This window comes from Bacteroides sp. HF-162 (genome assembly GCF_015679285.1).
GTDB lineage: Bacteria > Bacteroidota > Bacteroidia > Bacteroidales > Bacteroidaceae > Bacteroides > Bacteroides uniformis.
On record NZ_CP064937.1, the window covers coordinates 3,977,599 to 4,035,269 of the forward strand.

The 57,671-nt window shown below is 43.8% G+C and carries 51 protein-coding genes (2 of these 51 only partly in view); 20 read left to right on the forward strand and 31 right to left on the reverse strand.

The window, feature by feature from the left end:
- A protein-coding gene (locus ITJ87_RS16930; RefSeq protein ID WP_117967053.1) for a DEAD/DEAH box helicase family protein crosses the window boundary here: on the forward strand, positions 1–3,381 show its 3' portion. Its footprint begins 108 nt before the window's first position; the window shows 3,381 of its 3,489 coding nt (coding positions 109–3,489); the start codon falls outside the window, past its left edge; the stop codon is at positions 3,379–3,381.
- Positions 3,382–3,388: 7 nt separating this feature from the next.
- Positions 3,389–5,551: a hypothetical protein gene (locus tag ITJ87_RS16935; RefSeq protein ID WP_230391782.1), complete on the forward strand. Its 2,163-nt coding sequence runs from the start codon at positions 3,389–3,391 to the stop codon at positions 5,549–5,551.
- Positions 5,552–6,181: 630 nt separating this feature from the next.
- Here ITJ87_RS16935 and ITJ87_RS16940 read toward each other — a convergent pair.
- The 3 genes from ITJ87_RS16940 to ITJ87_RS16950 all read right to left on the reverse strand — a co-directional run bounded on the left by ITJ87_RS16940 (position 6,182) and on the right by ITJ87_RS16950 (position 10,888).
- Complete coding sequence (locus tag ITJ87_RS16940) at positions 6,182–7,093, reverse strand: 3'-5' exonuclease (protein ID WP_147341699.1); 912 nt, start codon at positions 7,091–7,093, stop codon at positions 6,182–6,184.
- Between the two features lie 242 nt (positions 7,094–7,335).
- On the reverse strand, positions 7,336–10,104 hold the full coding sequence (locus ITJ87_RS16945; protein WP_117967059.1) for a TrlF family AAA-like ATPase: 2,769 nt from the start codon (positions 10,102–10,104) through the stop codon (positions 7,336–7,338).
- 205 nt (positions 10,105–10,309) lie between these two features.
- Positions 10,310–10,888: a hypothetical protein gene (locus tag ITJ87_RS16950; RefSeq protein WP_117967061.1), complete on the reverse strand. Its 579-nt coding sequence runs from the start codon at positions 10,886–10,888 to the stop codon at positions 10,310–10,312.
- A gap of 766 nt (positions 10,889–11,654) precedes the next feature.
- Between ITJ87_RS16950 and ITJ87_RS16955 the strand changes: the two genes are divergently transcribed.
- Together ITJ87_RS16955 and ITJ87_RS16960 are read left to right on the forward strand one after the other, a co-directional pair.
- A complete protein-coding gene (locus ITJ87_RS16955) occupies positions 11,655–12,890 on the forward strand; it encodes an AAA family ATPase (protein ID WP_117967064.1) in 1,236 nt (411 codons plus the stop codon).
- Positions 12,887–13,387 carry a hypothetical protein gene (locus tag ITJ87_RS16960; protein ID WP_117967067.1) on the forward strand — a complete coding sequence of 167 codons (501 nt, stop codon included), beginning with the start codon at positions 12,887–12,889 and terminating at the stop codon, positions 13,385–13,387. The genes ITJ87_RS16955 and ITJ87_RS16960 overlap by 4 nt, the downstream gene beginning before the upstream one ends.
- Before the next feature lie 150 nt (positions 13,388–13,537).
- Here ITJ87_RS16960 and ITJ87_RS16965 read toward each other — a convergent pair whose 3' ends face one another.
- Positions 13,538–14,101: an AlpA family transcriptional regulator gene (locus ITJ87_RS16965; protein WP_117967070.1), complete on the reverse strand. Its 564-nt coding sequence runs from the start codon at positions 14,099–14,101 to the stop codon at positions 13,538–13,540.
- Positions 14,102–14,334: 233 nt separating this feature from the next.
- Complete coding sequence (dnaK, locus tag ITJ87_RS16970) at positions 14,335–16,254, reverse strand: molecular chaperone DnaK (protein WP_117974346.1); 1,920 nt, start codon at positions 16,252–16,254, stop codon at positions 14,335–14,337.
- Between the two features lie 446 nt (positions 16,255–16,700).
- Here dnaK and ITJ87_RS16975 point away from each other — a divergent pair, with 446 nt between their 5' ends.
- The gene (locus ITJ87_RS16975) at positions 16,701–18,101 is read left to right on the forward strand and encodes an MATE family efflux transporter (protein ID WP_034526101.1); all 1,401 of its coding nucleotides are present in this window, start codon (positions 16,701–16,703) and stop codon (positions 18,099–18,101) included.
- Positions 18,102–18,154: 53 nt separating this feature from the next.
- A complete protein-coding gene (locus ITJ87_RS16980; RefSeq protein WP_117601654.1) occupies positions 18,155–18,730 on the forward strand; it encodes a Crp/Fnr family transcriptional regulator in 576 nt (191 codons plus the stop codon).
- Positions 18,731–18,811: 81 nt separating this feature from the next.
- Here ITJ87_RS16980 and ITJ87_RS16985 read toward each other — a convergent pair whose 3' ends face one another.
- The gene (locus tag ITJ87_RS16985) at positions 18,812–19,603 is read right to left on the reverse strand and encodes an META domain-containing protein (RefSeq protein WP_117601635.1); all 792 of its coding nucleotides are present in this window, start codon (positions 19,601–19,603) and stop codon (positions 18,812–18,814) included.
- Between the two features lie 191 nt (positions 19,604–19,794).
- On the opposite strand from ITJ87_RS16985, the gene ITJ87_RS16990 reads away from it, so the two are divergent.
- The 3 genes from ITJ87_RS16990 to recA all read left to right on the forward strand — a co-directional run bounded on the left by ITJ87_RS16990 (position 19,795) and on the right by recA (position 22,626).
- Entirely contained in the window at positions 19,795–20,988 is a 1,194-nt protein-coding gene (locus ITJ87_RS16990) for a saccharopine dehydrogenase family protein (protein WP_016272822.1), read from the forward strand.
- A 135-nt stretch (positions 20,989–21,123) separates the two neighbouring features.
- Positions 21,124–21,570, forward strand: coding sequence for a thioredoxin-dependent thiol peroxidase (gene bcp, locus ITJ87_RS16995; RefSeq protein ID WP_057258658.1), 447 nt, complete (start codon positions 21,124–21,126; stop codon positions 21,568–21,570).
- A gap of 18 nt (positions 21,571–21,588) precedes the next feature.
- Positions 21,589–22,626 (forward strand): recombinase RecA, encoded by a 1,038-nt coding sequence (gene recA, locus ITJ87_RS17000; protein WP_117601636.1) that lies wholly within the window; start codon positions 21,589–21,591, stop codon positions 22,624–22,626.
- A gap of 67 nt (positions 22,627–22,693) precedes the next feature.
- On the opposite strand, the gene ITJ87_RS17005 is transcribed toward recA, so the two are convergent.
- The 4 genes from ITJ87_RS17005 to ITJ87_RS17020 form a co-directional block, all read right to left on the reverse strand.
- A complete protein-coding gene (locus ITJ87_RS17005; protein WP_117964231.1) occupies positions 22,694–23,404 on the reverse strand; it encodes a DUF4252 domain-containing protein in 711 nt (236 codons plus the stop codon).
- Positions 23,405–23,410: 6 nt separating this feature from the next.
- Positions 23,411–23,935, reverse strand: a complete 525-nt coding sequence (locus ITJ87_RS17010; protein WP_005832693.1) for a hypothetical protein — start codon at positions 23,933–23,935, stop codon at positions 23,411–23,413.
- Complete coding sequence (locus ITJ87_RS17015; RefSeq protein ID WP_117964229.1) at positions 23,916–24,431, reverse strand: RNA polymerase sigma factor; 516 nt, start codon at positions 24,429–24,431, stop codon at positions 23,916–23,918. The genes ITJ87_RS17010 and ITJ87_RS17015 overlap by 20 nt, the downstream gene beginning before the upstream one ends.
- Positions 24,432–24,559: 128 nt before the next feature.
- The gene (locus tag ITJ87_RS17020; RefSeq protein WP_005831772.1) at positions 24,560–24,904 is read right to left on the reverse strand and encodes a helix-turn-helix domain-containing protein; all 345 of its coding nucleotides are present in this window, start codon (positions 24,902–24,904) and stop codon (positions 24,560–24,562) included.
- A gap of 160 nt (positions 24,905–25,064) precedes the next feature.
- Between ITJ87_RS17020 and ITJ87_RS17025 the strand changes: the two genes are divergently transcribed.
- Together ITJ87_RS17025 and ITJ87_RS17030 are read left to right on the forward strand one after the other, a co-directional pair.
- The gene (locus tag ITJ87_RS17025; protein ID WP_117964228.1) at positions 25,065–25,652 is read left to right on the forward strand and encodes a hypothetical protein; all 588 of its coding nucleotides are present in this window, start codon (positions 25,065–25,067) and stop codon (positions 25,650–25,652) included.
- Positions 25,653–25,654: 2 nt separating this feature from the next.
- Positions 25,655–25,966, forward strand: coding sequence for a transcription termination/antitermination NusG family protein (locus ITJ87_RS17030; protein ID WP_117601637.1), 312 nt, complete (start codon positions 25,655–25,657; stop codon positions 25,964–25,966).
- Here the strand turns inward: ITJ87_RS17030 and ITJ87_RS17035 are convergent.
- The 3 genes from ITJ87_RS17035 to ITJ87_RS17045 all read right to left on the reverse strand — a co-directional run bounded on the left by ITJ87_RS17035 (position 25,954) and on the right by ITJ87_RS17045 (position 28,588).
- The gene (locus ITJ87_RS17035) at positions 25,954–26,976 is read right to left on the reverse strand and encodes a YeiH family protein (protein ID WP_117964227.1); all 1,023 of its coding nucleotides are present in this window, start codon (positions 26,974–26,976) and stop codon (positions 25,954–25,956) included. The genes ITJ87_RS17030 and ITJ87_RS17035 overlap by 13 nt on opposite strands.
- A gap of 113 nt (positions 26,977–27,089) precedes the next feature.
- The gene (locus ITJ87_RS17040) at positions 27,090–27,977 is read right to left on the reverse strand and encodes a LysR family transcriptional regulator (protein WP_009038125.1); all 888 of its coding nucleotides are present in this window, start codon (positions 27,975–27,977) and stop codon (positions 27,090–27,092) included.
- Between the two features lie 14 nt (positions 27,978–27,991).
- Positions 27,992–28,588: a DUF6621 family protein gene (locus ITJ87_RS17045; RefSeq protein WP_005831783.1), complete on the reverse strand. Its 597-nt coding sequence runs from the start codon at positions 28,586–28,588 to the stop codon at positions 27,992–27,994.
- Between the two features lie 543 nt (positions 28,589–29,131).
- On the opposite strand from ITJ87_RS17045, the gene clpB reads away from it, so the two are divergent.
- On the forward strand, positions 29,132–31,726 hold the full coding sequence (gene clpB, locus ITJ87_RS17050) for an ATP-dependent chaperone ClpB (RefSeq protein WP_117964226.1): 2,595 nt from the start codon (positions 29,132–29,134) through the stop codon (positions 31,724–31,726).
- Positions 31,727–31,812: 86 nt separating this feature from the next.
- On the opposite strand, the gene ITJ87_RS17055 is transcribed toward clpB, so the two are convergent.
- From ITJ87_RS17055 to nusB, 5 genes are all read right to left on the reverse strand, one after another.
- Positions 31,813–32,244 carry a DUF5606 domain-containing protein gene (locus ITJ87_RS17055; protein ID WP_005831788.1) on the reverse strand — a complete coding sequence of 144 codons (432 nt, stop codon included), beginning with the start codon at positions 32,242–32,244 and terminating at the stop codon, positions 31,813–31,815.
- Positions 32,245–32,359: 115 nt separating this feature from the next.
- Entirely contained in the window at positions 32,360–32,959 is a 600-nt protein-coding gene (gene coaE, locus ITJ87_RS17060; protein ID WP_117964225.1) for a dephospho-CoA kinase, read from the reverse strand.
- The gene (locus ITJ87_RS17065) at positions 32,949–33,965 is read right to left on the reverse strand and encodes a YbbR-like domain-containing protein (RefSeq protein WP_117601641.1); all 1,017 of its coding nucleotides are present in this window, start codon (positions 33,963–33,965) and stop codon (positions 32,949–32,951) included. Before ITJ87_RS17065 ends, coaE begins: the two co-directional genes overlap by 11 nt.
- 15 nt (positions 33,966–33,980) lie before the next feature.
- Entirely contained in the window at positions 33,981–34,316 is a 336-nt protein-coding gene (gene yajC / locus ITJ87_RS17070) for a preprotein translocase subunit YajC (protein WP_009038121.1), read from the reverse strand.
- 38 nt (positions 34,317–34,354) lie between these two features.
- Positions 34,355–35,281 (reverse strand): transcription antitermination factor NusB, encoded by a 927-nt coding sequence (nusB, locus tag ITJ87_RS17075; protein ID WP_117601642.1) that lies wholly within the window; start codon positions 35,279–35,281, stop codon positions 34,355–34,357.
- A gap of 219 nt (positions 35,282–35,500) precedes the next feature.
- Here nusB and ITJ87_RS17080 point away from each other — a divergent pair, with 219 nt between their 5' ends.
- From ITJ87_RS17080 to ITJ87_RS17100, 5 genes are all read left to right on the forward strand, one after another.
- Positions 35,501–35,908, forward strand: a complete 408-nt coding sequence (locus ITJ87_RS17080) for a PUR family DNA/RNA-binding protein (RefSeq protein WP_117601643.1) — start codon at positions 35,501–35,503, stop codon at positions 35,906–35,908.
- A gap of 138 nt (positions 35,909–36,046) precedes the next feature.
- Positions 36,047–36,637 (forward strand): 50S ribosomal protein L25/general stress protein Ctc, encoded by a 591-nt coding sequence (locus ITJ87_RS17085; protein WP_117601644.1) that lies wholly within the window; start codon positions 36,047–36,049, stop codon positions 36,635–36,637.
- Between the two features lie 162 nt (positions 36,638–36,799).
- Positions 36,800–37,363, forward strand: a complete 564-nt coding sequence (pth, locus tag ITJ87_RS17090) for an aminoacyl-tRNA hydrolase (protein ID WP_117964224.1) — start codon at positions 36,800–36,802, stop codon at positions 37,361–37,363.
- Complete coding sequence (locus ITJ87_RS17095; RefSeq protein ID WP_117601646.1) at positions 37,360–37,779, forward strand: RNA-binding S4 domain-containing protein; 420 nt, start codon at positions 37,360–37,362, stop codon at positions 37,777–37,779. Before pth ends, ITJ87_RS17095 begins: the two co-directional genes overlap by 4 nt.
- A gap of 15 nt (positions 37,780–37,794) precedes the next feature.
- Positions 37,795–38,781 carry a Gfo/Idh/MocA family protein gene (locus tag ITJ87_RS17100; RefSeq protein ID WP_117964223.1) on the forward strand — a complete coding sequence of 329 codons (987 nt, stop codon included), beginning with the start codon at positions 37,795–37,797 and terminating at the stop codon, positions 38,779–38,781.
- A 21-nt stretch (positions 38,782–38,802) separates the two neighbouring features.
- On the opposite strand, the gene ITJ87_RS17105 is transcribed toward ITJ87_RS17100, so the two are convergent.
- The 6 genes from ITJ87_RS17105 to ITJ87_RS17130 form a co-directional block, all read right to left on the reverse strand.
- The gene (locus ITJ87_RS17105; protein WP_117964222.1) at positions 38,803–41,073 is read right to left on the reverse strand and encodes a cation:proton antiporter; all 2,271 of its coding nucleotides are present in this window, start codon (positions 41,071–41,073) and stop codon (positions 38,803–38,805) included.
- Between the two features lie 85 nt (positions 41,074–41,158).
- The gene (gene hisB, locus ITJ87_RS17110; RefSeq protein WP_117601649.1) at positions 41,159–42,310 is read right to left on the reverse strand and encodes a bifunctional histidinol-phosphatase/imidazoleglycerol-phosphate dehydratase HisB; all 1,152 of its coding nucleotides are present in this window, start codon (positions 42,308–42,310) and stop codon (positions 41,159–41,161) included.
- 13 nt (positions 42,311–42,323) lie between these two features.
- On the reverse strand, positions 42,324–43,367 hold the full coding sequence (gene hisC, locus ITJ87_RS17115) for a histidinol-phosphate transaminase (RefSeq protein WP_117601650.1): 1,044 nt from the start codon (positions 43,365–43,367) through the stop codon (positions 42,324–42,326).
- 66 nt (positions 43,368–43,433) lie between these two features.
- The gene (gene hisD, locus ITJ87_RS17120; RefSeq protein ID WP_117964221.1) at positions 43,434–44,732 is read right to left on the reverse strand and encodes a histidinol dehydrogenase; all 1,299 of its coding nucleotides are present in this window, start codon (positions 44,730–44,732) and stop codon (positions 43,434–43,436) included.
- A 61-nt stretch (positions 44,733–44,793) separates the two neighbouring features.
- A complete protein-coding gene (hisG, locus tag ITJ87_RS17125; RefSeq protein ID WP_044467625.1) occupies positions 44,794–45,645 on the reverse strand; it encodes an ATP phosphoribosyltransferase in 852 nt (283 codons plus the stop codon).
- A 355-nt stretch (positions 45,646–46,000) separates the two neighbouring features.
- Positions 46,001–46,492 carry a PaaI family thioesterase gene (locus ITJ87_RS17130; RefSeq protein ID WP_016272848.1) on the reverse strand — a complete coding sequence of 164 codons (492 nt, stop codon included), beginning with the start codon at positions 46,490–46,492 and terminating at the stop codon, positions 46,001–46,003.
- A gap of 162 nt (positions 46,493–46,654) precedes the next feature.
- On the opposite strand from ITJ87_RS17130, the gene ITJ87_RS17135 reads away from it, so the two are divergent.
- Positions 46,655–47,758 carry a DUF4421 domain-containing protein gene (locus tag ITJ87_RS17135; RefSeq protein ID WP_370540407.1) on the forward strand — a complete coding sequence of 368 codons (1,104 nt, stop codon included), beginning with the start codon at positions 46,655–46,657 and terminating at the stop codon, positions 47,756–47,758.
- A 27-nt stretch (positions 47,759–47,785) separates the two neighbouring features.
- On the opposite strand, the gene ITJ87_RS17140 is transcribed toward ITJ87_RS17135, so the two are convergent.
- From ITJ87_RS17140 to ITJ87_RS17155, 4 genes are all read right to left on the reverse strand, one after another.
- On the reverse strand, positions 47,786–48,448 hold the full coding sequence (locus ITJ87_RS17140) for a DUF2490 domain-containing protein (protein WP_117964220.1): 663 nt from the start codon (positions 48,446–48,448) through the stop codon (positions 47,786–47,788).
- 226 nt (positions 48,449–48,674) lie between these two features.
- Positions 48,675–49,334, reverse strand: a complete 660-nt coding sequence (locus ITJ87_RS17145; RefSeq protein ID WP_117601618.1) for a CatA-like O-acetyltransferase — start codon at positions 49,332–49,334, stop codon at positions 48,675–48,677.
- Between the two features lie 62 nt (positions 49,335–49,396).
- A complete protein-coding gene (locus tag ITJ87_RS17150; protein ID WP_117964219.1) occupies positions 49,397–51,430 on the reverse strand; it encodes a cytochrome c biogenesis protein CcdA in 2,034 nt (677 codons plus the stop codon).
- Positions 51,431–51,454: 24 nt separating this feature from the next.
- Positions 51,455–51,763 (reverse strand): Dabb family protein, encoded by a 309-nt coding sequence (locus ITJ87_RS17155; protein ID WP_117964218.1) that lies wholly within the window; start codon positions 51,761–51,763, stop codon positions 51,455–51,457.
- A gap of 102 nt (positions 51,764–51,865) precedes the next feature.
- On the opposite strand from ITJ87_RS17155, the gene udk reads away from it, so the two are divergent.
- Together udk and ITJ87_RS17165 are read left to right on the forward strand one after the other, a co-directional pair.
- Complete coding sequence (udk, locus tag ITJ87_RS17160; protein WP_022401974.1) at positions 51,866–52,477, forward strand: uridine kinase; 612 nt, start codon at positions 51,866–51,868, stop codon at positions 52,475–52,477.
- 54 nt (positions 52,478–52,531) lie between these two features.
- Positions 52,532–53,956, forward strand: coding sequence for a transglycosylase SLT domain-containing protein (locus tag ITJ87_RS17165; RefSeq protein ID WP_181980923.1), 1,425 nt, complete (start codon positions 52,532–52,534; stop codon positions 53,954–53,956).
- A gap of 98 nt (positions 53,957–54,054) precedes the next feature.
- Here the strand turns inward: ITJ87_RS17165 and metH are convergent, their stop codons facing one another.
- The 3 genes from metH to ITJ87_RS17180 form a co-directional block, all read right to left on the reverse strand.
- The gene (gene metH, locus ITJ87_RS17170) at positions 54,055–56,820 is read right to left on the reverse strand and encodes a methionine synthase (RefSeq protein ID WP_117964217.1); all 2,766 of its coding nucleotides are present in this window, start codon (positions 56,818–56,820) and stop codon (positions 54,055–54,057) included.
- 123 nt (positions 56,821–56,943) lie between these two features.
- Positions 56,944–57,396 (reverse strand): SsrA-binding protein, encoded by a 453-nt coding sequence (smpB, locus tag ITJ87_RS17175; RefSeq protein WP_005831836.1) that lies wholly within the window; start codon positions 57,394–57,396, stop codon positions 56,944–56,946.
- 8 nt (positions 57,397–57,404) lie between these two features.
- On the reverse strand, positions 57,405–57,671 hold the final stretch of the coding sequence (locus ITJ87_RS17180; RefSeq protein WP_117601624.1) for a Yip1 family protein. The gene runs 306 nt beyond the window's last position; the window shows 267 of its 573 coding nt (coding positions 307–573); its start codon lies beyond the right edge, outside the window; its stop codon occupies positions 57,405–57,407.

A 57,671-nucleotide genomic window follows, 5' to 3' on the forward strand; every position in this document is an offset into this window, starting at 1 on the left:
TCCTGCCAGATGATGGCTGAGGAGTTGAAGAAGGAAGATGCCAGACGTATCATCTATGTGACTGATGCCAAGAAACAGTTGGATGCTACCATCGAGGATATTGAAAAGAACCTAAAGAAGAATGGTCTCAAACTAAAGGAGCATGACATCTTACGTGTGTACTCACAAGAGGAACAGTGGGAACGTGCCTTCACCGACCCTGATATCCGTATGAAGATGGAGGGGAGCAAACTGTTTCAAGGTGAAAGGACATTTGCAAACCTGAAACGTTTATACTCGTACACCGATGTTACGGACGAGATGGTTGAGGAGATTGGCAAGAACCGCCTGCATCTGATGGAGAAAGTACGCAGAAAGGTGTTTACTCCTATCCGACAGAAATACAAGAAGGAGACTGATGAGGTGATAGCCTCTCATATACTCACAGAATGTCCGATTCTGGAGGAACTATATCCAGAACTATTATTCTACAAGAGCAAGATTATCGTGTTGACTGCCTCAAAGCTGCATACCACGGCATCGCCAAAGTTGGTACGTAAAGGTACACAGCCTTACTGGAAGCATATAAAGAACTCATTGGTAATTATTGATGAGTCTGATCGTGTGAAAGAGGCTGCAATGAAGCGTCTGTTTGATTGTGAGTGTGGTCGCAGAAGACGTTTTAACTTCTGGGGATTGTGCTACTTTATCTGTCAGCACTACCAAGAAGTGATGGATATGCAGAAAATGCCTGAATGGGCAGACCACAAGATGAACATTCAGGACATGTTGGAGGCAATAAGGACGAAAAAGAAAGAGTTGATTGATGACATTAATCCTCAGAAAATATTGAGCGGGCTTGAGTTGGAGGAAAATGTAAATCATGGCAACTTTATCTTTTACGACGAAGACCAGACTTTCTCTGCTGAGAATGTTGTTCTCTCTGTTCACAATAATAAGGAGGAATACACATCCTACTTACTCACGAAGAAGAAAACTAAAGACCAAAATGACAAAACTTTATCATTCGTGGCAAACCGCATAATGCTCTTCTTGAAGGACTTTGTACAAATTGTGGATAAGCATGCAGAAGTGTATGCTTCAATAGAAAACGAGTTGCGTAAGAAAAAAGGCACAAATACAGCTGTTGATTTGGAGGGTGATTTGGCATTTTACCACATTATTAAATATATGGGCATAAACGAAGGTAATACGGAGTATCGCTCTGCACTGCAAGAATTACGCAACGGAACCACTTTCCAGACTCCACGTTCTAATAACAGTAAAGAAACCGATGGCAAGTCTATCTATGATAAGGGTATCAGCTTCATCGAGATATATTCTCATGACAATGACCGCTATTCGTGCTGCTTCGACTATCACGAAATGAGGTGCATGCCTGAAAATGTGCTGTTGGAGATGGTTAATCACAACCGGGTGATAATGTGTAGCGCTACCGCTGACTGTCAGACACCTATCCACAACTATGATTTCAATTATATAGCAAAGCAAGGCGTGAAAGTGGAGAAAATGGGCAATGAGACTTTGCATAAGATCGAAGAATATATTGCTCTCAACTATGCAAACCCTAAGGTGGAGTTCTCTCTCTACAATGAAGAAGAGACTCAACCACAAGAAATATTGGAAGATTACCTCGGTAAGTGCAGTTCAGCACTGAAGGATTGTTTAGACTTCGTAATGGATGGTAAAAACAAGTTTGACAAGAACAACTCTGCTCGAATAGTAAATATGTTGAATCATTACATGAAGTTTATGAAGAAGCCTGAAGCCAGAGCATGGCTGTACTTCCAGCCATTCTCATATACAGGTAAGAGTAGTATAGGAATAAAGAAAGTGTTGAATATACTACAGCAGGCAAGAGTGACAAAGCGTGGCGAAACATTTGGGGTCAACGTCATGGAGCAGCATGTTATTAACGATGAAATAACAAGAAGGCGCGCGGACATCTATCCTGAATTGAATGTCTGTTTCTTGAGTGGTGAGTATTTCAAGGATGACTTGGAGGCTGTAGAGAAACTGTTGGCAGAACAGCCAGGACTAAAGATGTTCTGCTTTGTATGCTACCAGTCTGGCGCTGTAGGCGTGAATTATCTGTTTGATACCGATGCCAAATACCGAAAGAAACACTGTTTGGAAGCTCCAAATACAAAAGACCGCAAAGACACTCGCTGCAACTTTGATGGTATCATTATGGATAAGCCTACGAACTTTATCCCTCTGTTGGATGTGGATGATTACCTCAAAGCTTGCATCTCATTAAGTATTCTGGGAACTGACAACCAGTTGGTATTGAAAGAAAAATCTGACTTCCAGCGTGACTTACTCCGCAGAAGGCATCATCGTATACTTGATGACCTAGCCGAAGTGTTAAAACGTAGAGAGATACAGATAAAAGCAGCATTGAAAAGCACACCTGCCTATGATGCCTTCTGCTTAAAATGGGCAGTACAGGCACTAGGACGTATCACTCGATCAACGGTGTTTAACAAGACCATCCATGTGGCTATAGGTAAGGATATGGCATACTCTATGATTATCGCCAGAAAACCAGAAGTTCAGACAGAACTGCTGAAACATGTGCTCAAGTCGATAGATGAAGATCCATGTATACTTGACCGAATTAATGGTAAAGAGTCAGAAGTTGACATTGCATTCAAAAATGGAGAACACCGTAGAGAACGACATATTAGTGAATTGGTAGGTATTAGTTTCAAGGGTACTGACGAATATGCCCGTCAAGCTCGTAATAGGGTGCATAAGATTCGTGAGTATGTGATGAAGCATCCAGAATTTGATAACAGGGAGGATATTGAGACTTCTATGCGCATGTATTATATGCAAACAGAGGAGGCAAAGAAGATGAACCTGAACTATACAGACTCGTGCGTTCACATGGATGCTATCATGAGGCAGCAATTCATACGAGACTACTTTGAGAAGAACAACTATTGCACTGCATGGAAAGGCAAGGCATGGGTCATCTCACCACAGATTATTCAACAGGTTTACACTGGCTATTTCGGTGAGCAAGTGTTCAAGGTTATATTGGAGAACGCAGGTTGTACCATAAGCTCACCAAGAGAAGAGATTTGGGAGAGGGCCGACTGGGTAGTGAACGACCGACTGTATGTAGATGTAAAATACATGGTGGATGGTGACTTCAACAGGCATGTGAAAGCACAGGCTTGGGAAGGCAAGATAAAGGATTGTGGTGGCAAGTATGCCATAGTCAATGTACCTCGATATGCTGGTAACTACTCACATTCACTTACCCTTGGAAGTGATCCCCAGTTACCAGTTATAAATGGTCTGATAGATGTTGAAACAGGGTCCGTCATCGACAAGAACGTGCAGAATATTCTTGATAGATTAACAACTTAAAATAACTATGGAAAAGATAAGAACCAATCACATGATAGTGGAATTTCTCTGGAAAGAATTTCTGGAGGATTACGATTTCTTCAAGATAGAATATGATAATGTTGACTTCGACAACATTACAAGTATTTATTGCAAACTGGAAGGCTTGTACCCGAACAGTGCTATCTGTGCTTTCAACAAAATGGCTAAGAATACACAATCTGGCGAATCATCCAAGCACCGCATATTCCTATTTGCTTCATCCAAGAAGGAGAAACTCACAATGGCACTGCTGCAGGAATGTCTGAAGAAAGTTAATGTCAAAATTAAACAGATTACCTATCGTCCTGCTTACGATGAAGGTATCCATACTAACAATATACTAAACCTATTGTTGTCAATGATTCCAAATCGTAATAAAACCTTGAGCTATGCCCATGGTAAACTAATTTGTGGCACTTGCAGTAGCATATATAATAAAGGGAGAAGTGCAGGTGAGGAGTTGGGCCTGCATATTAGTTTCGATTACGATAATCTCTTGACTGCGCGCACATTGACTTTTGCCGAGGAAGACAAGGTAAAAAAGAATAACAAGAAAGATTCTCCGGTATATCATTTGGAGTTTGATGAAAAACGAATCTATTTTTCTTCCAAGAAAAAGAAGGGAACGAAGGAATACTATAACCATCCGTCTGTTTTTAGAAAAGACAACAAGAATCACATACCTTTCCTAGGATTCAGTGATATAGAACACTTTGAGGAATCGCAGGCTTATCTTATTCGAAGTGTGCTGCAAGACTTTCTTACAACCTATTCGAAGTACGTGTTTGTTAATCCAATAGAGTACAAAAGGCCTACATTATTGAAAGCACAGGATGCAGAGTTCAAGAAAGAAGATGAACTGTTGCGTGATATGCTCTCTACCTCATGGATTGAGATAGCCTGTCATACCACCGAAACAGGTGTGGAAAAGTTACGAAGTTTGATAGAGCAGAAATCAAGGGAGTATATCAAAAAGCTGTTCGGCAATAGCTTTGAAGGTTGCCATGAGAAGGACAAGAGTAGGAAACAAATCTGCATTCGTATCGTTGGTGACAAAGACCAAGAGGAAAAACTTTCTGATAGCGAACACCAAACCTTAGATTATAGACGTTTGAAAGAGAAAATGGAACTGATAGAAAAGAAAATTCCTACCCAAGATGTGATGATTAAATCAGAGATTGAGGCGGCCACTATCAAGAATATCTTCCGCCAAATACTGATTAAGGACTATTGTATAAAGGAGGCACTGCCTCAGTATATGATAGACCGTTTCAAAGGATGCGTCATCACGTATGCAGAGAAAAAGAAAAAGAATCTGTATTACTTTGTACAACTTACCATTGGCAAAGACGGATCGATAGCTTACAAGGTTGGAGAACCGCGATTGACTCACGATGGCATGATTACAATTTTGGGAGAGAATTTTGAATCGCACGAATATCATATTCCTGCATTTAAGAAGGGATATAACGAAAACTTTATCTATTGCATTGAGAAGGATGGTATCACATACAACATTTATGACACTTGTGAGTTTGTCTTCCCTGAAATGGAGGAAATACACCGGGCACTCGTGGGATTAAAGAATATACAAGTACCAGTTGAGGTATACCATGACCTCATGGATATGGTGCAAAGCAATGAGTCGAAGGTACTATGCAAGCAGCGTATCCGTGAATATGCAGATAATGTGTCTCATGACTTGTTCTATTCAGACATTAAGAAACTGGGCAAGGAAGCTCCACCGGAAGAGAAACTTACCCGGAAACTAATGCGATTTGTAACTAGTAAGTATAATATCAAGAAAGGGCAAGACTTCAGAACTGCAGGTCGCAGCGAGGAAACATTGGCTGCATGCGTTAATGTACATTACTGGAAACAGGATGCGAAGTTGTGGAAGTATTGCGCTGGCCCAAATACAAAGGGGAATTTTCATTCTATTAACCACAAAGTGTATGTGCGAGAAATACTCAGCGACATAACCCCTGACGAGGCCTTTGTCAACGAACTGATATACTCGTTGGGGGACGGTTGGAATAAGATAAACGAATTTTCCGTTCACCCTTCAATTTTTAAATTTCTCAAGGAACGTTTGGAAATATATAAAGCTCAAGAGCAATTAAATGAATTAACAAAAAAGGTAAAGTAGAAATACTTTTGGGGAAGATAATGACGACAAAAAGTTCACCATACAGTTTTATTTAATAGGAAGTGCTCAAAATATTATATAAATAAGAAACAGGATTCAGCTATAATCATCTTAAGGGGCGGAACCACCCGTCCCTTGGCGCTGGCCGCTCTCCGACCGATGAGCTTGAGAGAGAACACGCATGACACAGTTTTATTTACGCCCTCTTCGATATATGGCAATTTTAAGAAGATTAGCTGTTTACAATACCCATCATATCTCTGCCCGGAATTTAAAATTTTGATAAAAAAGAACTAAACACAGAGTTATATAAGTGCAACAGCTATCCTCTTTTGACAATGGGATTATTCCAGATGACACAAAACATTAAAAGCTATTTTTGCACATCATCCGCAAAAAACAGCTTTTACAATAGAAGCAATAATGATGGTTCATTTAAACACCCATGTTGCTGCATCTATATTTTATAGGGTCAAGAATATTAAGAAACGGGCGAACTATATTCAAACAATATTGCATGATGTATGATCCTAACTGAAATGCATATTTTTCCAATTTATTTTAGCCACAATATTTGCTTTTTAGTATTTAATTAGTCTCTATTCTATATGTTTATGATACCAAATTTTATTAATATTCATCATCAAAAAAATGGATATTCTGAGTCTCAAACCATTTCTTTAAAGTTTTGATTCCCAATGATGATAACTGCTGAGTAAAAAGAATAGCTAATCGTTTCTTAGGTCTTGAACATGCAACATAAAACAAATTTCTATTTCTTTCAAAAGTATCAATCTTTTCATCAGGCACAGCAGTATTACTCCATTCTAGCATTTGATTCCAATTATATTGATTCCAACCTCGACCACATACTACTAAAACATTCTCAAATTCAGCTCCTTTCACTCCGTGCTTCGTTGAGAAAGGAGTTTTATCATTTATGTAGTTAGTAAGAGTAATTACTTCACTATACTTAATAGCCTTCAATCTTTCTGTCTTTTCAAAAAAACTTTTTTCTTCCTCAGGTATATCGTCTAATAGTTTTAAAGCCTGAAATTTCGTTTCTTCATCTTCTATTTTATATGATAATCTTGGTTGTTTTGTTAATTGCAGATGTTCAATTACGTCTCCTATTGTACCACTAATCCTAAGTTCTATTAAACGATCTAAACTATTTTTCCATAATATTTTATCCTCTGCCTTTTTTAATGTGACCGCACCTCCTCCTAAGATTTCCGTTATTTTCCCAAATTTACGTTGACTGTAGTATTCACAAACAGGTTCTATTGTATCAACAAAAAACTTAATATACTCATCGTTCTTTTTCAAATAATCATCTGTGTTTGAAAATGTACTTGCGATTGAAAGATAATTCTGCTCTGCTGCAAGAATATTATTAGTTAGCATCAGTACTTTAGTATGCTCAGGCGAAAAATCCCATCCTTTGTTTGTCAATTTAATTATTGTGTTATGGAGAATTTCATGAGCAACTTCAACGGGGAGATCTCCCCCCCCAATGTCCACCCGTTCTACGATTTCCAACCCAGCTATTGGTGTGTAAAATATCAATCTCACCTTTCGCTTCCGTATTCTTAGGAAACTGAGGAAGCTCAGGGCGCATATTGTTTAACACATCAACAATATTCTTGTCTGATCTGAAGTTTGCATTTTTTCTAATAAATTTCGCAACTATATACTTTATTGTACCAACGATTGTATATAGTGACTAGTTGATTTAAACCATAACAACCTTTTATATGAAGATTGTTATGGCAATGTATAATTTAAACAACAAATCCATACTTGCGTTCTCTTTTCTCAAAAGCTTCTTTTCCACCTTCTAGAATTTCGCAAACATGTTCTCTTATACCTTGTTTATCTAGAATACATTCTTTAGTATCTATAAAAGAATACGTATTTTCAAGACTTCCAGATTTATATTGGAACTTTATATGATTTTGATTGGGAGAATCTTTACCATGTTGATTTGCTATAATTATCAATTCAGAATCAGCTCCAACAACAACATTAGGGTTATGAGTAACAATGATTATTTGTCGTTCAGTCTTCTTTTTTCTTAAATATTTAACTAAATCTTTATATATAGCTCCATTATCTAAACTATCTTCTGGTTGGTCTATCAGTATTGGACATGTTTTATCGCTAAATTCCAATAACAATTTCAATATAACAAAAGCTTGTTTACCTTGTAACATACTCACAAATGAATCTCCCTCGTATATTAAATCAAAAGAGATATTAAACCAATTTTCAGAAAGAAATTCAGATAGAACATTCTCATTTCGATTTGATGCCTTGTAGTCAATATTATCATTTAGAACATCATTTAAAAAAATCATAGATATATTACTTGTATCTTCCGAGTAGTTTTGCCATATATTTTGGATATACGACTGACGTTCCCATCCTCTTAAATTCAATCTATTTTCAAGAAAAAATTGCAAGTGTTTATTATCATAAACGAGATTCGATTTTATCTCAATACCTTCATGCTTTATCTTTAATAAATTAACAACTTCAATCCCTTTATTTTTATATGAAATATGTTTTTCTAATAAATCGCATTTCAATTGTTCTAAAACTTTATTTAGATTATCTATAACAACCAATTCGTTCGTTATAGTTTGGAGCTTAACCTGTTCCTTTTCAACTTTTTCTATCAGTTCTTTATATTCTTTGTTTTTTGAACTCACATCTTTACCTTTTACAAATAGCGAATTCTGCTTTGCCTTTTCAATAGAATTGTTCAAATTACACACATCTTGTAATAACTCTTTAATATAATTATCTATCTCATTTTTTATGGTTTCAAGACAATCATGTTGGCAATCTTGGATTTTTATCTTAAGAGCCACTTTTAGATAAGATGATAAAGAAACTAACTGAGTATCAAATGAAGAGTTTATAAAAGGGAAAGATTTTAGCTTATTCAATTCATCCATATAACAACTTACCGTTTTTATTTTATTCTCATTATCTGTAATAAGTTTCATAATATCTTCATATACCTTCATCTCTTCTGGTGAAATATCGAGTTGTGACTTTATACTTGATATTTTTTGATTTAAATCATTAATTTCTTTACTAATACCTTCCTTATCACCTTTCTCTTTCAAATCTATTAACTTATTGTTTATCTGTTTTTTTGTGTCAAAAACTTTATTTATTAAAGATTGTATTGCAGCCTTATTATTTGAACAGAATATTTGATAATCTTGCCAAATAGAATAAATGGATTTATCTTTTAAAATACGTAGTATCAAATTATCAATTTGTTCCTTATCTTTTGCAATCTCATGCATATAGTTTTGACGGAAGAAGTCTATATCACGAGGTGTATTTACACCATCAGCCCATAAAACATCAACGCTATCTAAATGTTCTTTCACAAAATTAGATTCTAATGAATCCGATTCTATATCATTAGGATTAGTTGCTAAAGCAATACTTTTTAGCAATGTCGATTTACCAGTTGAGCGCCCTCCTATAATTACATTTAAATTAGGATTCAAAGAAATTGTTTGATTCCAAAAAGTGTCAGATGATAATTTTATAGAATCTATGACTCGGTATTTTTCCTTCTCTTCAGGTCTACTTCCATGTATCTTTATGCGTTCTGGTTCAAATATTGTTTGTTTTAATCCTTCAAAGGTTGCATCTGATTTTATCCAAGTATAACAGTGTCCTAACTCCTTAGGAGATGTTCTACTTGTATCTTGGGCAAATTTATGAGCGTCACTACAATGTAATAATCTCCCATTTACATTTTGTGTTATTAGTGAGTCTTTTCCTTTATTAGCTTGTTCTACAGTTGGAGAAGCAGTAAAAACAAAATGAGCATTATTAATTATTGTCTTTTTATCTGATATGGAACCATCCCAACGAAAATCCTCCCATTCAGCTTTTCCTATTGCTTTAAAATATTTACCTTCTAGATATTTATTAGGGTCACTTCCTTCGCCTAATAAGTTTTCTATCTTTGACAACTCGAAATTTAAGTTATTAAACCCTATTTCTAATGGACTAAGATCTCCTTTTCTTTTGTCTTTAGGTATAGAATCGCTAATATGTTTGCCTAAATCTATTAACGTATCTCTCGTAATTACACCTCCCCATGTACATCCATTTGGAATGTCAGCCGATAGATTTGCTTTACTACGAAGTCCTTGTAAAAAATGGCATTGTATATCTTGTGGGCTTAACAAGCTTTCATCAGCAAATATAATGTGATAATTAATTCGACCAAGTTCCTTACTTCCTACAAATTCCTTAAGCCTAAATTCTATAACAGGTAACAATAGTTCTATGTTAGGTATTCGTCCTTCTTTTTTATATTTAAGTACTTTCTCATATCCATCTAAAAATAGGTAATCATTAATACCTAATACTTTAATGTCAGATGGCAGATTCTCTATCTTTTGAATAAATTGTTCCCATATTTCATCGTTATCTCCTCCATATTCAGAACATAATGATGCAGGAGTATGCACATGCAAATCCCATTTTCGCCATTCAGAACCTCGTGTATTCATATCTATTATATTTTTAATTACGATTCTTTTAATTACAAATTTAAATAAAATATCGCTCCATTCTATGAATTACAAGTAGAAATACTAATTTATTTTTCATCTATTGAATCACAATTTATAATAGTCAATATCTTATTTAACCAATAATAGGGCATGCCAGTTTCCTAGCATGCCCTACTAATACTTTGATATGAAGTTCGAATGTCTATGGCATTGCACAAATACCATTGAGAGTTGCTGTAACTACTTTTGATTCATCTTTTATTTGTTCAGGTGTAGTCCAAATTATGCCATCGGTAGATGTAGCGACATAACCATCAGTGGTCACTGCAATAAACTTTCCGTTACTAAATGCAATTCCTCTCCAATTTTTCTTAGACACAAAGGTGGATGGGACTTCCCAAGTTTCACCACCATCTGTTGAGCGTGTTGTTATTCCTTTGGTGCCAACCATTACAAATATTCCATTACCAAATGCTATTCCATAGAAGATATATCCCCCAATAAGACATTGGTGCTGTTTCATTGTCCATGTAATACCATCACTAGATGTAAGTACATTTCCACCAGGTAATCCTGTTACATATTTACCGTCTCCATAAGTTATATCTTGTGGCTCGTAAATATATGAGTTCTGCCATCTTCTTGTCCATATTATACCATTAGTAGATGTTGAAATCTGTGCAGCACCAACCGCTATGAATATTCCATTGCAAAATCTGACTACATTATAATGTCTATTATCTATATGAGGAAGTTTGTTGCTTTGTCCAGTTAATACCATCTGTAGAGGTCATTACATTACAGGGGGCATACCAATCTATTGCAACAAATTTTCCTTTACCAAATGCAACAGACAACCAATCATTCCCACCTGGGATAGTTTTGGGTGAATCCCAAGTAATTCCGTCAGCTGACGAAGTCACATAACCACTATCTCCTACGACAGTTCCCATGCAACTCGTGATTTAATGCCGCAATGATCACAGATTTTGCGTAGGAGCCCGTTGACTTTCTCATTTATTCGCTTTACTCGTCCGTAAAGTTTGGATTGAGTTGGATTACATCGCTTAATTGTCGGAAATACAAAATCTACGAAAAGATCAACAATCAAACAGCAGAGTTTAATGGTTTCCATTTAGATATAACCATGGCCATTTGGAATGGTACGAAGTATTTTATGCGTATATAGCGGCTAATTACAAAAATGGGGAATTAAAATTTGATACTTCGGCACCTGAAAACTCATTTACTTCGGTACCGACTCCGTATGGTATTTATTTTAGAGTATTATTTAAAGTCTTCTCTCTATATATTGATGCGGAAGTTTAATTTTTCCACCCAATTTGAGGGATAAAAAACAAAAAAAGTGGAAAAGACATAGAGGAAAAGCAATTTTAGGGTGCATTCGGGAGGAGGGAAAGAAGCTTTTTTGATGATATATCCATGAACCAGTTGGCTTTTATCGGGGTAATTTGAATAAATGTAGTATCTTTGCTGATGAGTTTTTTTAATAAGAATGTCTCATATAAACAAGATAGTAAGAAGGTATGGCAAGAATTAGAATCAAAAATTTCGGTCCTATCCGACAAGGGCGTTTGGATAACGACGGTTGGCTGGATATCAAGAATGTTTCTGTATTCATCGGCAACCAGGGAAGCGGAAAAAGCTGTGTGGCAAAATTGATCTCTACGTTTATGTGGATTGAGAAAGCTTTGGTCCGCAGTGATTATGCCATAGCGGATTTCTCAGCAGAGAAGTTCAGGGGTACTTATTGCGGTTATCATCGTATCGAGCGTTACTTTTATAATAAGCAGAATGAAGATACGGCAGAGTTAGAGTATGAGGGTGAAGCATATTCAATGAAATATAGTAAGGGAAATTTTGAAATAACCAAGGGACCTATGCAGGGATATCATTTGCCACAGATTATGTATGTTCCTGCCGAAAGAAATTTCATCAGTATTATAAAAGAAGCAAAGTCACTCAAAGCTTTGCCTGACTCTTTGCTTGAATACCTCACAGAATTCAACAATGCTAAAGATGCCATAAAGGGATATTTGTCCCTACCTATCAATGAGGCAAATATAGAATATGATAAGCTAGGTGATGTCATAAATGTGTCCGGCAAAGATTATACCGTGGAATTGTCCGAGGCATCCAGTGGTTTTCAATCGTTAGTTCCTTTGTTTCTGGTTTCTTGGTATCTTGTCAATAGGGTAAAGGGGCAGGTGGAAAATCCACAGAAGATGAGCCAAAATGAATTGCAACGATTCAACGAGGGGGTGAAATCCATTTGGGCAGACAAAAGCCTGACTGATGAGCAAAGGCGTACCGCGCTGTCTGCTTTGTCTGCTCAATTTAATAAAACAGCGTTTATTAATATTGTGGAAGAACCCGAACAGAACCTCTTCCCGTCATCGCAATGGAAAATCATACAGAGCTTGTTGGCTTTCAATAATTCACTGGAAGCAAACAAGCTTATTATAACTACACATAGTCCGTACCTAATTAATGTCCTGACAATTGCTGTCAAAGCTGGTATGCTCAAGGAGAAAGCTACTTCGAACAGTGATGTATTGGAACAGATCAATGCTGTTTATCCGATAGATTCATCTATGAATCCGACAGATATTGCTATTTATGAATTGGATGAAGGAGACGGTAGCATATCTCTGTTGAAGACTTATCAAGGATTACCATCCGATGATAACTTCCTGAATAATATGCTTGAGGAAGCAAACGAAACTTTTGCAGAATTATTAGAAATCCAACAGACATTATGATTAACTTTTTTCTGAAAGAGCATATTACATCATCCAGTAAAAGACGATTTGGAGTTTGTGACCCTCCTGCGTCGGAGCAGAAAGCATATATAGCAGAGGGCGAGGGTGAGAACTGGATAGCTGTGGTAGATAACTACTATGAGATAGAAGTGAAGTTTGTACCTGTCGATCACTGTATCGAACTTCTGAAGCCTGACGGTACAATGGATAACCGTTGTGATGGGTGCTTGTTTTATGAGAAAACAATCATTTTCGTAGAACTGAAAGACAGGAATATTAAAGGAGCAAACTGGATTAAGGACGCCGAGAAACAACTCCGGCATACAATCAAGCGTTTTGAGGATGAAGGGGAATCGAATGTCTTTACCGTTAAGAAGGCATATATAGCCAATAGTGCGAAGCCCCGATTCAGAAGCGGACAAACGGTACGTATGGAAAACTTTTTTGCAGAAACGAACTATATCCTCAGAATAGAGAATACTATCGAAATAGATTGAAAAGGACAATATAGAAAATAGACTTTGCTAATGTTGAATTATTCGATTCATATCAATTAAATATTGATGTTCTTTTATTTGGTTATAAAGACATAAGGCATTCCTCTAAATAATAATGAAATGACGAAGAAGTTATGCCTTCTCCATACTTTAATCTATTTTATTCAATACCTTATCAACCTCTACTCTTGGAATATAAACATAATTTCCTACCTTACGTTTAGGAATATTAAAAGCTCTAATTATGCTTTCTAATCTGCATTCCGGAATATTATATTTTCGCAAGCATTCTCCAATAGTATAACATTTGTCTAATTCATAGACTTTTGATGTTATTTGCTTTTCTGGCACAACAATAGAAGTAAACAATTGTTCTAATTGAGTACGGTCAATTCTGGTCAGTCTAATTCCTAAATTTACCCCTACAAGCATACCTCTTCGAACCATTCGTCTAACTGTGCTTTTAGAAACACCTATTAACTGAGCAGCTTCCGATACAGAAATATAAGGTCTAGTTTGAATATCAGCAATTTTTTCTTTTTTTGTATCCAAAAGACTTATTTGCCTCTGCTCTTCTTTTTCTCTTTTTCTCCTTGCGCGTAAACTCTTATTATTACAAGCAGCACAACAAAAACGAGTGTTTACATTTCTTGCCATAAAGGGTTTATCACAATATTCACAGATTCTTGGAATTAAAATACTACTGCCTGCCATAACTATAATTTATAATTTACTGCAAAAATAGCATTAGAATTCAATAAACACAAATAAGAGTCAATAAGAGTCACATTTTCATTCATTAAGACGCGTGCCAAATACGTGCCAAATATAAGCTAAATATTGATAAACATATCACAATAACCTAGTACTGTCTAAACGCGAAAAGAGCCGTAAATCAGTTATTTACGACTCTTTTCCATCATATATTATCTGTTTACTTACAGATATTAGTGGACTTCTTCAAAATCAGCATCCTGCACATTATCGCCATGCTTTGTATTATCCTGAGCACCGCCTTGTTGCCCTGCATTCATATCAGGACCAGCTTGTGCACCACCCTGAGCACCGCTCTGGGCATACATTTCAGCACTTGCAGCCTGGAATGCCGTATTCAGTTCGGCCATGGCAGAGTCTACGGTAGCCAAATCTTGAGCCTTATGAGCATCTTTCAACTTCTGCAAAGCAGCTTCAATCGGAGCCTTCTTGTCGGCAGGGAGCTTGTCACCAAGTTCCTTCAACTGATTTTCGGTTTGGAAAATCATAGAGTCAGCCTGATTCAATTTGTCTACTTTCTCACGTTCCTTTTTATCTGCTTCGGCATTGGCTTCAGCCTCGGCTTTCATCTTTTCGATTTCTTCCTTGCTCAAGCCGCTGGAAGCTTCGATACGGATGGCTTGTTCCTTGCCGGTAGCCTTATCTTTGGCAGACACCTTCAAAATACCATTGGCATCAATATCAAATGTCACCTCAATCTGAGGAATACCGCGACGTGCCGGAGCAATACCTGTCAGGTTGAACTGACCGATTGACTTGTTCTGTGCAGCCATCGGACGCTCACCCTGCAATACATGGATGGTAACTTCCGTCTGGTTGTCGGCAGCAGTGGAGAATGTCTCGCTCTTCTTGCACGGAATGGTAGTGTTGGCCTCAATCAGCTTAGTCATCACACCACCCATAGTCTCGATACCCATAGATAGCGGGGTAACATCCAGCAACACAACGCCCTTAATTTCATCTGTCAAAACGGCACCCTGCACAGCAGCACCTACGGCTACTACCTCATCCGGATTCACACCCTTGGAAGGAACTTTACCGAAGAAGTCTTCTACCAACTTCTGTACAGCCGGGATACGTGAAGAACCACCAACAAGGATTACTTCATCAATGTCCGCATTGTTCAGACCTGCATCGCTCATAGCCTTCTTACACGGTTCCAAACAAGCTTGAATCAAATTGTGAGCCAGAGCCTCGAACTTGGCACGGGTCAACGTCTTCACCAAGTGCTTGGGCACACCGCCTACGGGCATGATGTACGGCAAGTTGATTTCAGTGCTGGTAGAAGAGGACAGCTCAATCTTAGCCTTCTCGGCAGCTTCCTTCAGACGTTGCATAGCCATCGGGTCTTGAGTCAGGTCGGCACCTTCGTCGTTCTTGAACTCCTGAACCAGCCAGTCGATGATTACCTGGTCGAAATCGTCACCACCCAGATGAGTATCACCGTTGGTTGACAATACTTCGAACACACCGCCACCGAATTCGAGGATAGAGATATCGAATGTACCACCACCAAGGTCGAATACGGCAACCTTCATGTCCTTGTGAGACTTGTCAATACCGTAAGCAAGAGCTGCGGCAGTCGGCTCGTTCACAATACGCTTCACTTCAAGACCTGCAATCTGTCCAGCTTCCTTTGTAGCCTGGCGTTGGGAGTCGGAGAAGTATGCGGGGACGGTAATTACGGCTTCTGTCACTTCTTGTCCCAGATAATCCTCGGCAGTCTTTTTCATCTTCTGCAGAATCATTGCAGAGATTTCCTGCGGAGTATAGAGACGTCCGTCGATGTCTACACGCGGAGTATTGTTGTCACCCTTTACTACTTTATAAGGCATGCGGCCGATTTCTTTCTGCACCTGGTCCCAGTTTTCGCCCATGAAACGTTTGATGGAGAAAACCGTACGGGTGGGGTTCGTGATAGCCTGACGCTTGGCAGGATCACCGATTTTACGTTCGCCACCATCAACAAATGCTACTACTGAAGGAGTGGTGCGCTTACCTTCACTGTTTGCAATTACTACAGGTTCGTTACCTTCGAATACTGCAACGCAAGAGTTTGTTGTTCCTAAGTCAATACCAATAATTTTTCCCATGATCGTTATTTTTTTTATTTGTTATTATTCTGTTTCGACGTCCGCCTCAGTGGCAGACGCCAATAAAAAGACAAACGTTGTGCCAAATTGTTCAGAGCAGCCGCAGATTTATACTTGTGGCAGTTTATCTGTCAGTTTGGCAGAATTAAAATCATTTTTTCTGTCGGAAATTACCATTTGTTAATTTCCATTCCATTCAAAAGCTCTACTTTTGTCGCCCGAATCAGAGATAATAAAACATGAACAACATTAATCATTTTCCTTGCATACCTTTAACCGTTCCTCCATGGAGGAAATATTGTTCCAGCGTGGAGAAAATATCATTCCACCACGGGGGAAATATCGTTCCACCATGGTGGAACGATTAAGGATTAGTTAACATTGGGCTTAATCGTAGCAACGGAAATGATTGGTTTTCACATATTAAAGAAATAAATAAGATGAGTATGGAAAAGATGAGAGACAGTATCGACTTCAAGAACACGGACATCAAGACATTGTTCCGCAAACTATTGCTCCCTACTGTACTGGGGATGATTTTCTCCGCACTATTCGTTATCACCGACGGCATCTTTGTCGGAAAAGGAATCGGCAGTGATGCTTTGGCGGCGGTCAACATTGTGGCACCGCTATGGTTGTTTTCTACGGGTGTGGGACTTATGTTCGGCGTCGGCGCCTCTGTGGTAGCCTCCATTCATCTGTCACACGGAAAGGTCAAGGTGGCACGCATCAATATCACGCAGTCGGTAGTCATATCTTCCTTGTTGCTGATGTGCACCTCCACCCTATTCTGTTCATTTGCCCCGCAGGTGGTAAAGCTGCTCGGAGGGTCCGAACGGCTCACGCCATTGGCTGTGGAATACATGCTTTGGTTTGTGCCTTTCTCTCTGTTCACGGCATTGCTCAATTCGGGTATGTTTTTTCTGAGGCTGGACGGTTCGCCCAACTTCGCCATGATGTGCAATGTGGTGGCTGCCGTTCTGAACATCCTATTGGATTATCTGTTCATCTTCCCCTTTGGCTGGGGAATGTTCGGTGCTGCACTGGCAAGTGCCATAGGTACCACGGTAGGTGCATTGATGATAGTATTCTATCTGATGCGCCGCCGGTGCGCACTGCGCTTCCACCCCATTAAGATGAGCCGGAAAAGCATGCAACTGATGCGCCGCAACATTGGCTATATGTGCCGATTGGGTTCCTCCGCCTTCTTGTGCGAGGTGGCGATTGCCTGCATGATGTTTGTCGGCAACCAGGTGTTCATCCATTATTTGAAGGAAGACGGAGTGGCGGCATTCAGCATTGCCTGCTATTTCTTTCCTATTATATTTATGGTATATAATGCCATTGCGCAGTCGGCGCAGCCGATTATCAGTTATAACTACGGCCTGAACGAGAGCCAACGTGTCTGCCGCGCCTACTTGCTGGCACTGAAAACGGCCATAGGCTGCGGTGTATGTTTTGCCCTGGTCACAATATTCTGCAGTCCTGAAATTGTCGGTATGTTCATAGACCGCAGTTATCCGGCTTATGACATAGCGGTAAAAGGGTTGCCTTTGTATGCCACCGGCTTCGTGTTCTTTGCCGTCAACATCGTATCCATCGGCTATTTCCAGAGTGTGGAGCGTGCCAAATACGCCACAGTTATCACCCTGCTGCGTGGTTTTATCCTGCTGACAGCCTGCTTTTTCGGACTGCCCCTGCTATTGGGAGACCGGGGAATCTGGCTTGCCACTCCTCTTGCAGAAATGCTGACAACCCTCTTTATCCTCGTGATTTACATATCCGGGAAAAAGGAACATAAAGAAAAATCCGTATCTTTAGACAAGATGGGCTGCACCCCAACATAACTTTTTCATGCAAGCATAAAAGTCCTGTCTTCAGTTTGCACTATCTTTGCGGCATGGAAACTATGACAAAGAAATTCTGCAAGAAGTATAAACTACCGGAAAACACTTTGCACGAACTTCTGTCACACATGGCAGAAGTTCGTTTCAGCAAGGGAGAACTCATTATCAGCGAAGGGGAGAGGAACAGCAATTTCTATCTTTTGAAGAAAGGTATCTGGCGCGCCTACTACCTGACAGAGGGTACGGAAAACTCCCTTTGGTTCGCCGCACCGGGCGACACAGCTTTCTCATCGTGGGGATATGTGGACGGCGAAGTTTCCCCCATCAACATCGAATCAGTGAACGAGAGCATCGCCTATTGTATCAGTAAGCCTGAGCTGGAAGCCCTTTTTTCGTATTCCATAGATATGGCCAACTTCGGCAGAAGAATCTTTGAACGGGAAATTCTGTCGGTAGACAGTTCTACAGTAGCCTACGGTACCCCTCCCACTGCAAAAGAAAGGTACATGACGCTGATGGAAGAGAATCCGGAACTGCTACAGGATGTACCGCTCAAGTATCTGGCTTCTTACCTCTACATCACTCCGCAATCCTTGAGCCGGATACGCGCAGGATTAAAGAAAAAGTAAAAGACTATTTTATATCAAGATACAAAAAAGGCTCCTAGCAGATTATTGCTGTAAGAGCCTTTATTATTTCAACCTATCTTGTCAGTTCTTCACCAACACCATCACCAGGTTATTGTCAGCATCGTACAGCCCGATGCCTCCACCTGCCAGCTTACCAAAAGACTGAACGGAATTTAAGGCTTTCAGCACACGGCCTTCCACCTCCATATCAGGGCATGCCATCATGGTACTGATAACTTGCGGGAAAGAGATTGCCGAAGGATTTTCATCATCAACCTGGAAAGCGCCGTTAATCAAATTGCAACCCGCATTACCGTGCAAGCTCTTTTCTGCAATATTAAATTCAATGAACGGCTGCTTCTCCATTCCATCGGGAATGGCCTCGCCCGCAGCCTCACTAATTATCCACTTTCCTTCCAAATCAGACAACTTGGAAACGGATTCTTTCTTCTGCAACACGACTATGGGACGATTGGAAGCACCGCATAAAGCTATATTTTCCTTTCCCAGCTTCTTATACTTTTTCACTTTGTTCAAAGCCGACAACACATTATTTTCTACAGTCATATCCGGACAAGCCATACGGGTACTTGCTAAAGCGCCAAGGTCAATCGTGCCGGGCTTGGCATTCACGTCAAACGAACCCATCATACGGTTGCAACCACTATTGCCAAATACTTTTCCAGCCTTTGTGTCGAAACCGATATAGGGAAATTCCTGGCCAGGAGCAGGGACTACGGCGGTGCCATTCACTTCAATAATATTCCACTCACCGTTGATAGAAGAAAGAGTTGCGGCATTTTTAGTTGATGCACAAGAAGACAAGCCCATCAATACGCTTGCCATGCATAGGGAAACAAATACTTTTTTCATTTTCGTTGTTTAAGTTAATTTATTCGAGGGGCAAATATATAGAAAATAACCCAAATGCAAGTAATTTATTTAATATTTGAAGCATTTTTCCCAAAGTATTTAGCAGGATTTTAATGTTTATCTAAGAATTAACCCTTATATTTGCTCTCCATATTTTTTATAAACTTAATATAATAATATAGTAGAAAGAAATGGGTAAAGTTCTTATTATCGGTGCAGGCGGTGTAGGTACCGTTGTTGCGCACAAAGTGGCTCAAAATCCTGATGTGTTTACAGAAATCATGATAGCCAGCCGCACCAAGTCTAAATGTGACGCTGTTGTCAAGGCAATCGGTAACCCGAACATCAAAACCGCCCAGGTAGATGCCGACAACGTGGACGAACTGGTAGCACTCTTCAATAGTTTCAAACCCGAAATCGTCATCAACGTAGCCCTCCCCTACCAAGACCTCACCATCATGGAGGCTTGTCTGCAAAGTGGAGTCAACTATCTGGATACTGCCAATTATGAGCCGAAAGATGTTGCCCACTTTGAATACAGTTGGCAATGGGCTTATAAGAAACGCTTCGAAGATGCCGGACTGACCGCCATCCTCGGTTGCGGTTTCGACCCGGGAGTAAGTGGCATATATACGGCATACGCCGCCAAACATCATTTTGACGAAATACAATATCTGGACATCGTAGACTGTAATGCCGGAAATCATCATAAAGCATTCGCCACCAACTTCAATCCGGAAATCAACATCCGTGAGATTACACAGAACGGCCGCTATTATGAAAACGGAGAATGGGTAACAACCAAGCCGCTGGAAATCCACAAAGACCTGACTTATCCGAACATCGGTCCACGCGATTCCTACCTACTTTATCACGAGGAACTGGAGTCTCTGGTAAAGAATTTCCCCACTATCAAGCGTGCACGCTTCTGGATGACGTTTGGCCAGGAATACCTCACACACCTGCGTGTCATCCAAAATATCGGTATGGCCCGCATAGACGAAGTGGAATATAACGGCATGAAGATTGTTCCGCTGCAATTCCTGAAAGCCGTCCTCCCCAACCCGCAAGACCTGGGCGAAAACTACGAAGGCGAAACATCCATCGGCTGCCGCATCCGCGGACTAAAGGATGGCAAAGAGCGTACTTACTATGTATATAACAACTGTAGCCACCAAGAAGCCTATAAGGAAACCGGCATGCAGGGCGTAAGCTATACCACCGGTGTACCTGCCATGATTGGTGCCATGATGTTCCTCAAAGGATTGTGGAAAAAGCCAGGGGTATGGAATGTCGAGGAATTCAATCCGGACCCGTTCATGGAACAGCTCAACAAACAAGGCCTGCCTTGGCATGAGATTATCGACGGAGACTTGGAAGTTTGAAATTAATGATTAATGGTTAATGTTTAATGATTAATACCATGCGGACAAAAAGGTGCTCCGCCCATTAATCATTAATCATTAAACATTAATCACTAATCATTATCCATTAATCACTAATCATTAAACATTAACAAAGTGAATATAGGAGATAAAGCACCCGAAGTATTGGGCATCAACGAAAAAGGTGAAGAAATCCGCTTGAGCGACTATAAGGGAAAGAAGATTGTACTCTACTTCTATCCCAAAGACATGACATCCGGCTGCACGGCACAAGCCTGCAACCTGCGGGATAATTATGCCGACCTGCGCAAAGCCGGTTATGAAGTCATCGGCGTCAGTGTGGACAGCGAAAAGTCACACCAGAAATTTATTGAGAAAAACAATCTGCCTTTTACCCTGATTGCAGACACCGACAAGAAGCTGGTAGAACAATTCGGAGTATGGGGCGAAAAAAGCATGTATGGCCGCAAATATATGGGAACGTTCCGCACAACTTTCATCATTAATGAAGAAGGTATTGTAGAGCGTATCATCACTCCGAAAGAAGTGAAGACCAAAGACCATGCGGCACAAATTTTATAATCATTAAACATTAACAACGTGGCAAAAAAAGACGAACTGAATTTTGAAAATGGCAACAATCTGGCATCAGGTGAAAAGCTGAAAGCCTTGCAGGCTGCCATGGACAAGATAGAAAAGAGCTTTGGCAAAGGTTCTATCATGAAAATGGGTGACGAAAGTGTCGAACAAGTAGAAGTTATTCCCACAGGGTCCATCGGCCTCAATGTAGCTCTTGGCGTGGGAGGATATCCCCGCGGACGTATCATCGAGATTTACGGCCCGGAATCCTCCGGTAAGACAACCCTCGCCATTCATGCCATTGCTGAAGCGCAAAAGGCAGGAGGCATTGCCGCATTCATTGATGCAGAACATGCTTTCGACCGCTTCTATGCGGCAAAACTGGGTGTGGATGTGGACAATCTGCTGATATCACAACCGGACAACGGCGAACAAGCGCTGGAAATCGCAGAGCAACTGATCCGTTCTTCCGCTATTGACATCATTGTAGTGGACTCTGTGGCTGCCTTAACCCCGAAAGCTGAAATTGAAGGCGATATGGGTGACAACAAGGTGGGTCTGCAAGCCCGACTCATGTCACAAGCCTTGCGTAAACTGACGGCAGCTGTCAGCAAAACACGCACCACCTGCATCTTCATCAACCAGTTGCGCGAAAAAATCGGTGTCATGTTCGGCAATCCCGAAACAACTACCGGCGGTAATGCACTGAAGTTCTATGCCTCCGTACGTCTTGACATCCGTGGAAGCCAAGCCATCAAAAACGGCGATGAAGTAATCGGCAAGCAGACCAAAGTGAAAGTTGTAAAGAACAAGGTAGCTCCTCCTTTCCGTAGAGCGGAATTCGACATCATGTTCGGTGAAGGCATCTCCCGTGCAGGCGAAATCATTGACTTGGGTGCAGAGCTTGGCATCATCAAGAAAAGCGGCTCATGGTTCAGCTATAACGAGACGAAAATTGCCCAGGGACGCGACGCCGCCAAGCAGGTCATCCTTGACAATCCGGAACTGGCAGAAGAGCTGGAAGGGCTTATCTTTGCAGAATTGAGAAAAGACAAATAACAAAAAAACTTGCCAATAGAAAAACAAAACATTCTATTGGCAAGTTTCCCTAAAAGGGTACCGCTTCCTATTCCATTTTTTCCAAACGTTCTTCCAAAGCCTCCATGCTTTTTTCAAAACGTTTCCAAGTATCGGCATCCATCTGTTCTTTCAGATACTTGTTGTCTTTCAGTTTAGCTACATTTTCCAGCCCTTTCAATGCCAGTTCTTGCGAATGCTTCAATTCTCCAAGCCAATCGCGGTTCTTCAGCTTCTCTATCTCCGCCCAGTTTATATCCGGAAGCTGTATATTCACATTGTTCCCATTCCAGCTGGTATTCTGATACATCATGATATTCTGTATATCCTTCAAAGTCATATCACCTTCCAGATAAACAAATTTCAAAGTAGCTGCACCATCTACAATCATAATCAGCTCCTTCACCTTTTCCCCTTTACGGCTCATGTAGAATTCAGAACTGGAGACTGTCCCTTTCTGCTTCATCAGCAATTCATATCTGGAAGACTGCACCAAAGAACGAAGATCCTTACGCATTTCTTTCTTTACATTATTATCCATTGTAGAAAGTACCTGCACAGAGTTCAACTGTCCGGACACTTTCCCAATATAAACATCTTTAGTAAACAAGTTGGGATTCGTTTCTATCATTGCCTTGGATATGTAGACGGACGACACGCCTTTCATATCTCCATACTTGTTGAATAGGTTCTTCTGTGCCTGGCAAAGCAAAGGCAACATCAGCAGTACACCTGCCAAAATAATTTTCATTGTTTTCATATCAGATTATTGTTGAATTTCTTTTCTTACTTCCTGGTTCACCTTCGTTACGTCTATCCGCGTTTCCTCTATCTGCTCAATTCCCTTGTTCAGATTCGCAGACACCTCGATTAAAGTGGCCTGCAATGCCTTATAAGCTGCTTCCGGATCAGAGAAAGTGTCCTGAGGTGTAGGAGGACGCATATCCTCTCCCATGTTCGTAATGCCATAACCTACACCTACAAGAACCAGAATGGTGGCAGCAATACCTCCTATCCAGCGCCAATTACGTTTGGCCTTGTTCCGGTGGAAAAAACGTTGTTCCTCTTCAGCCTTTTCATCAATCATCCGGCTCAGTTTATCCTCCAATCCGGCGGGAACATTATCCACCACTTCCCCGGGAAAAAAGCTGAGAAAGAGTTTCTTGTCCTTCTGCAAGTGCTCGGGCACTTCTTCGGTTCTGAAAGCTTCCTTCAACAACTCTTCTTCCTGCTCGTTGGTATTCCCTTCATAAAATTCGGCGAGCAGCCTTTCAATTTCCTCGACTTTCATAGTTACTCCATTTATTAAATTCCTCACGTATCTTTTTTCTTGCCCGGGACAACAGTACACGGACATTGGTAGCATTCAATCCCGTGACCTGCTCTATCTCTTCATAAGAACATCCCTTGACATCACGCAACGTTACTATTTTCTGCTGTTGCACCGGCAGATGGGCAATGATGTGCCTTACCTGCTGCGCTTCATCCCTCACTTCAAAGTTATCTGCTTGAGACACATTATGCACTTCGGCCAACTCCACACTCTGTCTGCTCAAAGTATACTTTCCCGAACGAAGCAAATCAAAGCACATATTTTTCACCAGAGTAACGCTGAATGCTTCCGGATTACTGATAATGGCCAGTCCTTCCCGCTTGTCCCACAACTTCAGATAAGCTTCCTGCACCAAATCTTCAGCATCGGCAGCATTCTCCAATAGTCTATAAGCTATGCAGTACAACTTGCGATGATATGGCAGAAACTCTTTTTTAAAACTTTCAGCGTCCATGGGCTATTTATCAATAGTAGATTCCTGTTTATACCCTTCAGACGTAGGGGGAAAGGATTTTGTTACACGACCAGGAAAAAAAATGGAAAAAAAATGAAAACACCAATAGCACCAGCCCAAGAGTGCGTTTATTTCAAGACATCAGCAATCCGCTTTTTAAGATTCAATTTTGCAATGTCTTCAGGCTTCAGCTCAAGCTCCACCAACACCTTCGCTGTGGAGAGTCTGTATTCCTGCTCTAACGTATCATAATTTATCTGTTCCTTATGAATGGAATACAACAAAGCAAAATCGTAGTTCAAGGCACGTGAGACATTATACAACGTATCCGTATCAATACTTTTTCTCGTAAGCATATAGTCTACACTTTGAGGCTTAACTTTCAGTCTTCGTGCAAGTTCCGCCTTGGTAACCTGCTGTTCAAGCATCACGTTCTTGATTATCTCTCCGATGTATATATTACTTTTTTCCATTTATATGAAGGTACAAATTAATCATTCATATTATAAGGAACACCAATACCAATTTGTCTGTATGTATCGTTCTTTTTATTCATAATTCGTTTGTTTTATCAAATATTTTATGATACTTTTGCAACATATTCATATAAACAAACAAATAATATCTGCTATCATGAATTTACTGACATGTATTCTCATAGCCATCCCTATCGGCATTATTTTTATTATGCTATGGATATACAATGACTACCGGAAATATAAGAAGAAAAATAAGCTGGCCATTTTGCTGTTTCTCCTATTTCCAACCACTTTATCTGCACAATACGTTGATGCAGGATGCCAAGTATCCTTTAAATGGCTGGAGAACCAAAAAGGGAAATTAGAGTATACAAAAGATGGGGTTACTTATAAGTTTATTCCAAACGACTCCCAATGGGAAATTGTAATTCGCAACAACTCTTCAGAAGATATCCGAATAAACTGGAAAAATATGCAATTCATTGTGGACGGAAGAACCTCAGAAGTCAAATACACCATACTTGCAGAAGCGGAAACTCCCTTTGCAATTATAAAAAGCCAGGCAGAAACAAGCCAAAAGATTGGTGTGACAACTTATACGGCAAATAACTCTCAAATATACAACAAGAAAGATATTCGAAAAGGAAGGAATTCCTCCATTACCATTATCCTTCCCATATCTATCGGTAAGCACCCTCAATTCTTCACCTCTTTCGACTTTATCATCAAAAAAGTGAACTAACTATGACTTCTCAAGATATAAAAAAACAGCTGAAAGAACCACATTTCTGGAACATTGTATTAACTGGTCAGCACGCCGAACCGAGAACAAAAGCAATGCTGGAAGCAAAAGGTATCATAACTTGGCTTCCACTTGCTCCGGTCCGGCGTCAATGGGGAAGGATATTAAAAGAAATACACACCCCGGTTATCCCGAAATGTGTATTCGTCTATATATCCAATGAGGAAAGAAATACGTTGCAAAAATCCTACCGACTTCTTCCACCGGAAGTTATACTTCAAGAACTGCCGGACCTATGCAATCAGAACAAGTAGATATATGCCAACGTGCTCACACTAATCACTATCCACAACAAGGTGCCTTGTATCAAGGGCTTGATACCTACTGCCTTCAGTACATCACGTGACAGAGAGGCACCGATAAAGAACAGAGTGATAGTCAGCGTCTTGCGGGCCAAAGAATTGATTCCCTCCCCAATCATGGCACCCGTTTCGGTAGTACCCAGCACATAAGTATTGAAAATCATAGCCAGCACAAAGAAGAAGATGAACCAGGGAATACTGATTTTCTGTCCCTTGCTCTTAAAGATGAACGAAGTTACCAAAGCCAAAGGAATAATCCATAAGGCACGTGTCAGCTTTATAGTCGTTGCCACCTGTAATGCCTCTTCCCCATAGGCGGCACCTGCCCCCACTACCGAACTCGTATCATGTATGGCAATGGCCGCCCATGTGCCGAACTCATGCTGGCTCATGTTCAAAGCGTGGCCTATCATCGGAAAAACAAACAATGCAATGGCATTCAATATAAAGATGGTGCCCAATGCCACAGACATCTCGCTATCCTTTGCCTTCAACACCGGCCCCACAGCCGCAATGGCACTGCCTCCGCAGATAGCCGTACCGGAACTGATAAGATAGGAAGTGTCACGGTCCACTTTCAGGAACTTACGTCCTATGAGCCAGCCTATGAGCAATGTCCCCACTACAGAAATAATCGTGAACTCCATTCCCTCCTTGCCCGAAGCCAGAGAAGCCTGCAGATTCATTCCAAATCCTAACCCTACAACAGAGTATTGCAACAGGTACTTTGAAGTCTTCTTATTGAACTTCGGATGTGCCTGCCCACACAGCAACGCAAAGGCCAACCCCAAGAACAACGCCAACGGCGGAGTGACCCATGCCGAATAGGCATGCATACCGGGCACATAATCCAGCAGCAGAAAGAAGGAGAGGACAACCAGAAGAGATACATAAATAAATTTATTATTACTTTGAAGAAAAGGCATATTAATGCTTTTAGCCAAAACTCGATTTGAAGCCATACTGTTTATTTTACTATTATTACTAATGTTTATTCCTTAATTTTCCGGGTGCAAAGGTAGTTCTATTTTAGTACACCCGCCAATCGTTTCTACTTATAGACTATAACTTATTGTTATCGGGACATAAACATATAGTTCATAAAGGCTTGTGACAATCCTCCTTCCTGCCCTTGCAACTGGACAAAGCAGAAGTCGCGAAGCATGGGCATATCCTTTATCTCGACCACGCGGAAAGTGCCTGCCGCCAGTTCCTTGCAGATGGAACGGATAGACACGATTCCCATGCAATCGGAGTTTTCAAGAAAGAGCTTGATGCTTTCGGTACTACCCAGATACATCAGTACATGGAGTGAGGAAAGCTTGACGCCGTGCTTCTGGAGTGAGCGTTCTATCACGTCCAGCGTACCAGAACCACGTTCACGAAGCACTAAAGGAATAGCGGGCAAATCCTGGGGAGTAATCTCTTCGGGCAATTGTAAACGGCTTTTGGAATGGACTACCGCTACCAGTTCATCCTCAAGAAAAGTAGTATACTTCAGATTGGGAAGGCGGAAAACCCCTTCCACCAATCCCAAGTCAATGCGGTGTTCCTGCAAAGCGGCTTCTATTTCCCGGGAATTTCCATTGAGCAAGGACAAGTTGACCTGCGGAAACTTGCCGATAAAACTGCCCAGCAACGGAGGAAGCACATACTGCGCAATGGTAGTGCTGGCTCCCAACTTGAGTTCTCCAATATATTCGTTATGTAACAAGTGCATTTCATATTCCAGCCGTTTATACTCCTCCAATATCCGTTCGCAATGCTCCAAAAGCAGCCGACCCGACTCGGTCAGACTGATTTTACTTCCCTGCCGGTCGAAAAGCCTCGTCTGGTAAGTGGCCTCCAGCTCCTGGATATGCTTGGTTATAGCCGGCTGACTAACAAACAACTCTTGCGAAGCCTTTGTAAAACTCAAGTTCTTGGCAACAGACTGAAACACTTTTAAACGGAAATCACTCATATACTTCTTATATCCTATAACTCGTCAGACTTGATGCCGAAAGCATGCGCCAAAGAATAAAACACCGGCTCCAGGCGGCAATACACCGGGCTCAGAGGTTCCTCCGTAATGAAATACACAGCTTTGCCCCGTTCTTCTTCATTCTTGTCTTTGAAGAAACCCGCCAGCTTTTCCTCCACTCCATTACCATATACCTGATGGAAAGGCAACAACATCAAACACTTCACATCTGCAGAATCAAGCGCCAGGTTCATCAGGTCAAGAAACAACTCTTCGGTAGAGACTAAACCAGAAGAGGTGACGGAAGAAAATGTAAATTCGCCCAGTGGCGTACGGCATGCCTGGTGATTCAGTTTATTCACATCGGATGGTTCACAACACTTCAGCACGTCCGCTGCAGGAGTATGCACCAACAACACTTCTACCTCATTTTCTTGTTCTCTCAAGCCGGCATCCAATGCCAGATAGCTCAACCATGCCGGCAGGTCAACATCGGGTAGCTTCCTTCCCAACTTACCTTCCAAAAAGTTCTTTGCACCATATACCACTTCATTCAGAAATGCAACATCTATCAATATCACATTTGCCGGAAACTTTATCTTATCCTCCATTATCTCCTATCTTAATACATAATTATACATAATGCTCCTCTGCAAGCGGAGCTCCGAAAACCTACCACACAGAAAGCACAAAACTTTGAAGCAGTAAAAGTACGACAAATTTATCAATAACTTGTATCATCCCAAGCAATTAATCTATATCTCCGAAGCGGAAAGAGAATATCCTTCCCCCACAACACGGAAACCTTGGAGCTGGAACACGAAGACTTAGCTACTAAAACATATAGCCCCTCACTACATAAGATGTGCATCTCGTACTACATGAGATGTACACCTCGTACTACATGAGATGCACATCTCATGCATGACATCCTTATTTGCCCTTCTCTTTAACCAATAGAGTTTAATACGAAAAGGAACTTTGCTCCAACTTCTTATCTAAAGAAGTAGAAAGAAACAAAACGACTGATTTACAGACAATTTGTCATTTTACATATTTTATATGCAGACAATTTGTCCGAAATGTGCCAATGGCAAATCTTTTGCGCCTTCCCAAGTGTTATGAAACTGATAAAATAGAAAGGAGAACAAAATATGAACTTTAACAACTTTACCATTAAAGCGCAAGAAGCAGTGCAGGAGGCTGTGAACCTGGTACAAAGCCGTGGACAGCAGGCCATCGAGCCCGTGCATGTACTTCAAAGCGTGATGAAAGTAGGTGAAAATGTCACCAACTTCATCTTCCAGAAACTGGGCATGAACGGTCAGCAGATAGCACTTGTACTGGACAAGCAAATTGATTCTCTGCCCAAGGTATCCGGCGGAGAGCCATACCTGAGCCGTGAAACGAACGAAGTGTTCCAGAAGGCCACCCAATATTCCAAGGAAATGGGTGATGAATTCGTCTCCCTGGAACCGGTACTGCTGGCTTTGCTGAATGTGAAAAGCACTGCATCCACCATTCTGAAAGATGCCGGGATGACGGAACGCGAACTGCGGGAAGCCATCAACGAACTGCGAAAAGGAGAAAAAGTAACTTCACAATCCAGCGAAGACACTTACCAGTCATTGGAAAAGTACGCTATCAATCTGAACGAAGCAGCCCGCAGCGGCAAACTGGATCCCGTCATCGGCCGTGACGAAGAGATACGGCGTGTCCTGCAGATTCTGAGCCGGCGTACCAAGAACAACCCGATTCTTATCGGTGAACCGGGTACCGGTAAAACAGCTATCGTAGAGGGACTTGCCCACCGTATCTTGCGTGGAGACGTCCCCGAGAACTTGAAGAACAAACAAGTCTACTCCCTGGATATGGGTGCACTGGTGGCGGGCGCTAAATACAAAGGCGAATTTGAAGAACGCCTGAAGGCCGTTATCAACGAAGTGAAGAAGTCCGAAGGAGACATCATCCTCTTCATTGATGAAATCCACACCCTGGTGGGTGCAGGCAAGGGCGAAGGCGCCATGGATGCCGCCAACATCCTGAAACCCGCCCTGGCACGCGGTGAACTGAGGAGCATCGGGGCCACTACCCTCGATGAATATCAGAAGTATTTCGAAAAGGACAAAGCGTTGGAGCGCCGCTTCCAGATTGTCATGGTGAACGAACCGGACACGCTGAGCACCATCTCCATTCTGCGTGGTCTGAAGGAACGTTATGAGAACCATCACCATGTACGGATTAAAGACGATGCCATCATCGCCGCCGTAGAGTTGAGCAACCGCTACATCACCGACCGTTTCTTACCGGACAAGGCTATCGACTTGATGGACGAAGCCGCTGCCAAGCTACGTATGGAAGTCGATTCCGTTCCGGAAGAACTGGACGAAATCTCGCGTAAGATAAAGCAGCTGGAGATTGAACGCGAGGCCATCAAGCGCGAAAACGACAAGCCCAAGCTGGAACAAATCGGCAAAGAACTTGCCGAGCTGAAGGAGCAGGAAAACTCGTACAAGGCGAAATGGCAAAGTGAAAAGACCCTTGTCAACAAAATCCAGCAGAATAAGGTGGAAATAGAGAACCTGAAGTTCGAGGCCGACAAGGCGGAACGGGAAGGCGACTATGGCCGGGTGGCCGAAATCCGTTACGGCAAACTGCAAGCGCTGAACCAGGAGATTGAAGAAACTCAGCAAAAACTGCACGAAATGCAGGGCGACAAGGCCATGATTAAAGAGGAAGTGGACGCTGAAGACATTGCCGACGTAGTATCCCGCTGGACCGGCATACCGGTAAGCAAGATGCTGCAAAGCGAAAAGGACAAACTGTTGCATCTGGAAGCGGAACTGCACCAGCGGGTTATCGGGCAGGACGAAGCCATCGAGGCCGTATCCGATGCCGTACGCCGCAGCCGTGCCGGACTGCAAGACCCGAAACGTCCTATCGGCTCATTCCTTTTCCTGGGAACCACCGGTGTAGGTAAGACGGAATTGGCAAAGGCGCTAGCGGAGTTCCTCTTTGACGACGAGACGATGATGACCCGTATCGACATGAGCGAGTATCAGGAGAAACACAGCGTTTCCCGTCTGGTTGGAGCGCCTCCGGGATATGTGGGCTACGATGAAGGCGGACAACTGACAGAAGCCGTAAGACGGAAACCGTATTCTGTCGTCCTATTCGACGAAATCGAGAAAGCGCATCCAGACGTATTCAACATCTTGCTGCAAGTGCTGGATGACGGACGTCTGACGGACAACAAAGGACGTACGGTCAACTTCAAGAATACGATTATCATCATGACCTCCAACATGGGCAGTGGCTATATCCAAAGCCAGATGGAGAAACTAAACAGTAGCAATAAGGAGCAAATCGTAGAGGAAACCAAGAAGGAAGTGATGAATATGCTGAAAAAGACCATCCGCCCGGAATTCTTGAACCGTATCGACGAAACCATCATGTTCCTGCCACTGACAGAGCCCGAAATCAAACAGATTGTAATGCTCCAAATCAAGAGTGTGCAGAAGATGCTTTCCGGTAACGGTATGGAACTTGTTCTGACAAATGCCGCCATAGACTTCCTTGCCAATGCAGGTTATGACCCTGAATTCGGCGCCCGTCCGGTGAAACGTGCCATACAGCACTATTTGCTGAACGATTTGTCGAAGAAGTTGCTGTCCCAGGAAGTAGACCGCAGCAAGCCTATTACAGTGGATGCCAATACCACTGACGACGGACTGGTTTTCAGAAATTAAAAGCAATCCGTATCCCCCCAATAAAAGAGGCGATTCCCGACTATTGAGAATCGCCTCTTTTATATTGTATTTCAATCCTTCTCCGATTACTCGGCCTTGCTTTCCTCCTTCGTTTCTGCCGCAGGAGTTTCTTCAAAATCCGTCATACCGCTTGCCACCAGCAAATTATACCAAACAATCAATTTCTTGATGTCGGACGGATATACGCGGTCGCGATCGAAGGTAGGCAATACCTCTGCCAGGTAAGCACGCAAATCGTCGGCAGTAGCCTTCTTTAAGTCCATCACTACGGCAGCGCCGTTTTCCTTTTTCTTCATGGAAAGAAGCACTTCCTTCAAAGGAACATCTTCCGTATCTGTATACATGGCGATATCGCCCAAAGAAGTAATCTTCTCATTACCATAGGCAGGGAAACGCTTCTTGTCTGCAAGCGACTCTACAATCAACATATTTTTTCCCTGAGAAACAAGCTTATACAATCCCGGTTTACCGGAAATGGACAAAATAGTCTTCAACATAATATATTCTGTTTTGATGATTAGTAGTTATTTTTTCGGGAGGCAAAGATAATGTAAGCCGAAGACAATACAAAATAAGCTTGCTTATTTTTATTGTCAAGGAGATGCCTATTTTTTAAAGATAGTGCATTTTTTCAGATAGCGAACCGATTAGCTCTAAAACTTGCGGAATCAATGGAATTTCGCCATCATTTACAATGACAAAATCTGCATATTTACGCTTTTCTTCGTCATCCATCTGGCTACGGATACGCTTTTCTATCAATTCGCGCGAGGAAGCATCCCGCCAGACGGCACGTGAAATACGCACCTCTTCGGGCGCATAGACCATAACAATAGCATCTACTTCACCTGCAAACCCCGCTTCAACCAAAATGGCCGATTCTATACCGACAATGGAAGAAGCGGCGCGACATTGTGTCCACCGCCTGAAATCCTCCTTTACACGAGGATGCACAATACCGTTGATTTTTTGGGCATGCTCCGGACTGCCAAAAAGATAAGACGCCAACAAAGGCTTGTTCAGTGTACCACCGGCATACACTTCCGCACCAAGCAAGGCAGACAATTCCTCGCGGATAAATGAATCGGATACCATCAGCTTTTTCGTTTCCAAGTCCGAGATATAGACGGGAACACCCAGCACTTCCAACAGTCTGGATACCATACTCTTTCCGCTACCGATACCACCGGTTATACCTATCTTAATCGCCATAATCAGGAGAAATTTGCTCTATCAAAAAATCCACCTGTGCCGGATTGAAGCGCACCTGGCTCACCCCTTTCGGCAGATTCTTGATCTTTACCGTATACTTGTCGGAACCCAGACGAAGCAGTTCCTCATAAGACACGTAAATATGAAAATCATCAGCGTTAATCTGCCTGAAATGACTCAGACCAACCTGAAACGTGACCTGCACCTTAGAAGGGAAAGCGCGCAGCACCTTGTCGGCAGGAAAGTTAACGCCACGCAACGGCACCTCCACTGTCTTTTCTGTATAAATATCCACTGGAAGCATCATCTCAATGGAAGAAGGCACAAACTTCACACCTTTCTGAACACGCAGGGGGATTTGCTGTCTCAAGGTATCCGATATATCTTCCAGCTTCACCGGTTGCGTATAGGCAACAGTAATCGTATCCAGCACGCCTTGCGGCGCATACACCAATACGGAATCGGGACTGAATATCGTATCCGAAAGATAATACTCACGTCCAGCACTCAGCGTGCCGCGCAGCTTCACCGGCACCAGTTTGGAGGCTCCCGTCGAATAGATGTACTCCAATGTATCCGGCTTCATGGAAAGCAGGCGAGTAGAAGCATTCAGCTGGTTCAGCACTTTCTTTTCAAACTGCGGGGGATATATCCTTACTTGATTATCCACACCCGTATAATCGGCATAATCGAGAATAACAGGGTAAAAGCTCTTTCCCAACATATAGTTGAGCAGTACCGTTCCCTTATCCTTTACCTTGATGCGAAGTTCTGAAGCAGGTTCAGAAGTAATCACCACATTATTGGGTACTCCCTTCAGCCGCACCGGTATAGAGAAGTCCGCCTCATAGTCGTTGTTCAAGGTCTGCAAGAGCCAGAAGCCACCGGCCACAAAGAAGAAAAACAAAAAAATGAAGAACTCTCTGCTTTTATCGCTAAGCAGAAAGTCCTTCACTTCTCTTGATATCTTCAGATATGTACGTTGTATGTTCCTACGTTCAAACATAGGCTCACATTTCTATTATTTAGATGCCTGACTGCTATTCGCATCAGCAGCTGCAGCAAAAATAGAATTCTTGTCTATACGAATCTTAACGTTGGAAGCGATTTCAAGCACCACATCATTGTCGTTGATTTCCTTGATAACACCATGGATGCCACCGGCTGTGATTACTTTCTGATTCACTTGAAGCGATTTACGGAAGTTTGCGATTTCCTTTTGCTTCTTGTTTTGAGGACGAATCATAAAGAAATACATAATAACGAACATGGCTATCAGCATAATCCACATCATGCTACCACCACCAGCAGGGCCTGCAACAGGAGCTTGCAGGAAGAATACAGTCATTAAGTTCATAAATACTCAGTTTTGGTTTCTATTATTAAACAAAGGTATTAGTTTTTCGTTAACTTACCTTCTTTTTTTAATTGATTAACTATTCCGTCCAATGTACCGTTCACGAAGCTGCCGCTTTTGACCGTGCTGTAAACTTTGGCAATATCGACATATTCGTTTAACGAAACACTCACCGGAATGTTCGGGAAACTCAATATTTCGGCCAATGCACACTGCATGATTACAACATCCATAAAGGCTACACGGTCCAAGTCCCAATTACGCGTATTCTCACTGATGAGATGACGGTAATAGTCACAGTTCAAGATGGCACGGCGAAACAAACGGCGTGCAAATTCCTGGTCTTCCTCATCCTTAAACTCTGGTAAAAGCTCCTGGTTGGCACCATTCTTCTCTTCGAAGCGCTTGATGGTTTTCAGCACGAAAGTATCCACAATCTCCTTGTCGTCGTTCCAGTAAAGGCTCTGGTCTTCGAGCACACTGTCCAAGGCTTCGTTGTTGAAGACAAAAGTCTTATACAGCTTTCTCCACAATTCACGATCGTATTCGTAAGAATCGTCCGAAGAAGCCATATATTCCTTATATATATCTGATTCCACAATTTTCTCATACAATCCCTTGACGAAGTCTTCATCATTGGCCCACGTGCGCTTTTGGTTGGCGATGAATTCCGTCAATTGTTTGTTCACTTCCAACTGGGCTATAAACTTGTTTTCCACAAATTTCATGTTGGGATACAGCTCCTCGGCAGTGGGAGCCAGCTTAGCTTTTGCCGCATCAATACGTTTTTGTGCGTAGTTCGTCAAAGCTATCATCAGCATCAGCAGGTAGTTGTAGAGGTCGTATGCCTTTGAAAGGCTAAAGAATAATTCTTTCTCCGCTGAGTCTAAATTTTTACTGCCATTCTGATAATAAGCATATACAATCTGTATAATCTTAAGACGAATAAGAACTCTGTTGATCATAATTCTAAAGTAAATACTAGTGTTTTAACAAGGCGCAAAAGTAGGCATTTTTAATGAGTTTACATAAATAAATCACATTTTTTAATGCAGATATTGATTATCCGGTCTTTTTCTTTTGACAGTTTAAAAAAAATCGTCAATTTTGAGCCCGATAAAGAGCTAAAAGCTACGAGATACAAGTTTTAAGGTGATAATATCAAAATTGAGACCTATTATAATATGGAAGACTTTAAGAAGAAAAACGCAGCGGACATGAACGACAAGGAGATTGTATTCTCCCAATCCATCAAAGCAGGTAAGCGCATCTACTATTTAGACGTCAAGAAAAATAGAAAAGACGAAATGTTTCTCGCCATTACGGAAAGCAAGAAAATCGTGATGGGCGAGGGTGACGACTCGCAGGTAAGTTTCGAAAAGCACAAAATCTTTCTATACAAAGAAGATTTTGAAAAGTTCATGAACGGACTCCAGCAGGCCATCGGCTTCATCCAGGAGCAACAGGGTTTCCACACAAGACATACCGCTGACGACGAGGCTGAAACTCCCGAAACACACAAAGAAGAAGTACCACAAGAGGAAAAAGCTTGCCCCCTGGACGGAGAAATCAAAATAGACATTGAATTTTAAGTTATAACCTTTTGATAATTCAAAAAGAAGCTGTATTTTTGCACCGCTTTTTTGCAACATCGTGTGGTAAACCACATCGTGTGATGGTGAATTAAGCAAAAAATTTACTTAATTTAGAGTAACACAATTTTTTTAGAAATGAAATCAATTGAAGTAAAAGGAACTGCAAGAACTATTGCAGAACGTTCTTCGGAACAAGCAAGAGCTTTGAAAGCTATTCGTAAAAACAACGGTGTACCTTGCGTACTTTATGGTGCAGGTGAAAATGTTCACTTCACTGTACCTGCAGAAGGTCTGCGCAATTTGGTTTATACTCCGCACATCTACGTAGTTGACTTGGTGATTGATGGCAAGAAAGTAAACGCTATCATGAAAGATATCCAATTCCACCCCGTAAAGGATACCATCCTACACGTTGACTTCTATCAAATTGACGAGGCTAAACCTATCGTTATGGAAGTTCCGGTACAGATGGAAGGTTTGGCAGAAGGTGTTAAGGCCGGTGGTAAGCTGGTACTCCAGATGCGTAAACTGAAAGTAAGAGCTTTGTATAACGTAATTCCTGAAAGACTGACTATCAACGTTACTCACTTGGGACTTGGTAAGACTGTTAAAGTTGGCGAATTGCAATACGAAGGATTGGAATTGCTGAATGCCAAAGAAGCTGTTGTATGTGCCGTTAAGCTGACTCGTGCTGCAAGAGGTGCCGCTGCTGCTGCAGGCAACTAATCAATTCTTTCCAAGAAAGACTAAATATTGGGGAACGCGGATTAACGCAGCCAACGCAGATTTCATACTGATTTCCGCGGAAAGTTGCGATAATCCGCGTTCTTTTTCTTACTGCTCTTTCTCCTCTGAAAGGAGAAAGAGAATAGACTTGAAGCACTGACAATGAAATATTTAATTGTAGGATTGGGCAATATCGGCCCCGAATATCACGAAACCCGTCACAACATCGGATTCATGGTAGTAGATACTCTGGCAAAAGCAGCAGGTGCCACTTTTACCGACGGACGTTATGGCTTCACCACAACGCTGTCAGTCAAGGGACGCCAACTATTACTACTGAAGCCTTCCACCTTCATGAACCTCAGCGGTAACGCCGTACGCTACTGGATGCAAAAGGAAAACATTCCATTGGAGAATGTGTTGGTAGTGGTAGATGACCTTGCACTGCCTTTCGGTACACTGCGCCTGAAAGGTAAGGGAAGCGATGCGGGACATAACGGCCTTAAGCATATTGCAGCAACGCTGGGCACCCAGAACTATGCACGCCTGCGTTTTGGAATCGGCAATGACTTTCCCCGTGGCGGACAGATTGACTATGTGCTGGGACATTTTACCGATGAAGATTGGAAAACAATGGGCGAGAGATTGGAAACAGCCGGAGAAATCATCAAAAGTTTCTGTCTGGCGGGAATAGATATCACCATGAATCAATATAACAAGAAATGAACGAAGCCAGAATTGACAAATGGATGTGGGCTGTACGCATCTTCAAAACACGTACCATAGCTGCCGAAGCCTGCAAAAAAGGGCGCATCAGCATCAATGGCGCACTGGCAAAGGCTGCCCGTACGGTGAAACCGGGAGACGTCATCCAAGTGCGCAAGCCCCCCGTCACCTATTCCTTCAAAGTACTGCAACCCATTGAAAAGCGTGTCGGCGCAAAGTTAGTAGCTGAAATGATGGAGAATGTAACGGCTCCGGAACAGTATGAACTGCTGGAAATGAGCCGTGTCAGCGGTTTCGTCAACCGTGCCAAAGGTACTGGACGGCCAACGAAAAAAGACCGCCGGAGTCTGGAAGAATTTACAGAACCGGAATTTCTGGATGATTTCGACTTTGAATTCGATTTCGAGGAAGAGTAAAATAAGGGAAAGATTATGAGCGAGAGAATAATTAAATGGGGATTCATCGGTTGCGGAGAAGTAACCAAATACAAAAGCGGACCGGCATTTCAGAAAATAGAGAACTCCGAAGTTGTGGCCGTCATGAGTCGAAATGGTGACAAGGCCAAGACCTACGCCAAGGAAAGAGGGATTCCCAAATGGTACGACGATGCCCAGGAGCTGATTGACGACGAAGAGGTGAACGCCGTGTACATTGCCACTCCTCCTTCTTCACATGCTACGTACGCCATCATGTCCATGAAGGCAGGTAAACCGGTCTACATAGAGAAGCCGATGGCTGTTACCTACGAAGAGTGCTGCCGCATCAACCGCATTTCCAAAGAAACGGGTGTTCCATGTTTTGTTGCGTATTACCGCCGCTATCTGCCCTACTTCCTAAAGGTAAAGTCACTGGTAGAGGAAGGACATATTGGCAACATCATCAACATTCAAATCCGATTCGCCCAGCCTCCCCGCGACCTCGACCATAACAAGGAAAACCTACCGTGGCGCGTGCAACCGGATATTGCCGGTGGAGGATACTTCTATGACCTTGCACCCCACCAGATAGATTTGTTGCAGGAAATCTTCGGATGTATCCTTGAAGCCAGCGGCTACAAGAGCAACCGTGGCGGACTATATCCAGCCGAGGACACCCTAAGCGCATGTTTCCAGTTTGACAGCGGACTGGTGGGCAGCGGCTCCTGGTGTTTCGTCGCCCACGAATCTGCCCGCGAAGATCGTATAGAAATCATTGGAGACAAAGGCATGATTTGTTTCTCCGTGTTCACCTATGACCCCATTGCGCTGCACACAGAAAGAGGGCGTGAGGAAATCATTGTTGAAAATCCCACTTACGTCCAGCAACCGCTTATCCAGGCAGTGGTAGACCACCTGCTAGGCAAGTCAGTCTGCAGCTGTGACGGTGAAAGCGCCACTCTTACCAACTGGGTAATGGACAAAATACTGAACAAACTCTGATTAGCGTTCATGGGGTAAATCTTACCCCATGTCGAAACCTTCGCATTTTCGGCCGACCAGTTTGTACACATCGACACTCTCGCCTACAATCCATACCACATCTCCCTCTACAAAAGGTTCATGCGGGTCGGGAGCATGCAAGGTCTCCCCTCCCCGCTCCACACCGGCAATCAGACAGTGATATTTCTCGCGTATCCCTGCTTCTTTCAAGGTCTTGTTCAGGAAAGGAGACTGCCCGTCCACACAGAATTGGCGTAGAATCATTTCACTCTTCTCTATCACATCCGCATTCATGGCAGACACCTTATCCATCTCCTGACCGAAAATGCTCAATTCCTCATCCGTAGCAATTACTTGTATCTTGTCCTGCGGAAAAAGACGGACAGACGCTCCAGGAATATTAATCCGTTTCTTGCCCCGAAGGATAGAGACCACATGGATACCGTATTTCTTTCCAAAATTCAGCTCTGCCAATGTCCTGCCTGCCCATTCCGATTCGCCGGGAATCTCAAAATCTGTCAGGTGCAAGTCGCGTGACAGCAGACGCCCCGCATACTCCGGTTTCTTCTCTCCCATATACTCGGCACGCATGTCGCGGTACCGCAGATTCTGGAAGAATGTCCTTTCTATCATTATGGACTGCTTCTTCAACTGACGGGAAAGTATCATTAAAGTCACCAGCAACACCGCCACCCCAAATACCAGTCCCACAGACATCTTGAATAAACCGGCTATAACGAACATGACAAACGAAACACCCAACAGCAGGCGCAATACAATGGTAGCCACTAACGGCGCCCGATTTCCACGGTTATCCTTCCATAAAGTCACAAACTCTTCCGAGTGATTCTTTTTAATCATGATAGCACGCAGAAACGGAGCTATACACAGAATGATGATAAAGGCAGCCAACAAAGAGCCCCATACCCCGGGCAGACTGTCGTGCACGAAAGGCACCAGAAAACGGAACGCCAAAGCTATCACCGCCACGCAAATGATGGAATATACAACCGTAATCCTGACCAGTGCAAATATCAGTTTCTTCCACAGACTTTCATGGTTCATGGTCTGCGAACCTGAAGCATAGCGGGTCAAGAACTTTCTCCATTTTTCCGGCAAATGTGTATCCACAAGATTGGAAGCGGGCTCTGCCAAACGAATCATATAAGGAGTAAGGAAAGTAGTGATGACAGACACCGCCACCACAATAGGATACAAAAAATGGCTGGTGACATGCAGCGACACGCCCAGCGAAGCTATAATAAAAGCAAACTCACCGATTTGCGTCAGACTGAAACCGCACTGCATGGCCGTCTTCAGCGGTTGCCCCGCCAGCAGCACCCCCAGCGTCCCGAAGAGGGATTGTCCGAAAATGACCGCCAAAGTAATCACGACAATAGGTCCCGCATACTCCACAATCATAGCCGGGTCTACCATCATGCCGACCGATACGAAAAAGATGGCGCCAAACAAGTCCTTGACCGGCTTCACCAGGCGCTCTATGCTCTCCGCCTCTACCGTTTCGGCAAGAATGGAGCCCATGATAAATGCACCGAAAGCAGCCGAAAATCCCGTATGCGCAGCCATCACCACCATACCGAAACAGAGTCCAAGAGAGACTATCAGCAAAGTTTCCTCGCTCATCAACCTCCGGCACCGCTTCAGCAATCCGGGGATGAGGTAAATACCCACCACGAACCAAAGTATCAGGAAGAACAGCAGTTTGGCAATACTCTCCAGCATCTCCGTACCCTCAAAGTTATGGCTGACTGCCATCGTGGAGAGCATCACCATCAATACGATGGCAAGAATATCCTCCAGAATAAGCACACTGAGCACCAGACCCGTGAACTGCTTCTTGCGCATCCCCAAATCATCAAACGCCTTATAGATAATGGTGGTGGACGACATGGCAATCATACCGCCCAGAAATATGCAGTCCATCCGTTTCCAGCCGAAACCGGTACCTACCGCCACACCCAACAATATCATACAAAAGATGATGGTACACGCAGCAATAATCGCTGCCCCTCCCACCTTCACAATCTTCTTGAAGCTGAATTCCAATCCCAGTGCAAACAGCAGGAAGATAACACCTATATCTGCCCAGGTCTGTATATTAGCCGTATCCATCACCGACGGTGTATAGGCCATGTGAGGGCTGGCAAGGAATCCTGCAACTACATATCCTAATACCAATGGTTGCTTCAACTTCTTAAAAAGCAGGGTCATAATCCCCGCACAAATCAATATCAAAGCTAAATCAGCTATAAGGGGAGCTAAGTGTGACATAATTCTTCGTCTGTATACCTTTTTGTTGACAAAGATAGTGAAAAGTTTAATAAGGTGGAGGAACAATTCATCCTCTATTTCCTTTTTACAACACTCCTTTCGAGCTTGGCAGCCCAAAGTGATAAATATCCCTCTTCACCGCCATCTTCAGCGCACGTGCCAGCGCCTTGAAGATGCCCTCTATCTTATGATGTTCGTTCTGTCCTTCGGCTTTTACATTGAGATTCATCCGGGCAGCATCGCTCAAGGATTTAAAGAAGTGCAGGAACATTTCCGTAGGCATGTCTCCTACCTTCTCGCGCTTGAACTCGGTATCCCATACAAGCCACGGACGTCCGCCAAAATCGAGACACACCTGGCAAAGACAATCGTCCATAGGAAGAGCATAGCCGTAGCGTTCAATGCCTCGCTTGCTTCCTAAGGCTTGATAAAGGCAGTCGCCCAGGGCAAGGGCAGTATCTTCGATGGTGTGATGCTCGTCCACTTCAAGGTCACCTTTCACATGGATGGTAAGGTCCATACCACCGTGCTTGCCTATCTGTTCCAACATGTGGTCGAAGAAGCCCAGTCCGGTCACGATGTCACAATACCCGTCGCCATCCAGATTCAAAGATACATATATATCTGTCTCCTTGGTAGTGCGACGTACTTCCGCTGTACGCTCACCGGCAAAGAGGAATTCGGCCACCTTATCCCAATCCTTGGTGGCGAGAGCGCAGTAATCTTTAAGTCCGTCACAAGCGGCACTGCCACCTTCGGAGATGGGTTTCAATAAAGCCATATCATCTTGCAGAAGAATGGCGCGGCATCCCAAATTCTTTGCCAACTCCACATCCGTAGGCCGGTCACCGATGACGAAACTGTGGGACAAATCGTAGTCCGGGTTATCAAGGTATTTGGTAAGCATTCCGGTACGCGGCTTACGGGTTGGTGCATTGTCATCGGGCATGCTGCGGTCTATGCAGATGTCGTCGAAGGTGATGCCTTCGCCTTCCAATGTCTTCATCATCAGGTTGTGTGTCGGCCAAAAGGTCTCTTCTGGAAAGGAAGTTGTGCCGAGCCCGTCTTGATTGGTCACCATCACAAAATCAAAATCCAGCTTGCTGCGGATGAAGCCAAGATTACGCATCACTTTCGGATAGAACTCCAGCTTCTCCAGGGAGTCCAGCTGATAATCAATGGGCGGCTCAATGACTAAAGTCCCGTCACGGTCTATAAAAAGTACTTTCTTCTTCATAAATGCTAAATACTCAAATCGTAAAAACTTTCAACGCTTCAATCAATTTTTCATTCTCCCCTCTCGTTCCTACCGTCACCCGCAAGCAATTTCCGCAGAGTGACACGGAGTTACGGTTGCGGACAATGATACCCTTACCTACCAGATAATTGTAAATCTTCGCAGCATCCGTCACACGGGCCAGGAAGAAATTGGCATGAGAAGGGAACATCTTCACCGTACATGGCAGTGCGGCGAACTCGGCTTCCAGGTTCTCCCGTTCTTCTTTCAGTGTCTTCACCCAACGTTCTATTTCATAATAGCGGTGAAGCATTTCCACTGCCTGCTTCTGTGTCAACTGGTTCACGTTATAGGGATATTTTATCTTACTGAGGATGCCGATAATCTCCGGTGAGGCAAATGCCATACCTAGACGGATAGCAGCACATCCCCATGCTTTGGAAAAGGTTTGCAGCACAATGAGATTCGGATATTGATTCAAATTTTCAAGGAAGGAAGGTGCCTCGGAGAAGTCATTGTATGCCTCGTCCAGTATCACCAACCCATCAAACCGGCGAATCAGCGTTTCAATTTCGCTACGGAGCAGGTCATTGCCGGTAGGATTGTTGGGAGAACAGATAAAAATCAGTTTGGTATGCTCATCCGCAGCAGCCAGAAGCTTGTCGGCAGAGAACTGGAAATCCTCATCGAGCAGCACTTTGCGGTACTCCACATCATTAACGTCGGCACAGACTTGATACATGCCGTAAGTAGGGTCGATGGCCACTACATTGTCCACACGGGGTTCACAAAAAGCACGGAACACCAAATCGATAGCTTCATCACTGCCATTCCCTAAGAAGATGGAATCGGGACTCACCTTTTTAATTTTAGACAATTCAGTCTTTAACTCCCGCTGCATGGGGTCGGGATAACGGTTGTGCGGCATGTTATAAGGATTCTCGTTTGCATCGAGAAAAACGGATGCCGCAGCACCATTATATTCATCTCGTGCTGAAGAATAAGGCTTCAGACGCCAGATATTCGGACGGGTAAGTTCTTGTAATGTTTTCACCATGTTATTTATGATTTGACAATTTACGATTAAAATTACTTTAAGCCATCAACTCTCAATTTTCAACTTTCAATTTTCATTTCCATTTTCCAACTGCCCCAGTCTCACACTCACAGCATTCTTATGCGCATCCAGCTGTTCATTGGCAGCCATCAGCTCAATGGCAGGGCCGATGATATTCAATCCTTCCGGCTTTATCTCCTGAAAAGTTATCTTGCGGATAAAGCTGTCGAGGCTGACACCGCTGTATGCTTTAGCATAGCCGTTTGTCGGCAAGGTATGGTTTGTGCCCGAAGCATAATCTCCCGCACTCTCCGGAGTAAGAGAACCCAAGAATACAGAACCGACATTCACGATACGTTCTGCCACAGAAAGATAATCCTCGGTTTCTATGATAAGATGTTCGGGAGCATACGCGTTGGTCAGTTCGATGGCTTCTTCCATGCTGTCCACTACAATCAGTTTGCTATTGGCAAGAGACTTTTCGGCAATCTCTTTACGTGGCAGTAAGGCCAGTTGGCGTTCCACTTCCACCTTTACAGCTTGTTGCAATTCGACAGAGGTCGTAATTAATATAGCTTGACTGTCCACTCCGTGTTCTGCCTGGCTCAATAAGTCGGCGGCGACAAAAACCGGATTAGCTGTTTCGTCAGCCAGAACTTCTACTTCCGAAGGTCCTGCCGGCATATCTATCGCCACATCACGCAAGCTCACAAGCTGCTTGGCGGCCGTGACGTATTGGTTTCCCGGACCAAATATCTTATAAACCTTAGGCACACTTTCCGTTCCGTGTGCCATAGCAGCAATGGCTTGTATGCCTCCAGCCTTGAAAATCCGATTGACGCCTGCCACTTTTGCAGCAAACAACACAGCAGGATGTACCTTTCCGTCACGTCCCGGAGGGGTGCAAAGAACAATCTCCTTGCATCCGGCAATCTTGGCGGGAACAGCCAGCATCAGTACCGTAGAGAACAGCGGAGCCGTTCCTCCGGGGATATACAATCCCACTTTTTCTATGGCAACCGCTTTCTGCCAGCAGGTCACCCCCGGCTGGGTCTGCACTTTCCTGCCCTCAAAGCGTTGTGCAGCGTGGAAAGTCTCGATGTTCTGCTTCGCCAGGCAAATAGCCGCTTTCAAGTCTTCACTCACCAGATTTTCCGCTTCCTGCTGTTCCTCCTCCGACACTGCCAGCGAGGTCAGCACCACTTTATCAAATTTTTTTTCATAATCCAGTACAGCGCGGTCTCCCTCCGACTTCACACGGTCAATAACGCTCCGCACCGTATCAAACAGATTCTCCGTATTCATCACCGGACGTTTCAGAATCTCTTGCCACTGGAATTTATCGGGATTACTAATCAATATCATAATGACATGTTTTTAAAGATTTATGCATAAGCCATGATATTCTTGGAGGTGTGTCGAGGCTTTAAATTATCATTTTCTCAATCGGCAGCACCAGAATGCCTTCCGCCCCCAATGCTTTCAGCTTTCCGATTATCTCCCAGAAACATTTCTCGTCGAGTACGGTATGTACCGAGCACCAGCCTTCTTGCGCCAAAGGCATCACCGTGGGGCTCTTCATGCCCGGAAGTACAGAGACAATCTCATCCAGTTTCTCTTTCGGGGCATTCATCAGCACATATTTCTTATCTTCGGCTGTCTTCACGGCATCCATACGAAACAACAGCTCCCTCAATATCTCTTGCTTTTCCTCGCTCATGTTCTTGTTGCCAATCAGTAGCGCTTCGGACTTCATCACAACCTCCACTTCCTTCAAACGGTTGCTCACCAGCGTAGAACCGGAACTTACAATATCGAAAATAGCATCTGCCAGACCGATGCCCGGCGCCACTTCTACTGACCCCGTAATGACGTGTATCTCCGCATTCACCCCATTCTCTTTCAAAAAGCCGGAAAGGATGCCCGGATAAGATGTCGCAATCTTCTTTCCATGAAACCACTTCACCCCCGGATACTCAATATCCTTCGGCATGGCAAGAGACAGACGGCACTTGCTGAATCCCAGACGCTTGATTATCTCCGCATCCTCATTCTTCTCAACAAATTCATTCTCACCCACAATGCCTATATCAGCCACTCCAGTAGCCACAGACTGCGGAATGTCGTCATCCCTCAAAAACAACACTTCAAGAGGAAAGTTTGACGACTGCACCAACAACGAACGCTTCATGGCACTCAACTTAATATCCGATTCTCCCAAAAATGACATGGTCTCGTCATAAAGACGACCTTTAGCTTGTACTGCAATTCTTAACATAAGGCTATTTACTATTTTACGATTTACTATTTTGAATGAGATGGCAGAAAATAAAACGAGGCTTACCAATATTCGGCAAGCCTCGTCATTTATGTCATTTGTTGTACATATACACTCATACGCCCACCGAGTTATTCGTCAGGATGATGATGGTGATGATGTGCAACAATATTCTTCATATTTTTTTGGTTTTAATGCGACAAAAGTAAACTAAAAGTTTGAAACTTCAAAAGATTTATCACAAAAAGTTTATTTTTTCTTTCAAATTCATCTTACTTCACCACAGATTACACAGATTTGCACAGATTATTTTTATTTCAATCTGTGCAAATCTGTGTAATCTGTGGTAAAACAATCAAATCAACGGCAATATTTCCTCCTGCTCCACTTCGCAGCTATGGAAATGCATTTCCGTTTCCGCTTTCTCTTTCGGGAAGGTGAAGTAAGTGCAGGTAGCTTCCGTACAAAGTTCTCCCATGCTATTGTACAGACGTGCTTCTATGATGGCGATATTCCGCTTTTGCTCCCGAAGTGAAGCCCGCAGCACCACATGCGTGTCGTTGGTCGATATGGATTTGCGGAACCGAGTCTCCATTTTCGATGTCACCCCGCCAGTCTGCAGCTTGCGGAACACTACCCAACCGCAGATTTCATCCAGCAATACGGACTGGATGCCTCCATGCAACGTATTCAGCCATCCCTGATACTCCGGACGCGGCTTCCAGATACTCACCACCTCGTCACCGTCCTCATAAAACTCCATTCTCACACCTGCTTCATTGTCGGGAGAGCAACCGAAACAGTTGTACCCCTCCATATCTTTCCACGGATTGATAATCTTCTTCATATCGTATTCTTCTTTTTTATCTGGCTCTGATTCATATATTCTCTCAATAAAACGTTCAATATTAGTCATTCCGATTGAAAACTACAAATTATTAATGCCTTTTTCATCGAAAAATTAGTGGGATGCTGTTCTAAACCGGTTATTTTATTTAGCTTTGTATAAATGAGAGAGAACAACAAGATGCAAAAAGGGGTCTTTTTCTGCTTATGGATACTATTTACATTCTCATTGTTTGCGCAAAACAAGGAGAACGGTTCCGTCACATGCGACAGCATCGTACATAAAAATACCTTCGTAAAAGCATTGAAGAAATTCCTCGACTTCAGTGACTTCGACACTACCTATATCAGTCCCAACCGATACAATTACGCCCTGATGCTCGACCATTTCACCAATTACGAGTATTACTCCGTGGGCAATGACGGTCAGCGGCTCCGTTTTTCGCCCAACCCGCACAACAAGATAGGCGCTTACTTCGGATGGCGTTGGATATTCCTGGGATGGGCTGTCGATACGGACTGGCTCTACGGAAAGAAAAGCAAGAAAAAGCGCGGTACGGAGTTTGATCTCAGTCTTTACAGTTCCAAACTGGGAGTCGACATTTTCTATCGCAGCACCGGAAACGACTATAAGATACACAAGGTATCCGGCTTTTCCGACGAGATTCCCTCCAATTATTCCGAAGACTTCAACGGATTGAAAGTAAAAATGAAGGGGTTGAATCTATATTACATTTTCAACAACCGACGTTTCTCCTATCCGGCTGCCTTCAGCCAGTCCACCAACCAGCGCCGCAATGCAGGTTCTTTTATTGCCGGATTCTCCGTATCCACCCACAATCTGAACTTCGACTATACCAAGCTGCCCAAAATAATTCAGAGAGCCATGAATCCGGGTATGAAGGTGAAACATATCAAATACACGAATATCAGCCTCAACGCCGGCTATGCCTACAATTGGGTGTTTGCCCGCAACTGCCTCGCATGCCTATCGTTCAATCCGGCTGTCGCCTACAAGACATCACGCATAGAGAAGACAGAAGAGCGGGAAGCGGACGACTGGTACAAGAATTTCAATATCGACTTCATTCTGCGTGCAGGTGTGGTATACAACAACAGCAAATACTTCGTGGGTACCTCATTCGTAGGACGGACATACGACTACTACAAAAACAGTTTCTCCCTGAACAACGGGTTCGGCACCCTCCAAATATATGCCGGATTCAACTTTTATCTGAAAAAGGAGTACCGGAAGAACAAAAAGTAAAAAAAGGCTTTCAGCCCTCATCTCCCCTCAAAAGCTATAAACACACTCCACCCCTACTATATCCTTCCGCTTATCCTTCTCCCATTGCCTGCAATAGAAGATGTCCACCTCCCAGCGCTCGGACAAGGGCAACGTAATACCCCCGCGATAACGCATCCGCTTTACTCCGAAGTGCTCTGTCCTATTCAAACCATTATACATCTCGGCCGAAGCATACGGCTCCACCTTGCACTTCGGAATGTCATATGCCACCTTCGCACGTGAGCGCAAACGCAACTCGTCCGTATGTCCATCGAACGTATGCTGAAAGCGCTCACGCAAGGACAGTTTCACCCTTTGCACACGGGCAGACAGAGTGCCTTCCAAACGGTAGCGGTGCCGGAACTTCCAGCCATCCGCCCCCCGATTGCGGTAATGCGTCTCATACCCGGCTCCAAGCTTCAGGAAAGGCAACAGCTTATAGCTTCCCCCCACCTTCAGCCCCCACCGGTCTGTCTTTCCCAAATCATCCTTTGTACGCCACTCCAGCCCACCGGAAACAGTAAGTGCCGGCTTCAACTTATATTCGAAACCGGCATTCGCCCAAGTGGCAAAATCCTTCTCCTGCGCCCGCAGGGAAAAAGACGAAACACCCCATAGAACTATCGGCAAAACAAGTACTTTCGTGCATGAAGATATATTACTTACCATACGCTTATTCTGTTAAAGTGTCAAAGGTAAGGATAAATTCTGTAACAATTCTGTAATACTACAAATCTTGTCTGCACATTTCCGATTTTTCAATGATACTTAAAAAACAGAAACCAAGATACAAAAAACAACTCAAAGTTGCCATATATGTATGGCATCATATATATATTTGTAGCATGAAAAAACACCCTTATAAGCGTTTCATAGATTATTTATTTTGGGGGATTCATTTATGTGAAATCTCTTTCAAATACTCCTCCACCTTTCCGAAGAAGGAGGTCAGATGAGAACCGTCGACAAAAGCATGGTTCACATAGATGGAAAGAGGAAATACCAGACGACCTTCACGGGATACAGCCTTGCCGGCAGTCATCAACGGATAACTGCAACCGTTGCCTGCTTCGGCAAGTGTATAGGTTATCGAGGTGAAATACATTTTGGGAACTGCACTCAGATGGACCACATCGTAATCGCCTTGCCCGGCAAGAATCTTTTCGGCTCCATAAGGGTCACCGTCCTCGGGTATGTTTGTTATCAAGGCGTAAGCTTCGGCATAGAAACGCTCAAAGTCTTCGTGGTAGGGAATGCGCACGGTATAGAATGTCTTTCCGGGAACAGCTATCGGAGAAATGATGTCCACCCGGTCGTGAAAAACAACCCGGCCTTCCTTGTCGGTACGGTAACGGAGTTCATCGACTTCATTAGCCGAACGCACCACAGCATACAGATAATAAAGGAAAAAGGAGCGCTTTGCAGCCCGGGCTGCAGCACTGGCTTCCGTGCAGTCAATCTCTGTAGTGACGGAATACCAGGAATTTACAAAACTGCGGAAAAAGCCGTAGTTATCCCGACGTTCCCAAGCATCAATGTCTATAATGTGTTTCATACAAAAAGGGGATTTAGTGAAAAAAGGATGCCTTTTTACAAGCATCCTTTTTCCGATTCTATTTATTTCTCTTTCTTATAATTCTCCAGTCCGGTCTGCAGAAATTCGATATACTTAGGTATATCTTCGTCGTAGGAGTAAGACTTGTTAAGCGGCTTACCTTCGTTGTCAATCAACACATAGAAGGGCTGCGCATTGGCACCGAACTTGACACGCTGCAGATAACTCCACTTGTCGCCTACGGTACGCAGCGTACGTTCCGTGCCGTTCTCCACAATCTTCACGGGAGAAGGAAGCGGTGTCTTGTTGTCGACGTAAAGCGTGATAAGCACATAGTCGTTGTTGATAATGTCACTCACCTTAGGGTTTGTCCATACGGCAAGCTCCATCTTACGGCAGTTCACGCAACCATAACCGGTGAAGTCGAGCATCACGGGCTTGCCATGCTGACGGGCATACTCCATACCGAGGTCATAATCATCGAACTTGGCATGCACTTCATTATTGTAAAGATTGAAATCTTGCGTCTGCATGGGCGGCGCAAAAGCACTGACAGCTTTCAGCGGAGCTCCCCACAAACCGGGAATCATATATACTGCAAATGCCAGTGAGGCCAACGCCATAAAGAAACAGGGCACACTAACCTTTGAATCGTCATCATCGTGCGGGAACTTGATTTTGCCCAGCAAGTAGAAACCAAGCAGTGCAAAAAGTACAATCCACAAAGCAAGGAACGTTTCACGGTCGAGGATGCGCCAACCGTAAGCTAAATCGGCTACCGAAAGGAACTTCAGGGCAAAAGCCAGCTCCAGGAAGCCAAGCGTCACCTTGATGATATTCATCCATCCACCGGATTTGGGCATGGACTTCAACCAGGACGGGAATAAGGCAAACAGCGTGAAAGGCAATGCCAATGCAATGGCAAAGCCCAGCATGCCAATAGCGGGAGCCACCACACTACCCGTCGTGGAAACCTGAACCAGCAGGAATCCGATAATAGGTCCCGTGCAGGAGAAAGATACCAGCGACAAGGTAAACGCCATCAAGAAGATACTGAGCAAACCACTTGTCGCCTCGGCTTTACTGTCTACAGCCGTACTCCATTTGGAGGGCAACGTTATTTCGAACGCTCCGAAGAAGGAAGCCGCAAACACAACCAGCATCAAGCAGAAAAGAATATTGAATACTGCATTCGTAGAGAGTGCGTTCAGTGCGCTGGCTCCGAAAATCAGCGTAATGGCCAGCCCGAGCGTCACATAAATCACTACGATGGAAGCACCATACGTCCATGCATCACGGATGCCTTTCTTCTTATCCTTGCTACGCTTCAGGAAGAAGCTGACAGTCATCGGGATGATGGGCCATACACAAGGGGTGAAGAGCGCTAACAGTCCGCCGGCAAATCCGGTAATAAAGATATAAATCCAAGACATATCTTCCTGCGAAGTAGTTTCGCCCAAAGATTGCAATTCATTGATGACTGGCTTCCAAAGGTCCACCTTGTCCGTCACATTGATTCCCGTCGGCCCGTCCGCACCGCCAATAGCAGCCACAGAAACCGTATCGGCGGCAGTCTCCTGCTCTGCGGACTGTGTTTCGGCTTTCATTTCAGCCGTAGCCGCAGCAGCTTCTTTGGCAGCCCCTTCTGCCTTACCGGAGAATTGGAAAGCCACTTGTGTGGGCGGCAGACAATTTTCATCGTTGCAAGCGCCATACTCCAAATATCCTTCCAGCCGATAGGCACCACCCGTCAATTTTAGCTTCTGCACAAATTGGGCCGTATTTTCAAAATAGCGTACCTTCATTTCGAACAACTTATCGAAAGTAGAGATTTCCTTGCCTACAGGCTTCAGTTTGCCAACCACTTCCGCTCCGGAGATTTTCTCCACATTAAAAGTCGCCGAGATAGGACCGCCATCGCCCAAGTCGGTGGAATAGACATGCCAGCCCTTGTCAATAGCAGCCGTAAAAACGACCTCCGCTTCATCGGCAGCCAAAGTCTTCAGTTCAGACTTGAACTTGACAGGGTCTTGTATCTGTGCCTGCACTGCCACAGCGAAAAGCAACAGAAATAAAGGGAACAATAATTTCTTCATGTTCTCTGATTTAATTTTTAATTTTCAATTTTCAGTTATCTCGTAGTCCACGCAGGCACGGCTCTCTTTCACAGCAGCGATAAGCTTGCCGGCAGCCACGTGGTCGGGATGGGTGGCATAGTATTTCACGTCATCCAACGTATCGAACTCACTGTAAAGAGCAATACTCCAAGCCTCGGCTGGATTGATATTCAGCCCGACTTCAATCTTGCGGATAACGGATATTTTAGCCGGAAGCGCTTCGATAGCTGCCTTGAAACTGTTCATTGCAGCCAACTTTTCGTCAGCCGGTGCCTCATCTTTTAACTTAAATAATACAATGTGCTTTACCATAACTTTGCCATTTAAATGATTTATCACTATATTTGTCAGCCTAAGCGGCTGTTTTAACAACTGCAAAAATACTGGTTTTGTTTCAAATATACACTTAAACGGATGTTAATAATAGGAATTGCAGGTGGAACCGGCTCAGGAAAGACCACCGTCGTACGTAAAATTATCGAAAGCCTACCGGCTGGTGAAGTGGTATTATTGCCACAAGACTCTTACTACAAGGACAGTAGCCATGTGCCCGTGGAAGAACGGCAGAACATCAACTTCGACCACCCCGACGCTTTTGAGTGGAGCCTTCTTTCCAGACATGTCGCCATGCTGCGTGAAGGAAAAAGCATAGAACAGCCCACCTACTCATACCTGACGTGTACACGCCAGCCCGAAACCATCCATATCGCCCCCCGGGAAGTCATCATCATAGAAGGTATCCTTGCCTTGTGCGACAAGAAACTGCGAAGCATGATGGACCTCAAGATATTTGTAGACGCTGACCCCGACGAACGCCTGATTCGTGTAATCCAGCGTGATGTAGTGGAACGCGGACGCACGGCAGAAGCCGTTATGGAACGCTATACACGCATACTAAAACCCATGCACCAGCAATTCATAGAGCCCTGCAAACGATATGCAGACCTCATTGTACCGGAAGGCGGAAACAACCAGGTAGCCATCGATATATTGACCATGTATATCAAGAAGCACTTGGGAAGTTAATTTGTAATGGAGAATTGATAATGGAGGATTAAGAACACACTAAATCTATGAGATATGAACAGTTTATTTTCTCTCGCCAAACATAAATCATCCATTATCAATTCTCCCGTCTCAATTATCTTACTGTTGTTGTGCTGTATCGCAGGATGCCGTGGAGGACATCCTGCCGAAAAAGAAGAAGCGGATGACCTGCAACAGATAAAGGACAGCGGAGAACTGGTTGTATTGACTCTGTACAGCTCCACTTCCTACTTCATCTACCGTGGCCAGGATATGGGATTCCAATATGAGCTAAGCGAGCAGTTTGCCAAGAGCCTGGGAGTAAAGCTGAAAATAGAGGTAGCCCGGAATGTGCACGAACTCATAGAGAAGTTATTAGCAGGCAAAGGAGACCTCATTGCCTACAACCTGCCTATCACTAAAGAATGGAAAGACAGTCTGATTTATTGCGGTGAAGAGGTCATCACGCACCAAGTCATCGTGCAACGTAACGGCGGACGCACCAAACCACTGAAAGACGTAACGGAACTCATCGGGAAAGATGTATATGTGAAGCCCGGAAAATATTATGAACGGCTGGTCAATCTGGACGAAGAGCTCGGAGGAGGTATCCACATCCATAAAGTGACCAACGACAGTATCAGTGCAGAAGACCTCATCACCCAGGTGGCACAAGGAAAAATCCCCTATACCGTAGCAGACAATGACGTGGCACAGCTTAATACCACCTATTACCCTAACCTGAATATCGGACTCTCCATCAGCTTTGACCAGCGTGCATCGTGGGCAGTCCGGAAAGACTGTCCGCAACTGGCAGCCGCCGCCAACAAATGGCATGAGGAGAATATGACTTCACCTGCCTATACGGCAAGTATGAAACGATATTTTGAAATCGGCAAGGCCATTCCCCACTCTCCTATCCTCTCCCTGCGCGAAGGAAAAATTTCCCATTACGATGATTTGTTCAAGAAATATGCTCCCGAAATAGACTGGGACTGGCGTCTGCTGGCGTCTCTGGCGTATACAGAATCCAACTTCGACTCCACTGCCGTATCTTGGGCGGGTGCCAGGGGGCTGATGCAACTGATGCCTGCCACAGCCAGGGCTATGGGGCTACCCGAAGGAAAGGAACAGAACCCTGAAGAGAGCATAAAGGCTGCCGTGAAATACATAGGCGCCACAGCCAAAAGTTTTTCCAAGATACCCCAGGAAGAACGCATCAACTTTGTGCTGGCATCTTATAATTCTGGTATCGGCCATGTGCTGGATGCCATGGCACTGGCCGAAAAATACGGCAAAAACAAATATGTCTGGCGTGATAATGTAGAAAACTTCATCCTGCTAAAAAGCAATGAGGAATACTTCACCGACCCCGTCTGCAAAAACGGCTATTTCCGTGGCATCGAAACTTATAACTTCGTAAGGGATATTACGTCACGTTTCGAGCAATACAAGAAGAAGATAAAGAATAAGGATTAAGGATTAGGGATTAACATTCCTGCGGCATATATTCCTAATATTATGCGCAATTCGTTAACCCCTAATCCTTAATCCCTAATCCTTATTTTCCTTCCTTCTTAAAACAGATTCAGTTTGTTCTTTCTCGCTTCTTTCAGGGAAACGGTTGTCACTTGTTTCTCCCGGTTCTTTTCGCACAACTGCCGATACTTCTCATTCAGTTCTTCTTCCAATTCCTCCTTTGTCTTAGGGTTCATCAGTTTGGCTGCTACTGTAGCATTCTGTGAAGCGTCCTTCAGATAGATTACGGGAGCATGATAGACCGGAGCAATCTTCAGAGCAGTGTGAAGCGGTGAAGTCGTGGCACCACCTATCAGCAGAGGAATGTCCAGACCTGCCTTTTCCAGCTCAATGGCTACATGCACCATTTCATCCAGCGAAGGGGTTATCAAACCACTCAATCCTATCATGTCTACTTTTTCCTCCACGGCACGTTGCACAATGGTTTCGGCAGGCACCATGACGCCAAGGTCTATTATTTCGTAGCCGTTGCATGCCATTACTACCGAGACTATATTCTTGCCAATATCGTGCACATCGCCTTTTACCGTAGCCAGCAGCACCTTCCCGGCAGCAGTTGCACCTTCTTCTTTCTCCGACTCGATTACGGGCTGAAGAATGGCAACCGCTTTCTTCATGGTGCGTGCCGTCTTCACTACTTGCGGCAGGAACATTTTACCTGCCCCAAACAAGTCGCCAACATGATTCATGCCCGCCATCAACGGACCTTCAATAATAGAAACAGCTTTGGGATACAGCTTCAACGCTTCAGCAAGGTCTTCTTCCAAATAATCGCCAATACCCTTTGTCAAGGCGTATTTCAACCGTTCTTCCACAGAAGTCCCCTCTCTCCAGGCAAGTTGGGAATGAGCGGCAGCCTGCCGCTCTCCTCCGGAAGCTTTTGCCGCCTCTGCTTCCGCTTTCAAGCGTTCGGCAGTTTCTATCAAGCGCTCGGCAGCATCGGGACGACGGTTCAAGACCACATCCTCTATGCGCTCCAATATATCAGCGGGAATATCGGTATAAAGAACGGAGGTAGCCGGATTGACGATACCCATATCCATGCCCTCGCGGATGGCATAGTAAAGGAATACGGCATGCATTGCCTCGCGAATGTAATTATTGCCGCGGAAAGAGAAGGAAAGGTTACTCACTCCTCCACTAACATGCGCACCGGGCAGATTCTTGCGTATCCATCCGGTGGCACGGATAAAGTCTACAGCATAATTGTTGTGCTCGTCCATACCGGTTGCCACGGCAAGTACATTCGGGTCGAAAATTATATCATGGGGATTGAAACCAGTCTTGTCCACCAAAAGACGGTATGCCCGTTCGCAGACCTCAATCTTACGTTCGTACGTGTCTGCCTGCCCTTTTTCATCAAAAGCCATCACCACGGCTGCCGCACCATATTGCTTGATGGTACGCGCATGCTCCAGGAACTTATCTTCCCCCTCCTTCAAGGAGATGGAGTTGACGATGGACTTGCCTTGCAGGCATTTCAATCCGGCCACAATCACTTCCCACTTAGAGGAGTCTATCATGACGGGAACACGGGCAATCTCCGGTTCCGAAGCTATCAGATGGAGGAAAGTCGTCATCTCCGCTTGGGCATCCAGCAGTCCGTCGTCCATATTTATATCGATGACCTGCGCACCGTCTTCCACCTGCTGGCGAGCAATGCTGAGCGCCTCGTCATATTTCTTTTCATTAATCAGACGCAAGAATTTGCGCGAACCCGCCACATTGCAGCGTTCACCCACATTCACGAAGTTATTTTCCGGCTTCACTTCCAGAAGTTCAAGCCCGGAAAGCCAAAGATTTTCCGGCCGGGGAGCCGGCTGATGGGGCGTTGCACCGGCAATCAGCGAGGAGTACTCGGCAATGTAGGCATCTGTCGTTCCGCAACAACCACCGATAATATTCACCAATCCCTCATGGATATACTCTTTTACTTCATGTGCCATATCGGCAGGAGTCTGGTCGTATGTGCCCAAGCTGTTGGGCAGTCCGGCGTTGGGATAAGCGCTGATATAATAAGGTGCACGGGCAGCAAGCTGCTTCAGGAAAGGTTTCAGCTGGCGGGCACCAAAGGAGCAGTTCAGCCCAACGGAAAAAATATCGGCATGCTGCACGGAGGCGAGAAAAGCATCCAAAGTTTGTCCCGACAGAGTACGCCCTCCAATATCAGAAACAGTCACAGAGAGCATCAAGGGTACATAAACTCCTACAGTTTCCATCGCCTGCCCGGCGGCAAAAATAGCAGCCTTGGCATTCAGCGTATCAAAAATGGTTTCTATCAGCAAAGCATCCACACCACCTTCGAGCAATGCTTCCATCTGCTCACGGTAGGCATCGGCCAGTTCATCGTAGCTCAAGGCACGAAAGGCCGGATTGTTCACATCGGGACTCATAGAGCAGGTCTTGTTCGTCGGTCCTACGGAGCCTGCCACAAAACGGGGTTTGTCGGGAGTAAGAGAAGTAAACTCATCTGCCACTTTGCGTGCCAGGCGCACTGCGGCAAGATTCATCTCACGCACATAGTCCTGCACATGATAATCGGCCATACTGACGCGGGTGGAACTGAATGTATTTGTTTCGATAATATCTGCACCTGCCGCCAGATACTTGCGGTGAATGTCTTGTATCACATCGGGGCGTGTCAGACAAAGCAGGTCATTGTTACCTTTCATCTGTCCGGGAATCTGCGAGAAGCGTTCATCCCGAAAATCTTCCTCTGTCAAGTTGTATTGCTGTATCATGGTGCCCATTGCACCATCCAGAATAAGGATGCGCTCACGCACCAAACTACCAAGTTTACTCATATTGTATTAATGTGCTAATATGATGAATGTGCCAATGTGCTAATGACCCTGCGGCACAACTGCGTTTTCTATTGCGCAGCCAATTAGCACATTGGCACATTACCACATTGGCACATTAAATTATTATCTTTTAAACATACGCGCCATATCGCGTTTGTCATCTTTTTCCTTCAGTGATTCGCGCTTATCATATTGCTTCTTACCTTTGGCAAGTGCCACCACAAGTTTGGCCAGCCCTTTTTCATTGATAAACAAGCGCACGGGAACAATGGTGAAACCCGGATCTTTCGTACCGCGCATCAGTTTTTCAAGTTCCTTCTTATTCAACAAAAGCTTGCGCTCCCTGCGTGCATTGTGATTGTTGTACGAACCATAGAAGTATTCGGCCACATGCATGTTCTTCACCCACAATTCGCCGTTGGCAAAGTAACAGAACGTATCGACCAAGCTTGCTTTCCCCAACCGGATGGACTTGATTTCTGTGCCCGTAAGCACAATGCCAGCCGTATAGGTGTCCGTCAGTTCGTAGTCGAACGTAGCACGCTTATTCTTTATATTTACAGGAGCTTGTTTCATAACATTTATCAGTTTAGCACTACCGTCAGCTTATTGAATATCCATTCAATGACCACCGGACAAGCTATTAACAAAATAGAAGACAGAATGGTGAAACGCAAACGGTATTTTTCTTCTATCTGCATCACCTTTTTGCTTCCTTCCCACACTACATATACAATATAGAATTGGAGCAACAGAGCCATAATGCCGAAATTCGGCAATATGCCGATAACAATCTTCAGCATGAATACCACAACCAGTGCATAACCTGCAAACTGTTGCGCCAAAGGGAC

Coding starts and splice junctions, on each gene's coding strand:
- ITJ87_RS16935 (WP_230391782.1), top strand. CDS start 3,389: ATGGAAAAGATAAGAACCAATCACATGATAGTGGAATTTCTCTGGAAA.
- ITJ87_RS16945 (WP_117967059.1), bottom strand. CDS start 10,104: ATGAATACACGAGGTTCTGAATGGCGAAAATGGGATTTGCATGTGCAT.
- ITJ87_RS16950 (WP_117967061.1), bottom strand. CDS start 10,888: ATGGTATTAACTGGACAAAGCAACAAACTTCCTCATATAGATAATAGA.
- ITJ87_RS16955 (WP_117967064.1), top strand. CDS start 11,655: ATGGCAAGAATTAGAATCAAAAATTTCGGTCCTATCCGACAAGGGCGT.
- ITJ87_RS16960 (WP_117967067.1), top strand. CDS start 12,887: ATGATTAACTTTTTTCTGAAAGAGCATATTACATCATCCAGTAAAAGA.
- ITJ87_RS16965 (WP_117967070.1), bottom strand. CDS start 14,101: ATGGCAGGCAGTAGTATTTTAATTCCAAGAATCTGTGAATATTGTGAT.
- dnaK (WP_117974346.1), bottom strand. CDS start 16,254: ATGGGAAAAATTATTGGTATTGACTTAGGAACAACAAACTCTTGCGTT.
- ITJ87_RS16975 (WP_034526101.1), top strand. CDS start 16,701: ATGGAAAAGATGAGAGACAGTATCGACTTCAAGAACACGGACATCAAG.
- ITJ87_RS16980 (WP_117601654.1), top strand. CDS start 18,155: ATGGAAACTATGACAAAGAAATTCTGCAAGAAGTATAAACTACCGGAA.
- ITJ87_RS16985 (WP_117601635.1), bottom strand. CDS start 19,603: ATGAAAAAAGTATTTGTTTCCCTATGCATGGCAAGCGTATTGATGGGC.
- ITJ87_RS16990 (WP_016272822.1), top strand. CDS start 19,795: ATGGGTAAAGTTCTTATTATCGGTGCAGGCGGTGTAGGTACCGTTGTT.
- ITJ87_RS17005 (WP_117964231.1), bottom strand. CDS start 23,404: ATGAAAACAATGAAAATTATTTTGGCAGGTGTACTGCTGATGTTGCCT.
- ITJ87_RS17010 (WP_005832693.1), bottom strand. CDS start 23,935: ATGAAAGTCGAGGAAATTGAAAGGCTGCTCGCCGAATTTTATGAAGGG.
- ITJ87_RS17015 (WP_117964229.1), bottom strand. CDS start 24,431: ATGGACGCTGAAAGTTTTAAAAAAGAGTTTCTGCCATATCATCGCAAG.
- ITJ87_RS17020 (WP_005831772.1), bottom strand. CDS start 24,904: ATGGAAAAAAGTAATATATACATCGGAGAGATAATCAAGAACGTGATG.
- ITJ87_RS17025 (WP_117964228.1), top strand. CDS start 25,065: ATGAATTTACTGACATGTATTCTCATAGCCATCCCTATCGGCATTATT.
- ITJ87_RS17030 (WP_117601637.1), top strand. CDS start 25,655: ATGACTTCTCAAGATATAAAAAAACAGCTGAAAGAACCACATTTCTGG.
- ITJ87_RS17035 (WP_117964227.1), bottom strand. CDS start 26,976: ATGGCTTCAAATCGAGTTTTGGCTAAAAGCATTAATATGCCTTTTCTT.
- ITJ87_RS17040 (WP_009038125.1), bottom strand. CDS start 27,977: ATGAGTGATTTCCGTTTAAAAGTGTTTCAGTCTGTTGCCAAGAACTTG.
- ITJ87_RS17045 (WP_005831783.1), bottom strand. CDS start 28,588: ATGGAGGATAAGATAAAGTTTCCGGCAAATGTGATATTGATAGATGTT.
- clpB (WP_117964226.1), top strand. CDS start 29,132: ATGAACTTTAACAACTTTACCATTAAAGCGCAAGAAGCAGTGCAGGAG.
- ITJ87_RS17055 (WP_005831788.1), bottom strand. CDS start 32,244: ATGTTGAAGACTATTTTGTCCATTTCCGGTAAACCGGGATTGTATAAG.
- coaE (WP_117964225.1), bottom strand. CDS start 32,959: ATGGCGATTAAGATAGGTATAACCGGTGGTATCGGTAGCGGAAAGAGT.
- ITJ87_RS17065 (WP_117601641.1), bottom strand. CDS start 33,965: ATGTTTGAACGTAGGAACATACAACGTACATATCTGAAGATATCAAGA.
- yajC (WP_009038121.1), bottom strand. CDS start 34,316: ATGAACTTAATGACTGTATTCTTCCTGCAAGCTCCTGTTGCAGGCCCT.
- nusB (WP_117601642.1), bottom strand. CDS start 35,281: ATGATCAACAGAGTTCTTATTCGTCTTAAGATTATACAGATTGTATAT.
- ITJ87_RS17080 (WP_117601643.1), top strand. CDS start 35,501: ATGGAAGACTTTAAGAAGAAAAACGCAGCGGACATGAACGACAAGGAG.
- ITJ87_RS17085 (WP_117601644.1), top strand. CDS start 36,047: ATGAAATCAATTGAAGTAAAAGGAACTGCAAGAACTATTGCAGAACGT.
- pth (WP_117964224.1), top strand. CDS start 36,800: ATGAAATATTTAATTGTAGGATTGGGCAATATCGGCCCCGAATATCAC.
- ITJ87_RS17095 (WP_117601646.1), top strand. CDS start 37,360: ATGAACGAAGCCAGAATTGACAAATGGATGTGGGCTGTACGCATCTTC.
- ITJ87_RS17100 (WP_117964223.1), top strand. CDS start 37,795: ATGAGCGAGAGAATAATTAAATGGGGATTCATCGGTTGCGGAGAAGTA.
- ITJ87_RS17105 (WP_117964222.1), bottom strand. CDS start 41,073: ATGTCACACTTAGCTCCCCTTATAGCTGATTTAGCTTTGATATTGATT.
- hisB (WP_117601649.1), bottom strand. CDS start 42,310: ATGAAGAAGAAAGTACTTTTTATAGACCGTGACGGGACTTTAGTCATT.
- hisC (WP_117601650.1), bottom strand. CDS start 43,367: ATGGTGAAAACATTACAAGAACTTACCCGTCCGAATATCTGGCGTCTG.
- hisD (WP_117964221.1), bottom strand. CDS start 44,732: ATGATATTGATTAGTAATCCCGATAAATTCCAGTGGCAAGAGATTCTG.
- hisG (WP_044467625.1), bottom strand. CDS start 45,645: ATGTTAAGAATTGCAGTACAAGCTAAAGGTCGTCTTTATGACGAGACC.
- ITJ87_RS17130 (WP_016272848.1), bottom strand. CDS start 46,492: ATGAAGAAGATTATCAATCCGTGGAAAGATATGGAGGGGTACAACTGT.
- ITJ87_RS17135 (WP_370540407.1), top strand. CDS start 46,655: ATGAGAGAGAACAACAAGATGCAAAAAGGGGTCTTTTTCTGCTTATGG.
- ITJ87_RS17140 (WP_117964220.1), bottom strand. CDS start 48,448: ATGGTAAGTAATATATCTTCATGCACGAAAGTACTTGTTTTGCCGATA.
- ITJ87_RS17145 (WP_117601618.1), bottom strand. CDS start 49,334: ATGAAACACATTATAGACATTGATGCTTGGGAACGTCGGGATAACTAC.
- ITJ87_RS17150 (WP_117964219.1), bottom strand. CDS start 51,430: ATGAAGAAATTATTGTTCCCTTTATTTCTGTTGCTTTTCGCTGTGGCA.
- ITJ87_RS17155 (WP_117964218.1), bottom strand. CDS start 51,763: ATGGTAAAGCACATTGTATTATTTAAGTTAAAAGATGAGGCACCGGCT.
- udk (WP_022401974.1), top strand. CDS start 51,866: ATGTTAATAATAGGAATTGCAGGTGGAACCGGCTCAGGAAAGACCACC.
- ITJ87_RS17165 (WP_181980923.1), top strand. CDS start 52,532: ATGAACAGTTTATTTTCTCTCGCCAAACATAAATCATCCATTATCAAT.
- metH (WP_117964217.1), bottom strand. CDS start 56,820: ATGAGTAAACTTGGTAGTTTGGTGCGTGAGCGCATCCTTATTCTGGAT.
- smpB (WP_005831836.1), bottom strand. CDS start 57,396: ATGAAACAAGCTCCTGTAAATATAAAGAATAAGCGTGCTACGTTCGAC.